Consider the following 55,483-nt stretch of genomic DNA (forward strand, 5'->3'; position numbering starts at 1 on the left):
GCGGTGAGCGTGGACGACGAGGGCCGGGGCTGGGTGGAGACGATCCCGCACACCGAGCAGGCGAAGATGCTGGTGCCGCGCGGCAGCGCGGAGGTGGTCCGGCTGGCGGACGACCGGCTGATCGGCGTCGAGGAGCAGCACGGCCGCTACCCGGTGTACACCCTGGTCGGCGCGGACGACCAGGGCCGGGCCGAGTACCTGTTCAACAGCCGGGCGGCGCGCCGCACCGAGGCGGAGTAGGTCGGAACCCCCAAGGACCGCACCAGTGGAGTGTGGTGCGCGGCCTCTCCCATAGGCCGCGCACCACACTCGCCTACTCGCGCAGGCCGATCGCGTCGATCGGCCGCGCCCGCAACGCCAGCCGGGTCGGCAGGCCCAGGGACAGCAACCCGAGCAGCGCGGCGAACCCGATGATCCCCAGGTACACGGCGATCGGCCCGCTGGGCAGCGGTGAGCCGGTCAACCCGATGCCGAGCAACATCAACGGCACCGCCGGGATGAGCGTGCCGACCACGATCGCCATGCCCACCAGCGTGACCGCCTCGGTCCGCATCATCCGCACGACCTGCCGCCGGGTGCCGCCGACCAGTCGCAGCAGCGCGAACTCCCGCCGCCGCTGCGCCGTGGTGAGCACCAGCGTGTTGGCCACCGCGATCGCGATGTAGCCCAGGATCACCCCGATCGCCACCAGGTTCACCCAGAACTGGACGTGCCGGTCGGCGCGTTCGGCCGGGGCCACGTCCGCGCGATCCGTGACGGCGAGGCCCGGGTAGCTCCCGGCCAGCCCGGTGAGCGCCGCGGTCACCGCCGCGCGGTCCGCCGTGGGCTCCAGGCGGACCAGCGCGGAGCTGTCCAGCTTGGTCGCGGAGTGCTCGCGCGCCAGCTCGGCGGGCAGCACGTGGCTCCCGAACGCGTACCCGCGCTCGTAGGTGGCGACCAGCTTCAGCTTCACGAGCTGCCCGTCGTCCAGGTACAGCTCGACCTCGTCGCCGATGCCCGCGTCCAGCCAGGACGCCTCGGTCTCGCTCAACGCGACGGTGTCGCCCCGCAGGTCCGCGAAGTCCCCCGACCGCACCCCGAGGTCCAGCGTGCCCCGGACGTCGTCCACCCCGAGCGCGGGCAGGCGCTCGACCCGCTTCGAGTCGCCCTCGTCGACCACGACGATCACCTGCGTGCGGACCATCGAGCCGGCCGCCGCCACGCCGTCGATCCGCTCCGCCGCCTCCGCGACCTCGGGTGAGACACCGCCGGCGGCGGACAGCACGTAGTCCGCCGTGGTGGCCAGCTCCGTCTCCCGCTCGGCGGCGGCCGTGGCGGAGGTCTGGCTGAAGAAGTTCACCACCGCGAAGCTGATCGACAGCATCAGCGGGGTCAGTGCGGCGGCGAGTCGCCTCAGGTTGGCCTGGTTGTTCGCGGCGGCGAGGAACCCGGTGACGCCGAGCCTCCCCAGCGGGACCGCGACCAGCCGCACGATCGGCGCGACCGCGCGCGGCCCGAGCAGCGCGATGCCGATCACGGCCATCAGCACGGACATCGTCGTCATGGCGATCCCGATCTCGCCGCCCAGGTACAGCGGCACGGTCGCCAGCCCCACCCCGAGCACCAGGAACACGAACCCGGTCACGGTCCGCCCGCGCCCGATCTCCCGCCGTTCCACCGCCGCCTCGCCCAACGCCTCGGTCGGCGGGATGCGCGCGGGCCTGCGGGCGGCGACCGACGCCGCCAAGCGGGCCGCGCCGAGACCGAGCAGGAACGCGGCGAGCAGCGGCAGCGGACCGACCGAGAGCGAGAAGTCGTGCGGGATCACGCCGATCGCCGCGAACGCGTCCCGCAGCCAGCCGCCGACGAAGATCCCCGCGCCGGCGCCCAGGGCCGCCGCGACACCGGCCACCATCGTGGTCTCCACGCCGATCAGCTTCTTGATCTGGCGCGGGGTCGCCGCGATCGCCCGCAGCAGCGCCAGTTCCCGCCGCCGCTGCTCGATGGACAGCGTCAGCGTGCCCGCCACCACGAACACCGCGACCAGCAGCGCGATACCGCCGAACGACGCGGAGATCGCCGACAGCATCACCCGGGACTGACCGACGGCGGCGAACTCCACCGTGCCCCGGTCGCCCCCCGACACCACCGTGACGTTGTCGCCCGCCAACGCTTTTTCGATCCGCTCGGCGAGGTCGGCCGCCCCGTCGTCGGCCAGCACGCCGATCGCGTGGTACCGACCCGGCGTCCCGGACAGCCGATCCGCCCGCTCCTCCGTGAAGTAGAGCCCGGACTGCTTGGCCAGACCGTCCTTTCCGGCCGGTGCGGCCACGCCGACCACCTGGTACTCGACCGGAGTGGACGTCGTCATGACCTCGACCCGGCCGCCCACCGCGACCCCGGCCCGCCGCGCCAGGTCGGCGTCCAGCACGACCTCGTCACCCCGCGCCGGCGCACGCCCGTCCCGCAGCGTGAACGGCGTGAGCGCCGCGGCGTCCCAGTTGTGGCCGAGCGCGTCCAGCACGCCACCCGCGACGACCCGCGCCGGGAAAGTCGACTCCCCGACGGCTTTCCGCACGCCCGGCACCGCCGCGACCTTCCCGATCAGCGAGTTCGGGACCGTGGGCAGCGTGCCGACCTGTTGGAACGCCATGAAGTCGCCGCCCTCGGGCCGCACCACCTGGTTGCCGCCGACCACGACGGACGCGGCGGCATAGCGCTCCGTGGGCACCCCGGACCGGATGCCGGACTCCATCAGGATCCCGCACGCGGCGACCACCGCCGTGCCGCACAGGATCGCCAGGAACGCGCCCACGAACCCGAGCTTGCGCGCCTTCACCAACTGCCACGCGATGTCCAGCACGGCTCACCACTCCCCGAGGTGGGTCAGCCGGCGCACGACCGAATCCGGCGTGGGCTCACGGAGTTCGCCCGCGAGCCGGCCGTCGGCGAGGAACAGCACGCTGTGCGCGAAGGACGCCGCCACCGGGTCGTGCGTGACCATCAGCACGGTCTGCCCGACCGCGTCCACCAAGCCGCGCAACAACTCCAGCACCTGCCGCCCGGTCCGGGTGTCCAGCGCCCCGGTCGGCTCGTCGGCCAGCAGCACCTCCGGCCGGGTCACCAGCGCACGCGCGATCGCGACGCGCTGCTGCTGCCCGCCGGACAGCTCGGCGGGCCGGTGGTCCAGCCGGTCCGCGATCCCGACCCGTTCGACGATCTCCCGGAACCACCCCTCGTCCGGGGTCGTGCCCGCGAACCGCAGCGGCAGCGTGATGTTCTGCCGCACGGTCAGCGACGGGATCAGGTTGTAGGCCTGGAAGACGAACCCGATCCGCTCCCGCCGCAACTCGGTCAGCTCGTTCTCCCGCAACGCCGCCAAGTCCGTGTCGCCCAGCAGCACCCGGCCCGACGTGGGCCGGTCCAGTCCCGCCGCGCAGTGCAGGAACGTGCTCTTGCCCGACCCGGACGGCCCCATCACCGCGGTGAACGCGCCGCGGCGCAGGCCCACCGTGACCCCGTCGAGCGCGGTGACCGCGTTCACACCCGAGCCGTAGACCTTGCGCACCGACTCCAGCCGCAACGCGTACCCCGCGTCCACCACAACCGCCCCAGCCACCATGTCCGGTTCCCTCCTCGTCGTGTCACCGAAAGCCTGCTGCGGGAGCGCCCGGGTCTCGATCCCACTGGCGGGCGGACAGGGGTGGTGCCTGCACTACCGTGCGACGGGGCGGCGTTAGGCAGAATCGACGTCATGACCCGCCTGCTTCCTCTGTGGACCGCCGTCCGGTACCTGTTCGTCGGCGCGGGCACGGCGTTCCTGTCGTTGCTGGCGCTGGCCGGGCTGGCCCTGGTGGCCCCGCTGTGCCTGATCGGCGTGGGGCTGCCGGCGTTGCCGGAGGCGCTGCACCTGATCCGCAAACTGGTGGACGTCGAGCGGCGGCGCGCCGGGGCGTTCCTGGGCGAGCCGATCCCGGAGGCCTACCAGGTGCTGGACGGGCCGGTGCTCAAGCAGGTCGGCACGGCGTTGGGCGACCCGGCGACCAGGCGTGACGCTGCGTGGCTGGTCGTGCACGGCTTCACCGGCATGTTCCTGGGCGCGATGGCCGTCGGCTTGCCGTTCAGCGCGGTGAACCACCTGCTCATGCCGCTGTACTGGTGGCTCGTGCCGGGCGGCGTGTCGACCGGGCTCGACTTCGTCGTGGACTCGTGGTCGATGACACCGGTGGCCATCGGGATCGGCGTGGCCTACGGGCTGCTGTTCCTGCTGTCGCCGCGAGCCGCGCGCTGGCAGGCGAACCTCGCGCGGCGCCTGCTCTCCCCCGCCAAGGGCGTGCGGCTGACCGACCGGGTGGCGGAACTCACCGCGTCGCGCGCGGGCGCGCTGGAGGCGCACGGCGCCGAGCTGCGGCGCATCGAACGTGACCTGCACGACGGCGCGCAGGCGAGGATCGCGGCCGTCGTCATGCAGCTCGGCATCGCCGACCAGGTCCGAGGACGTGATCCGGAAGCCGCGTTCGACCTGGTCCGCAAGGCGCAGGACACGGCGATCGACGCCTTGGCCGAACTGCGCGACGTGGTGCGCAGCATCTACCCGCCGGTGCTGTCCGACCGCGGCCTGGACGGCGCGGTGTCGGCGCTGGCGGCCCGCTGCCCCGTGCCGTGCACGCTGGACCTGTCCCCGATCGGCAGGCGGCCCGCCGCCATCGAGGCGGCGGCGTACTTCATCATCGCGGAGGCGCTGACCAACATCACCAAGCACTCGGCCGCGGAGACCGCCTCGGTGAGCCTCGCGGCGTCCCACGACAGCCTGCTGATCACGGTCCGCGACGACGGCAGGGGCGGGGCGGACGGCGCACGGGGAACGGGTATCGTCGGCATCCAGCGCCGAGCCGACGCCTTCGACGGCCACGCGGACCTGACCAGCCCGCCCGGCGGGCCGACCATCTTGCGTGTGGAGCTGCCTTGCGGGTCGTGATCGCCGAGGACGACGTGCTGCTGCGCGAGGGCTTGTCGTTGCTGCTGGGCAACGCCGGTATCGAGGTCGTGGCGGCCGTGGACAACGCGACCGAGTTCCTCGCGACCGTGACGACGAACCGCCCCGACGCGGTGGTGATGGACGTCCGGCTGCCCCCGTCGTTCCGGGACGAGGGCCTGCGCGCCGCCGTGGAGGCCCGCCGCATCCACCCCGGCCTGCCCGTCCTGGTGCTGTCGGCCTACGTGGAGAACAGCTACGCGGCCGAACTGCTCGCGGACGGCGCGGGCGGGGTCGGCTACCTGCTCAAGGAGCGCGTGGGCAAGGTCGAGCGGTTCCTGGACGCGCTGCGCCGGGTGGCCGAGGGCGGCACGGCGATGGACCCGGAGGTGATCTCCCAGCTCCTGGTCCGCCGCAGGTCCGACGACCCGCTGGCCACCCTCACCGCCCGGGAGCGCGAGGTGCTGGCGCTGATGGCGGAAGGCCACAACAACGGCACCATCGCGGAGACCCTGGTGGTCAGCGAAGGCGCGGTGCACAAGCACATCCGCAACATCTTCGCCAAGCTGTCGCTGCCGAACGACGAGGCCGGCCACCGCCGTGTCCTCGCCGTGCTGGCCTACCTGAACGCCTGACCCCCCAGGCCTGACCGCCTGGCCCTCGGGCCGTCCGGCGGTCGTGGCGGGGCGGCGGCCGACTTCCGAACGCTCGGTCTTCAGGCCGTTCGGCGGTCGTGGCGGGGATCGTCCGCCGACTCCCGAACGCTCGGTCTTCAGGCCGTCCGGCGGTCAGCCTGCGGCGGATCGTCCGCCGGCTCGCGGAACAGGTCGGTGTAGGCCCGCTGCCGGTCGTCGCGGGGACCGGACTCGGTCTGCAGGTCGGTGTCCGGGTGGCTGAACAGGTCGCTCGGCGGCTGCGCGGTCATCGCACCTGCTCCGGCAGGCCGTCCAGCGCGCGCAGGACCTGCACGGCGAGGGCAGCCGCCGCCTTCTCGTCGAGCTTCGAGTGGTCTCGCAGGGTCTTCTGCACGAGGTCGATCCGTGCTTCGTAGCGAGAGACGAACAAGGCAGTCATGGTTTCCGACTTTCTCCGCGCCCGGTGCGTGCTCACGGCTGAACCGGAGGCCGCACGGCGCGAGGGGTGTTCGGGTGCGCGATGGCGCGAAGCCCGATGCCGCCAGCGTACACCATCATCCGCCACGACCCGGGGAACCCGGCCGCGACACCGTGCGCCGGATCATCCACAATGGACATGCTCTCGCGAAAGGCCCTGAGCCCGAAGGGATTCATCCTCCGACCGCACCGAGGCTCACCGGGACGCCATTCCCCTCCAGGATCTCCGCGACGCTCGCGGTGGTGCCCTGGTCCGCCGCGGCCCGCAGCACGGCGCGGGCGGCGCCGCCGGCGGTGCCCGGCGGCACGACGAGCAGCACGGTCCGGGTCAGGTGCGGCCCGATCAGCGTCACGATGTCCGGCTGCGGGGTGTGGAAGCCCTCCATCCGCACGTCCACGCCGGCCACGGTCAGCCGGCGGCCCGCCGGGCCCCAGACGCCGAGGTGGTAGGACACCCGACGGATGGGCCCGCGCGAAGCCAGCGCCGTGATCAGGGCGGGGAACTCGGCGACCGGGTCGGTCGACCTCGGCCACCAGCCGCCGTCGACGTGCCCGTGCGGCGCGCCGTCCGGTCTGAGGGCGAACCGCAGGCGTTCGGCGGTGGGATCGGGTGTGCCAGTGAGCAGGTCCGAGGTCATCCCGGCGCTCCCGCCTCCGACCGGACCAGCCGGCCGGTTCATCGTGCGCCCAAGGCGGCATCGGCTTGACCATCGACGCTCGACATACCCTCGGTGGCGCCAGGTTACCGCACCGGGGAACTTTTCCCGGCCGGCCGCCGTTGGCGGGGTATCCGCGAGAAACCGGCAGGCCGTTCGCCTCGCCGATGGTTCTCCGACCACCGCACCGGGTACGCGACAGTCCTGAGGACGTGCTCCCGGCCGTTCCACATCCTCTCTCGATCGCCCCAGACCTCGGCGGCGGGAATCCGGCACCGCACGCACGGAGGTAAAGGCTCGTGAACCAAGCGACACTCCCCGACGACCGCGTCGGCGGCTCGCCGCAACCGGTCCTCGCGGGTGAGAAGTCCCGCTCCGAGATGTTCCTGGTCAAGCTGTTCGCGGTGGTCCCCGCCCTGGCGCTGGCGGCGGCCGTGCCACTGGCCTGGGGCTGGGGCCTGGGCTGGGTCGACCTCGGCCTCGCCGCGTTCTTCTACACGGCGACCTGCCTGGGCGTCACGGTCGGCTTCCACCGGTACTTCACGCACGGGGCGTTCACCGCCCACCGCGGCCTGCGGATCGCGCTCGCGGTCGTCGGCAGCATGGCGATGCAGGGCCCGGTCATCGGCTGGGTCGCCGACCACCGCCGCCACCACGCGTTCTCCGACCGGGACGGCGACCCGCACTCGCCGTGGCGGTTCGGCACCTCGCCGCGCGCGCTGGCCAAGGGGTTCTGGCACGCGCACATGGGCTGGCTGTTCGAGCGCGAGCAGACCAACGCCGCCCGGTTCGCGCCCGACCTGCTCGCGGACGAGGACATCCGGCGCGTCGACCGCTGGTTCCCCGCGCTGACCGCGGCGACGCTGCTCGCGCCCGCCCTCGCCGGCGGCCTCATCACGTGGAGCTGGTGGGGCGCGCTGACCGCGTTCTTCTGGGCGAGCCTGGTGCGCGTCGCCGTGCTGCACCACGTGACCTGGTCGGTGAACTCGATCTGCCACCTGATCGGCGACCGGCCGTTCGTCTCGCGGGACAAGTCGGCGAACTTCTGGCCGCTGGCGATCCTGTCGATGGGCGAGTCCTGGCACAACTCCCACCACGCCGACCCGACCTGCGCCCGGCACGGCGTCCGGCGCGGCCAGCTCGACATCTCCGCCCGGCTGATCCGGGGGTTCGAGCTGGCGGGCTGGGCCACCAAGGTCCGCTGGCCGAAGCCGGAACGGCTGGCGCGCAACCTCCGGAGCGGCGTGGCCTGAACCGGCGCACCGGGCGGCCGGCCACCGCCGGGCCGACCTGCGGTTTTTCCGCCGGATCACGCCGCCGCACCCCGGATTCGGGTGTAGGGTCGGGGTGGTCGGGTACATCGACGCGGCGGCACGCCGGCGTCGGGCCCGGCACCCGGGCCGGCCGGTTCCCAGCCGTCGACGGGAGCGCCACCACGGCACCGGATCACCTGCTCACGTCATCACCCTCAGGGCCGGTACGGCCGTCGAGCAGCCAGGGCTCAAGTGAGCCGATGGCGCCCGCAGCGAGGTGTGCGGAGCGATCCGGTGTCGGACGGCGTTTCCCGTCGGCGGGACCTCCCCCTGTCGCGGGCCGTCGCCCGTCGGGTGGTCCGCACGGACTTCACCAGACCGCTGGTTCACCGGCCGGTGCGTGCCGCCCCGGACCTCGAACCGCCGGTGCGGCGGCTGCCGGAGGTGGCGTGATGTCCAGGTCCGAACCTGTTGGGACCGCAGCTTTTCCCGAACCCCGGAGTGGGTCGCGGCGGGCGGCGGCATCCGATGTCGCGGAGTCGGAGTCGGCCCGGTCGGGGCGCGGAAACGCGCGCGTTCAGCCTCATCTCGCCGGCCACCCGGGTTGCGCACCGCGGGACGGACCCCGCCATGAGTGAGCCCACGACCACCGAGGTGTGGGCGCGGTTGCGCGCGCTGGCCCGGCAGGAGGGCGAGCCGGTCTCGGTGCGGCACGCTTGCGTGGTGTGCGCGCTGGTGCTGGACGCGAGAGGCGCGGGTCTGTCGATGACGCGTGACGGCGGGGTGTGCGAACCGGTGTTCGCCACCGACGAGCACAGCCGTGCGATGGACGAACTCCAGTTCACGGTCGGAGAGGGTCCGAATCTGGACGCGGTGGCGTGGGGCTCGCCCGTGCTCGTCGCCGACCTGCTCGACCCGGCGGTCGCCGTCCGGTGGCCGGTGTTCACGCCCGCGGCGGCCCGGCTGGGCGCGCGGTCGGTGATCGCGATGCCGGTCCGCTCGGCCGCGGCCGAGTTCGGCGTGCTGACCTGCTACCGCGACCGGCCGGGCCTGCCCGGCGCCGCTGCGGTGTCCGCGGCCTTCGTGTGCGCCGACGCCGTGCTGGTGCTGGCCCTGGACGGGCGCGGCGGCGTCAGCCCGTCGCTGACCGACCTGCTGGACACCGGGTTCGCCGCCCACGGCGCTCGCGTGCACCAGGCGGCCGGCATGGTCTCGGTGCAACTCGGTGTGGACATCACCGACGCGCTGGTCCGGTTGCGGGCGCACGCGTTCGCCCGCGACCGGCCGCTGAGCGAGGTGGCCGCCGAGGTGCTGAGCCGCCGGCTGCGGTTCGCCGGCGACGGGACCGGCGGTCCACCGGATGCGTGGTGTTTCCCCGTCCCCCGAGCCGGCAACGTTCCCCGCGAGCCGAACGAGGAGGGCGGGGACCGATGAAGACCGAGGACCAGCACGTGCGGGAGACGTTCATCATGCTCGCCGACACCCTGGTGGCCGACTTCGACCTGATCGACTTCCTGGACGTGCTGGCCGGCCGGTGCGCGGACCTGGTGGGGGCCGCGGCCTGCGGTCTGCTCCTGGTCGACCACCGCGGCACGCTCACCACGGTCGCGGCGTCCGGCGAGGAGGCCCGGCTGCTGGAGCTGTTCCAGTCGCAGCACTCCGAAGGCCCCTGCTTCGACTGCTACCGCGGCGGCGCGCCCGTGTCCTGCCCCGACCTGACCGACGCGGGAGGCCGCTGGCCCGGGTTCGCAGCCGCCGCGCTGAGCGCCGGGCTCGCGGCGGTGCACGCCCTGCCGATGCGGCTGCGCGACGAGGTCATCGGGGCCATGAGCCTGTTCACCGCCACTCCCGGCCCGCTGAGCGCGGCGGCGCTGGAGCTGGGCCGGGGGCTGGCCGACATGGCGACCATCGGCATCCTGCACGAACGCGTCGTCCGCCGGCACGAGGTGGTCACCGAACAGCTCCAGACCGCGCTGCACAGCCGCATCCTCATCGAGCAGGCCAAGGGCGTGCTCGCCGAACGCCTCGGCATCCCGCCGGCCGCCGCGTTCACCGCGCTCCGCTCCCACGCCCGGACCGGCAACCGGAAGCTGCTGGACGTGGCCCGCGCGGTGGTCGACGGCTCGCTGACCATCCGACCCGCCGACAGCGACCGGACGAGCACCTGACCTCGGGCTCAGCGGTCGCGGCTGCTGCCGGTACCGGTGACCCCGGTGCCCCGCTGGAACAGCGAGTACAGGTAGAGCAGGGACGGGACCAGCACCACCGCACCCGCGCCGAGCACCCACAGCACCGGCCGCAGCACGCCGTCGTCGGTGGCGGCGGCGTCGACGGTGAGGCCGGGCAGCAGCACCGGGTACTGCGCGACACCCCAGGCCCACAGGACGCCGGCGACCGCGAGCGCCGCCGTGAGCCGGACCAGCAGGTAGTGGCGGGTCGCCAGCAGCACGAGGGACACGACGCCGGCCGCGGCGCACGCGACGACCAGCGGCAGGGCGCGGCCGGTGAGCCCGGCGAACAGGTCGGGGGCGTCCGCGCGCACGATCGGGAGGCCGGCGAACGTGAGCGCGCCCAGCACCACGCCGGTGACCAGCGCGCGCAACCGGAACGCCTCGGCCAGCGCGGGTTCGCCCGCCCGGCGGGCGTCGGCGGTCAGGTACACGGCGGCGAGGTAGGCGGTGGCGGCCACGGCGAGCACGCCCGTGGTGATCGACGTGGGGTTCCACCAGGTGGTCAGGGGATCGCCGGCGGCGATGCCGGGCGGCACGCGCCGAGAGGCCACCGCGCCCAGCGTCGTGCCGAGGAAGAACGGCGTGACCACCGAGGAGAACGCGAAGGCCGCGCCGAACAGGTGCTGCTGCCACGGCTCGTCCGCCACCTTGCGGAACGCGAACGCCGACCCGCGCGCGATGATGCCGAGCGCGGCCAGCGTGAGCGGGATGTACAGCGTGGCGGCGAACGCGGCGAAGGCCGGCGGGAAGGCCGTCCAGAACAGCGTGATCACGAAGATCAGCCAGACGTGGTTCGCCTCCCACACGGGTCCGATCGAGTGCTCGATCAACTCCCGCTGCGCCCGACCGCGCTCGGCGCCGCCGGCGAGCAGGTCCCACAGCCCGCCGCCGAAGTCGGCCCCGCCGAACAGCGCGTACAGGGTCAGCCCGGCCCACAGCACGGCGAGCACGGCGTCGGCGGCCGTCATGACGAGTCCTTCGGATCGGTGTTTTCCGGGGCCGGCGCCTCGGATGACCAAGTCGACGAGGTGTGGCTGCCGCCGCGGCTCGACACGGATTCCTCCTGTGGCGCCACCGGGCCACGTCGGGCGAGTCTGCGCAGGACGTACACCGTCGCCGCGGTCAGCACGGCGTAGACGCCGAGGACCACGAGCAGACCGACCACCAGGCCGGGTTGGGGGTTGACCGCGTCCCTGGTGAGCAGGACGTCGTACACGATCCAGGGCTGGCGGCCGACTTCCGTCACCACCCACCCGGCCTCCATCGCGAGCACCGCCGCCGGACCCGCGACCGCCGCCGCGCGCAGGAACCAGCGCGACCGGGGCAGGTCGCGGCGGCGCCACCAGGTCAGCGCGAGCCAGGCGCCGAGCGCGACCAGGCCGAAGCCGATGCCGACCATCACCTGGAAGCTCAGGTGCACCGCGTTCACCGGCGGTCGCAGCTCGGGCGGCGCCCGGTCCAGGCCGGGCACCACCGCGTCCGGGTTCCAGTGCGCGAGCAGCGACAGGGCGTTCGGGATCTCCACGGCGTAGCGCAGCTCGCCGTCCACGTAGATGCCGCCGACGGACAGCGGCGCGCCGGCCGTGGTCGTCGTCAGCCCTTCGATCGCCGCGAGCTTGAGCGGCTGGTAGTCGGCGAGGAAGTGCGCCGCCCAGTCACCCACCACGACCTGCACCGGCGCCAGCACCGCCGCGAACGTGAACGGGACGAGGAAACCCAGCCGGTGGTGCCGGTCCCGCTTGCCGCGCAGCAGCGCGACCGCGTACACGGCGGCGATGCCGAACCCGGCCACCATGAACGCGGCGACGATCATGTGCACGGTCTGCGGCGGCGTCGCCGGGTTGAACATCGCCTCCCACGGCCGCACCCCGGTCACGTCACCGTCCACCAGGTCGAACCCGCGCGGCTGGTTCATCCAGGCGTTCGCGGTGACCACGAAGAACGCCGACGCCACGCCCGCGAGGATCACCGGGACGCCGGTCAGCAGGTGGGCGCGGGGCGGCAGGCGGTCCCAGGCGTACAGGTAGACCCCGAGGAAGATCGCCTCCACGAAGAACGCGAACCCCTCCAGCGTGAACGGCAGCCCGATCACGTCCCCGAACCGCCCCATCAGCCCCGGCCACAGCAGACCCATCTCGAAGCTGAGGATCGTGCCGGACACCGCGCCGACCGCGAACAGCACGCCCATCGCCCGCGCCCACGTGCGGGCCAGCGTCTCGTAGGCCCGGTCACCGGTGCGCAGCGCCCGCCACTCCGCGAACACCGTCAGTCCGGGCATCCCCACGCCGAAACAGGCGATGACGATGTGCCAGCCCAGCGAGAAGGCCATCTGCGTCCGGGCCGCGGCGAGATCCGCCGGCGTCGAGGCCTCGGCCAACGCCATCAGCACAGCCACTCCTCACCGTCCGGGGATGCCGGACGAATCCACAGTGGACGTTCTACGCCGGGTTCAGGCGGCCCGCCGCATGGGCTCCGGGGTACCCGGGCGAGCCGAGGGCAACCGGGGCCGTCCGGTCGTGAATTCAGTTGATCGAGTGATACCGACCCCCGGAATCCCCCGCTAGCTTGATCGACGGCACGCGCTGATCACGCGCGGCCCGATCGCAATCGGAAGGCTCCGTGGCACCACAACCCGACAACGCCGTCGCGCTGACCCACCAAGCTGTCCGGCTGCGCGCATCCGACCCGCCACGAGCCCGCGAACTGCTCGGCGCGGCACTGGCCGACGACCCCGCGTACGAACCGGCCTGGCGATGGCTCGCCGAGGTCGTCACCGACGACGCCGAACGGCGGTTCTGCCTGGAACGGGCGTCCGGGATCAGCCCCGACCCGGCGACCGACCAGGCGCTCAAGGCGGTGCGGAAGGTCGCGGGCCGTCCTCCCGCCGAGGTCGAGCACCTGGTCGAGCCGCCTCGCCCGGAGCCGCCCGCTCCGGCTCGGCGCGGGCGGTTCGGTCCGCGGCGGTGGGTCGCCGCCGGGTCGGCCGCGCTGGTGCTGCTCACGGTGGTCGGCGTGTGGTCGGCCGCGGGCGGCGAGGGTGGCGAGCCCGTGCACGTCGCGCTGGTGGCCGGCATGACCGGCGACAACGCGGTGGACTCGGCCCACATGGAACGCGGCCTGCGGATGCGGCTGGACGAGGTCAACGACGCCGGTGGCGTGCAAGGGCGCCCGGTGGAGCTGCTGGTGTACGACGACGCCGACCGGCCCGACCGGGCGCGCGCCATCGCCGAGGAGATCGTCCGCGAGGACCGGGTGATGTTCGTGGTCGGCCACGGGACCAGCGACGCGGCCCTCGCGGCAGCGCCGGTCTACCGGGCCGCCGGCATTCCCGCGATCACCCCGTCGGCCGGTTCGTCCCGCGTCACCGACGACAGCGACTGGTACTTCAGCAGCGTGTTCGGCAACCGCACGCAGAGCGACTTCCTCGCCGTGTACGCCGCGCAGGTGCTGGACGCGAGGGCCGCCGCGATCGTCTACGACGAGGACGAGTCCGGACGCTCCGCGCGGGAGGGCTTCGTGGACGCGTTCGGCCGGTTCGGCACGGTCACGGCCGAACTGCCGGTCTCGACCGCCTCGATGGCCGACACCGTCGACGCGCTCGCGCGCCAGGACCCGGCGGACCCGATCGTGGTGGCGAGCACCGAGGAGCGCGGCGCCCTGGTGGTCCAGCGCCTCCGCGAGGCCGGTGTCACCGCGCCCGTCCTGGGCACCGCGGCGCTGGGCACGCAGGCGTTCCACGACAGGCTGGTGCGGGCCGAGCAGGAGCGCGGGCGGCCGGGCCTGTTCACCGGCAACCTGTACCTCGGGACACCGCTGGCCTCGGACTCGCTGTCCGGCCCGGCGCTGGCGTGGGCGAGGGACTACGAGCTGCGCTACGGCGAACGCCCCCGGTGGCCGGCCGCGACCGCCCGGCAGGCGCTCAACGTCGGCCTGCACGCCATGGGCATCGGCGGCCTGGACTTCCAGCCCGCGCGCTCCGACGACCGCCGCCGCGTCCGCGACGCGCTCGCGTCGTTGAAGGACAGGAAGAACTCCTTCCCCGCGCTGCTGGGCCCGCTGTACTTCAGCCCGAGCGGCTCGGCGCAGATGCCGGTCTCGTTCGTGACCAGCGACGGCTCCCGGCTCGTCTCCGCGCCCGTGCAGCTCACCATCTACGAGCCGCCGTCGGAGGAGGCGCTGCGCAAAGGCCTGGCGAACGGCACGGTGGTGGCGGTCGCGGACCGGTACCTGACCCGCCGGCAGGTGGTGGCGACCGGCATCAACCTCAACGAGATCCGCGACCTGGACTCCCGCGACGGCACGTACTTCGTCGACTTCTTCCTGTGGCTGAAGTACACCGGCGACCACGTGGCGTCCGACGTGGTGTTCGTGAACGCGGTCGAACCCGACTTGAAACTGGGCCCGCCGCTGCGGGACGTGACGGAGGACGGCCACACCTACCGGCTCTACCGGGTGGCGGACCGCTTCAAGACGGGCTTCGACTTCCGCGGCTTCCCGTTCGACCGGCAGCACCTGGACGTGCTCCTGCAGAACCGCACCCGGACCGCCGACGAGGTGGTCTACGTGACCGACAAGGAGATCCTCGACCAGTCGCCCGAGGACTACCTCCGCAGCGGCACGAACGCGGCGGCGGACATCAACGCGATCCCGAACTGGCAGGCCCGGTCGGCGAGCTTCTTCCAGCGCACGGTGGGCAGCAGCGACGCCCTCGGCGACGCCAAGACGAAGGGCGCGGCGACCGGCGTCCACTACAGCCAGTACACCGCCGAGGTGGAGGTGGCCCGTGACATCGCGCCGTTCCTGGTGAAGAACCTCCTCCCGCTGGTGCTGCTGATCGGCGTCACCTACCTGTCCCTGTTCTTCAAGGCGACCGACGGCGCGGCCCCGGTGTCGATGGGCGTGACGGCGATCCTGAGCACCGCCGTCCTGCTCAACAACGTGACGTCCCAACTGCCGTCGGTCAGCTACACGGTGGCCCTGGAGTGGGGCTATTACGCTTTCATCCTGCTCGCGGCGACCTGCGTGCTGGTGGCGATGCTCCGCAAGCGCCTGGCGGCCAAGGGGAACACCAGGGGGGAGGCGTCCCTCGCCCGAGCGGCCCGGATCGGTTATCCGACCTACCTCCTGGCCGTCGTCCTGACTTACGTGGTCGCCTTCGGCTGACCGGGCTCGACGCCACGCCGATCAGGTCGGTGCCGCTGCCCGCCTGGGCGGCATGTCTCCTGCGGGTGACACCGGCACCGTCGGGTGAGGGCCGCGCTCGGGACAACGCGGTTGCCCTGGACGGAGCGTCACCGCGATGATCCGCCGATGCCTGATCTCCTCGCGCGTGACGGAACGAGACTCGCCTACCGGGTGACCGGGCAAGGCCGGCCGGTGGTCTGCCTGCCGGGCGGTCCGATGCTGGAACCGGGGTACCTCGGGGACCTCGGCGGCCTGTCCGGCACTCGGCGGCTGGTGCTGCCCGACTACCGGGGCACCGGCCGGTCGCAGACGCCGGACGACATCGCGTCCTGCCGCTGCGACCGCCTGGTGGACGACGTCGAGGCGCTGCGGCAGCACCTCGGCCTGGACCGGATGGTCCTGCTCGCGCACTCCGGCGGCGCGGACCTCGCCACCCTGTACGCGGCCCGCTACCCCGAGCGCATCGACAGCCTGGTCATGGTCACGCCCAGCACCATGGCCGTCGGCATCGCCGCCGCCGCCGAGGTCCGGCGCGAGGTGGTGCGGCGGCGCCGGGACGAGCCGTGGTTCGAGCAGGTGTCGGCGGCCTTCGAGGCGATCGCGGCCGGGCGCGCGGTCGCCACCGACTGGGAGGCCGTCGTGCCCTTCACCTACGGGCGCTGGGACGCGGCGGCGCGTGCCCACCGCGAGGACATGGACCGGCGGCGGAACCCGCGGGCCGCCGCCGCCTTCGCCGCCGAGGGAGCCTTCGACCAGGAGGCCACCCGCGCGGCGCTCGCCACGGTCGACCGGCCGGTCCTGGTCCTCGCCGGTGAACTCGACCTCGCGGCCCCGCCGCCCCTCCTGGCCGACTACGCCGCGCTGTTCCCGAACGCCACGTTCTTCACCCAGCCGGGAGCCGGCCATTACCCATGGGTGGACGACCCGGACCGGTTCGCCGATGCTGTCACGGCGTTCCTGGGCCATTCGGCTGACCTGGGCCGACCCGACCTATAATCCGAATGGGCGCGGTTCGCGGCCGGCTCCACCGAGCACACCACGAGAGGACGCGACCGCATGGCGGACGAGAGGCAAGATCGCAACCAGCGGATCGCCGCGGAGTTCCGCGCCAACGGGGGCAAGGTCGGCGGCGTGTTCGAGGGCCGCGACCTGCTGCTGCTCACCACGGTCGGCGCGAAGAGCGGCCGGGAACGCCTCACCCCCGTGGTCTACACCCGCGACGGCGACCGCCTGGTCGTCGCCGCCTCGTACGGCGGAGCGCCGACGAACCCCGCGTGGTTCCACAACCTGGTGGCGAACCCGAAGGTCACGGTCGAGGTCGGCACGGAGAAGTTCGAGGCCACCGCGACCGTGGTCCAGGACCGCGCCGAACGCGACCGCCTCTACGCGGGCATGGTCGCCCACGCGCCGGGGTTCGCCGACTACGAGAAGAAGACCGACCGGCTGATCCCGGTCGTCGTGCTCGAACGCTGACCGCGTTCCGGCCCGGACCGCCGGAACCATCCCGGCCGGCGAGGTTCACGGCCGCAGCACCAGGCGGATCGGGTCGCCCTCCTTGCGGATCAGCCGGTCGACGGCCTCCTGGGCCCGCGCCAGGGGCAGCACGTCGGTGATGGAGCGGCTGAAGTCGATCCGCCCGTGGGCGACCAGGTTGACCAGTTCGACCAGGTGCGGTGGCTCGGAGCCGTAGTGGCCGCGCACCTGCTGCTGGAAGTAGCTGAACGCGGTGCCATTGGTGATGGTCAGCGGCTTGTCCGTCAGCCCGACCAGCACCAGCCGCCCGCGGGCGTCCAGACAGGCGACGGCCTGCTCGCGCACGGCGGCCACCCCGGCGAAGTCGAAGGCCGCCGCCAGGCCGCGCCCGCCGTTCGCCTGGCGCACGCGCTGCGGCAGGTCCGCGTCGGCCGCGTCGAAAGCGAGGTCGGCGCCGAACGCCAGCGCGCGCTCCCGGGCCGCCGGCAGCGGGTCGACGGCGAAGATCGGCGCAGCCCCGGCCAGGCGCAGCAACTGCACGGCGTGCGCGCCCAGGCCGCCCGCGCCCCAGACGCCGACCGCCTCGGCCGGACGCACCTGCGCGGTGGCGGTGATGGCCGCCCACGGCGTGCTGACCGCGTCCGGGATGATCGCCGCCTGCTCGAACGGCAGGCCGTCCGGGATGGGCACCACCGTGTCGGCCGCGGCGAGCGCGTACTGCGCCCACCCGCCGTCGTAGTCGACCCCACGCGTGTAGACGACGCCGGCGCGTTCCTCGCCGGCCTGCAACAGGACCCGCTGCCCGGTGGACACGCCGGTCACCCCGGGACCGAGGGCGTCGACGGTGCCGGCGACCTCGTGGCCGAGGGTGACCGTGTCACCGGCCAGGAACAGCGGCACGAGGCTGCCGTCGATGAGGTGCACGTCGGACAGGCACACGCCCGCGGCGGCCACCTCGATCCGCACCTGTCCCGGCCCCGGCTCCGGCGCGGGCACCTCCACGACCGCCAGCGAGTGGGTCTTCACGTTCAACCGAGCGGCCAGCATGACACTCCTCGATCCCGACGGACCAGCACCGGACAGTTCCCGCTCCACTCTCCACAGTGGACGCGGCCGATCGCTGGACCAGCGCACCGGAATGCACCTGATCAGGCGAACCGCTCCGCCTTTCTGCGGTCTCGACCCGATCCCGCTTCCCCTGTGCGGGCTGGAGATCGGCGGCTGCCCGGCCCCTCGTCCCGAGTGGCCCCGCCGTGCCCGCACACCGGCGCTCAACAGCGCAAAAGCCTGGGACAGACCGGATCCGCCGACCCCCGCGGGCCCAGGCCGATGTCACACGATGGGGTATTGGAGCGGCGTGTCGGCCAGACATTAGCGACGATAAGTCGGCACGTTCCACTATGTATGGAGGTTTTCTCGTGCGTACCTTGTACCGCTTCATCGTCGCAGGCGCCCTCTCGGCTCCTCTGCTCGTCGGCGCCGCCGGCCTCGCGTCCGCGGACACCAACTACAACCACGACAGCACGGTCGCCGGGCCGGATGGCGCGTGGCACTACTCCGTCTGCGCGGGCACCGACGGCCACGGCAACTCGTACTACAGGGAACACCTGTCGTGGTCGGGTCCCCACGGTGCGGGCACGAGCAACACCGGTTCCTCAGCCGGTCACCACCACCACCACGATGACGACCACCACGACGACGACTGAGGCCGTTGGGGGCACGAGTAGTCCGCAGGCACGGACGCCGAGGGCTCCAGCCCCATCCACCGGCACGGCCGACGGTCGAACCGTCGCTGTTCGATGGTAGGCCGATGCCGGGATGCCGCAATCCGCTGTGGGAATCCGACCCGGATTCCCACAGCGGATTCGTCTGCGCCCCGGTCGGACCCGGGAGCTTCATCGTCCACAACGGACAGCGGTTGGCAACCATCCCGCAGTCCCTACCCGCAGGCGGGCACGCTCACCCGGCTTTCCCGGATGTTCACCCGGCCGTCAGGCACAACGCACCGCTACGCGCCGGCACGCTCGCGCCGACGAAGGTGAACAGCAGCGGCAGCGTCGACCTCAGGAAGTGCGCCTCGTTGCGCAGCGCGGCCCTAGAGGCGGAGCAGGGTGATGCTGCAGGCGACGATCCAGGCGGCCCACCCGAGCCAGCCGACCAGGCCGAGCACGGCGCCCCGGTGGGCCCCGTCGGCGTTGTGGGGACTGGCTGACGAGGAGAGGAAGAGCAACGCCGCGCTGACATAGCCGAGCACCGCGTGCCAGCCGGGGATGAGCCCGACACCGGCCCCGGCCACGGTGAAGCCCAGCAGCGCGATGGCCAGGAAGACCTGGTTGAACCCGAACAGCACGTTGCTCAGCCCCCACAGGCCCGCCACCGAGCCGCGATCGCGCCGGGCGGCCGAGGCCAAGCCGAACCGCAGCGCCTCCACGCACGTGAACGTGACGTTCTGCATGAGCACTCCCCCGAACCCCACCAGCGCCCACGCGCCCGGCCCCGACCCGCCGCGCCACAGTTCGGCCAGCAGTCCGGCCGCGAACACCGTGGTGAACAGCCAGGTGGCCGGGGCGAGCACCGATGGCCTCTTCAGCGCGTCGCCGACGGCGGCGAAGGCGTCCGTGACCGCATCGAGGTCCAGGCCCGACGTCGGGAGCGGAAGCCGTGCGCGGACGTAGGCGACATTGATGGCGATCGCCGCCAGCACGAACGCGATGCCACCGAGACCCGCGAAGCCGCTGAGACCCACCGCACCTCCCCGAGATTCATTTTACGCGTGTTATATTCAATGTAGGACGAGGGAGGTCAAAGGGCAATCATGGAGGCACCGGCAGGGCAGGGTCGCCGTTACGACTCGCTGCGCCGCCAAGCGCAAGCGCACCAGACCAGGGCCGAGATCGCCGAAGCGGCCCGCCGGCTGTTCGTCGCGCAGGGCTGGGCGGCGACCACTGTGCGCGACGTGGCACGCGAGGCGGGTGTCTCCGTGCCCACCGTCTACGCGGCGTACCGGAACAAGACGGGCCTGGTCTGGGCCTTGGCGGACGCGGCGGACCTGTCCGCCGACCTCCCGCGCCAGCTCGACGAGCTGGCAGCCGCGCCGGACCCCGAGCGGCAACTCGCGGCGATGGCCGCCTACGACCGGCGGCTGTTCGAACGCTCGGGCGATCTCATCACACTGGTGCGCGAGGCCGGCCGTGCCGAAGCCGAGTTGGCGGACCTGTACCAGCAGGCCCGTCGACAGGCCGACGAGACCCGCGTCCAGGTGTTCTCCTCCTGGCCGCACGGCACGCTGCGCCCGGGTTTGGACGTGCCCACCGCCGTAGACATCTACGCCGCCCTGTGCAACATCGACGTCTACACCACGCTCACCACCGAGCGCACGTGGTCGCCCGACCAGGTCGAACACTGGTGGGGCGCGGCGCTCGCCCGCGAGCTGCTGAGCCGGGACAGGTAGGCCGACGGATCGTCAGCGGGGCGTCTGCTGGTGGAAGAAGAGCCGCCAGCCGCCGTCACGTCGCACGTAGTGGCTGCTGATCAGCGCCGAGTACGCCGGCTCGCCCTCGCGGTGGGCCGTGACCCCGTAGGCGACCACCCCGAGGTCGTCGGCCGGCCGCAGGACTCGGACGTCGTCCAGTTCGAACGCCGACCACGGCCGGCCGGCCATCGACCGGATGATGGTGTCGCGCTCGGTCAGCGCCATCCCGCCGGGCAGCAGCATGACCGCGGTGTCGTCCAGGACCTCACCGTAGAACGCGGTCGCGGCGTCCCCGCCGGTGCTGAGTGCCCGCCAGCCCTGCTCCTCCAGGGTGGACAGCTCCTCGGTTGTTCCCATGCACGGCTGGGTAGCCGGCACGCCGTCGAGCGAAACGCCGGGGCATCACCGACGCGTCAGCACGCCGTAGGTGTCCGGTCGACGGGTGTCCAGGAACGGGAACAGGGTCAGCCAGTCGCGCCGCTGGTCCAGGTCCAGCGGCGCGACGAGCACCGCGTCCTCGTGGCGTGGCGCGGTGGCCGGCACCCGGCCGTAGGGGTCGGAGACGAAGGACGAGCCGTAGAACGTGATCGACCCCTCGTCGCCCCACCGGTTGGCCACCACCATGAACGTGCCGTTGGCGATGCCGTTGGCGACGATCACCTGGCGCCACAGCGGTTCCGTGTCGAAGTCCGGGTGGTCCGGCTCGGACCCGATGGCGGTCGGGTAGGCGATCACCTCGGCGCCGTTCACCGAGTACGCCCGCGCCACCTCCGGGAACCACTGGTCCCAGCACGTCGGCAGGCCGATGCGGGCCGGGGCCGCCGCGTACGGCAGGTCCACCACCGGGTACGGCTCGCCGTCGGCCGGGCCGCCGTGGAAGTACCTGTCCTCGTGGTACCCGGCCGTGCGCGGGATGTGCGGCTTCCGGGTCCGGCCGAGCAGGAAGCTGGCCAAGCAGTACTTCAAGCTCACCGGTCGGCCGACCAAGCACAAGGTGATCAGGCGCGCGCCGGCCCACCACGGCACCTCGGCGGGCGCCCTGTCGATCACCGGCATCCCCGGCGCGAAACGCGACTTCGAGCCGCTGGTGCCGACCACCGTGCGGGTGCCGAACACGAACTTCTACCGCGCGCCGGAGCACGCCGACGACTACCCCGCGTACGGCTACCGGCCGGACATGATCACCACGGCGAAGGGCATGACTTCTTCTACGGCATCGAACTGGTCAAGGACAAGACGACCAAGGAGACGTTCACGGCCCAGGAGTGCGAACGCGTGTTCCGCGGCTACCTGTCACCCGAACCGTCCGCGACCGGCCTGTACTGCCGCGCCGACGACCGGGGCGAGCCGGTCGTGCAACTGTCCCCGCCGCTGATCTGCGAACAACGGCACTTCGACGAGATGGAACAGATCCTCCGCGCCGCGCTGACCACCGCGTGGGCCATGCTCTGACCGCCGAGCGTCGGCAGGCTCAGGCCGCCGTCGCTCCTCGGCACTCTTTGTCGCCGGCCGGCACGACCCCGTTGACGAGGAAGTCCTCGACCGGCCCGGCGACGCAGTCCCGGCCGGGCTGGTGCTCGATCGTGGCGTCGTAGGCGCCGTGCCCGAACCCGTTGTACGTGATCAACCGGGCGGACGCGTCGTTCGCCAGTTCCCGCGCCCAGTTCCACGGTGTCGCGCCGTCGTAGCGCATCGAGGTCACCAGCAGCGGCACCGCCGTGGGGAACGGTTTCGGGCGCCACTGGCCCGGAGCCTTGCCCAGGCCCGTGCCCAGGCACGCCCGCATCCAGGTCCAGTGGTTGTCGGCGGTCCGGACGATCGGCGCGACCTCCCGGCTGCTCTGCCACAGACTCGACCACTGCTCGTAGGTCTTGATCGTGCCGTCGAAGAAGTCGTTGCAGCGCAGCAAGGTCTGCGAGGGCTCCCGATCGTCGTCGACGGTGGGGCCCCGATGCCCGGCCGCCTCCCAACCCGCCAGGGTGTCGGCCAGAGCTGCCAGTTTGCCGGGGATGTCCTTCAGCGGGTTCAGGTAGTTGAACGTCTGGGTCACCTCGTCGGGCGTCACGCCCTTCAGCTTCCCCTGCTCGGCCAGGGCGCTCAGTTTCCGCAGGTGGTCGATCACCTGTTCGGTGGTGATCGCACCGCCGGCCCCGACCACCCGCGCGAGACTCCGGCACTGCCCCTCCTGGTGTGCCTCGCACCAGCGGGCGAACCCGTGGGCGATGTCCTCGATGCCCGCCGCGGCGCTGACGAGGTAGTCCCGGGTGCTCAGCCTCGGGTACTGCGGGCTGTCGAGCACCATCGACCGGATGTTCCCCGGATAACGGTCGGCCAGCACCTGCCCGACCACAGTCCCATAGGACACGCCGTAGAAGCTCACCCTGACGACTCCCAGAGCGCGGCGCAGCGCGTCCAAGTCCCGCGCCCGGTCCAACGAGTTGATCCTTCTCAAGGCCTCCGGTCGGCAACCGGCGGCGTAGCGTTCGTTGTCCGCGGTCACGCGGTCGAAGGTGTCCCGCTCCGGGGCCAACGGCGGCTTGGGGCCCAACTGATGGCCCTCGCACTTGATCTGCCCCTCGCGTTCGTTGATCGCGACGATGTCGAAAGCCTCGCGCACCGGCTCGGTGAAGTTCTTGTACCACGAGTGGTACTCGTTGCCGGAAAGGCTCTGGGCGGAATTTCCGTGGGGGCCGCCGGCATCAGCCAGCAGCACTCCCTTGTACGCGGAGCCGCTCGCGGTCGCACTCCGCTTCGCCACCAGGAGGTCGATCATCCCGCCACGCGGATCACCCCACCGTTCAGGCACGGACAAGACCGCGCACAAAGCCTCCGGATTGTCGTCACACGGCTTGAACTCCGACAACGAGAACGAGGGCGCCGCCGCATGCGACGTGCCCACCAGGCCGGCCAGCGCGACCACCGCGGCCGTCACCACCGAAGTTCCCCGTACGGCGAACATCGCTACCCCTCTCGGACCGCGCTGCACTTCCCCTTCGGGACGTTAAGCGCATTCCGGAGCACCGCGACTCGAACCCGCCCGCTTCATCCGCTCGGGCGACCGCCGACTGGCGCGTGCACCTGGTACCCGATCGCGGCGGCGATCGGCAGGCCCAGCAACGTCACCACCACCGCGACGACCGCACATCCGTCCGGGTGTCCATGACCAACTCTCCTCCTGTGATCCGATCCCAGGCTGACCCAGGCCGGGCGCGGCGCACAGAGTCCTTGGTCGCCTCGAAGCTCCTCGATGAGCCGGGACCTTCGACCTGGGGCGGGCTAGCTCAGCCGCTTGAGTTCGTCGGTCGTCAAGGGAGGTTCAGCGACCGCCGGGCGCCGGGGCCCGCGAAGTGCGGCGAGCACGACTCCGGGGCGCGCCAGGTCGGTCATGGGTTTCGACAGCGTGAACGCGTCGAGCAAGGCAAGGGCCACAACGGGTTCGCTGGTGGCGGCAAGGGCGAGCCGGTCGACGTAGCGCTGGAGCAGTCGACCGGTGAGCGGCAGTGGTTTGCCGATCGCGCCCGGGTAGAGGATGTCCTGGTTGGTGGCCATGGCCCAGGCCCCGTTCACGGTCCGGGCGATCGACCGCTGGATGCGGCGGGCTTTCCCGGGGGCCAGGCCATGGCTGCCCAGCTCGGTGTCGAGTGCCACCCCGCTGTGCGCCGCGACGGACATGCCGTGCCCGTAGACCGGGTTGAAGTGAAGGTCGCGACCGCGTCACCGATCACCAGCAGGCCATCAGGCCAGGACCGGAGTCGTTCGTAGTACAGACGACGGTTCACGGTGCTGTGCGAGCCGTAGACGGGGCCCAGCGGCTCGGCGTCGGCGATGAGGTCACCGACGACGGGATGACGAACCGACCGCGCGAAGTCCACGAAGCGGTCCTCGTCGGTGGTCGGCTCGCCGCCACGGGTGCCGGACAACGTGACCAGCCACCGGCCGCCCTCGATCGGCAGCAGCGTCGCGGTCCGCCCCGGCCGCGGCGCACGCGGGTCGGCTTGGACGTTGACGATCGGGAAACCGGCCGCGGCCCGGCCGGGGGCGCGGAAGATCCTGGTGGCATAGGCAAGACCGGAGTCGACGCGCTCCTCGCACACGTCCGGGAGGCCGAGTTCGCCCAGCCACTGCTTCATCTTCGAACCGCGGCCGGTCGCGTCCACGACGACGTCCGCGTCCAGGCGGGTCCGCCGGTGGTTCCCGCGGTCCTCCAGCAGGACCCCGGTCACCCTGGTCCGGTCGCCGACGAGCCCGCCGGTCCCGGTGTTCTCGCGGACCGTGATCCTCTTGTCGCGCAACACTTGTGCGCGCACCACCCAGTCCAGCAGCGGGCGACTGCAGGTGATCATGAACTGCATCTCGGGGAACCGGCGGAGCCATCCCTGCGAGGACAAGGACACCAGGTCGTCGGGGATGCCGACGCGATGGGCCCCGGCCGCGGTCAGCCGGTCGAGCGTGCCGGGAAGAAGCCTCTCGACGCAGCGCGCCCCGCCGGACATCAACAGGTGCGCATGACGTCCCTGGGGCAGCCCGGCCCGGAAAGCCGGTCCCTCGGGGAGGACATCCCGCTCCACGACCGTCACGGCATCGAGGTGGCGCGCCAGCACCGACGCCGCCAGCATGCCCGCCAGGCCACCACCCAGAACCACGGCGTGAGTCGGACTCATCTCGCGTCCCGCCCTTCATCCCGGCTCGCTCTCGGCACTAGCAGAGCGAGTCGGCGCGCCCGCACGGCACGAGTCCCGCATCCCGCACCTTCGTCTGCGCACCGTCGCCGCCCAGGAAATCCAGCAGAGCCGAGGCCACCCCGGTCGGGACGCCGGTCGTGTAGGCGTTGGTCACCGCCCAGAACGGGTAGCGTCCGGTGCGCAGCGTGGCCGGTCCCGGCTCCTCGCCTTCGATCGTCACGGTCCTGACGCCCGAGAGGCCGGCGTTGCGCGCGTACCCGATCGCTCCCGGCACCTGCTCCACGGTCCGCAGCACCTCGGCCGCCGTCGCCCGCTCACAGCGGATGACCGGCCCCGTCGGCTCCAAATGATTAGTGAGGCAGTCGCCGGAGGTCGCCGGCTCCTCCCGGCCGTTCAACACCTTCTGCTCGAACAGCCGTCGACTGCCCGCCTCGGCGGCGCGGCCCACCAGCCGGATCGGGAGGTCGTTGCCGCCGACCTGGTTCCAGTTGGTCACCCGCCCGCTCTGGATCCACCGGAGCTGCTCGACCGTCAGGTCGTCCACCCCGGTCGACGGGTTGACCACCACCACGTAGACGACGGCGTACACCGGCCGGACGAGCAACGCCCCGGAATCGGTCTCCGGCGCGAACGCCACCGCCCTGCCGGCGAGGTCGGGGTCCTTCTCGGCCAGCGCGCGCAGGGTGCGCACCGCCGGACTGCTCTGCGTCACAGTCACTTGCGCGTCAGGGCAGGCGTCCGAGTAGTCCTCCGCCACGGACCTCAGCAGGTCGCGGTCATCGGACGCGGCGAGCACCTGCAACTGCCCGGCCTCGCACCGCACGCCCGACGACGGGCGCCGGAGCGCGTCGTAGCCGGTGGTGACGAGGGCCCCGACGAACACGAAGGCCAGCACCACGGCCACCAGGCGGGTCGTCCGGCCCCGACTGTTCTCGGGGGCGACCCGACCGTTCCTGACCGAGCCGCGGACGTGCACCTCGTCGCCGTCGCCGGACAACAGCACCAGCAGCTTGAACCGGTCCCGGCGGTTGAGCGGGACGCGCGGCAGGGCGATCTCGGACTCGCCGGAGAACTCGTCGTGCTCCAGCCTGTCCAGCAGCACCTTGCGCAGCACTTCGGGGTACGCGTGGGGGATCTCGACCGCCACGACCCGCCGGCCGGGGAAGCTGATCGTGAGCCCTTCCACCAGGTCCGCGGGCTCGATCGGCAGGGCACCGCTGTTGCCGACCGACAGCAGCACCTGGCTCGGGTGCTCGACCTCGCTCCGGCCGTGCCGCAGCACCATGGACCCGATGGCCGGATCGGTCGTCATCGGCGCGTCGAGCTGGATGCGGTAGGTGAGCTGCCTGCGGCGCAGGAAGTAGCGGTCGTACGCGTAGAGGACGATCGACAGGAACAGCGCGAGGACGGCGACCCCCAGGCTGAACACGTTCACGCCGGTCATTCGCGCGCCCTCCCAGACCTCCGACAGCGCGGATGCTATCGGCTGCCCGGTCGCTACAGTTGCACAGCGGCGGAAGGGCGGTGCGGACCGGGATGGCGTCAGGCAGACCGTTCGGCGAGGGCGTCGGGCTGCTCGCGTTCGGCACCGCGGTGCTGGTGCTGCTCGGTCTGGGCGTGTCCGGGGTGCTCCGGTGGCACGGTCCGCTGACGTGGCTGCGCGACCACGCGCCGCTGGTCGCGTTGCTCCTGCTGGGCATCGGGTGCCTCGCGGCAGGCGCGGCGGTGGTGCGCCGGCCGGTGCGCCCGGGGTCCGGGACGCCGTTGCGCCCCCTGCGCTGGTGGATGATCGCCGCCGGGCTCGCCCTGGTGACCGCGACGACGTGGATCGGGCTGACCGCGGTGCTCGGCCTCGCCCCGGCCACCGACCCGACGACCCGCCTCGACGCCGTGAAGACCGGGCTGGGCATCGGGGCCGCCGGTGCGGGCGCCTTGGCGCTGCTGGTCACCATGCGGCGCCAGTGGCTCGGCGAGCGCACCCAGGCGCACGCCGAGATCGACGCCACCGAACGCCGGGTCACCGAGCTGTACCACAAGGCCGCGGACCAGTTCGGCACCGACAAGGACCCGGTCGTCCGACTCGCGGGGTTATACGCGCTGGAACGCTTGGCGCAGCAGCACCCCGAGCACCGCAAGACCATCGTCGACGTCATCTGCACGTACCTGCGCATCCCGGTGCCGGTGCCGAGCGGGATGCGCAAGCCCGGCACGCCGCGCCGCGACGACCAGGTGCGGCTTGCCGCCCAACGCATCCTCGCCGACCACCTGCGCCCCGTCCTCGACCGCAGGCAGCGTCCGACGAACGCCAAGTTCTGGCCGGACACGGACCTGGACCTGTCCGGCGCGACGCTCGCCGACCTCGACCTGAGCGACTGCCACCTGCGGGCCGCCCGGTTCGTCGGGGCGCGGTTCGCCGGCACGACCACGTTCCAGGGCACGCGTTTCGTCCGGGACACGGCCTTCGCCGGCGCGCGCTTCGCCGGGCCGGTCGAGTTCCGCAACGCGGCCTTCTCCGGCGACGCCGACTTCACCGCCGCCCACTTCGACGGCGACGTCGTGTTCCGCACGGCGCACTTCGCGGGAGCCGCCCGCTTCACCCGTTCCCGCACCTCGGGTGAGGCCCGTTTCCTGGGCACGGAGTTCCGCGGCGACACCGAGTTCACCGACGCCCGGTTCCTCGGCCCGGCCGAGTTCGTGGGCGCGCGCTTCGCCGAACACCGTGCCCTGCTGCGCGCCCACTTCGCCGATGTCGCGGACCTCCGCGGCGTCGAGGTCGGCGCGCCGGCCAGGCCCCGACCCGCGGTGTGGCGGTGGTTCGTCACGCGGCTGGGGCGGTAGCGGAGCGACCCGCCGGCACTTGACACACCCGGTGGCGCTGACCAGACTTGATCGATCAATTTCGGAGGGCGCACCACATCATGGCAGGCAACTTGCGCCGCACGTCGGAACGGATCGGCTTGTTCGCGGCGGCGGGCCTGTCGATCCTGGTCGCCTTGGCCGACCTGGTCGGCTGGCTGGACAAGGTGGCGCCGGGCGGGACGATCCAGAAGATAACCCTGCTGCTGCTGGGTTCCATGGCGTTGGTGGTGACGCTCGAAGTCGACGGTTTCGCCAAGCTGGACGAGATCGACGCCAAGGTGGACTGGGTGCGGCGGGCCGTCGCGCAGGGCTCCGAGCAGGGGCTGGTGGCGGTGCACCCGAGCCTGCCCAACGAGGACTACCTCCGGTGCATCGGGCAGGCGCGGCAGGTGACGATCCTGAACACCTGGATCCCGAACCTGCAACGGCTCAAGGAGGCGTTGGCCGACGCGCTGGACCGGCGCGCGGAGGTCCGCATCCTGCTGCTGTACCCGAACTCGCTGGTCGCCTCGGTGCGTGACGACGCGTTGCGGGCGCGCGGCCGGAACAACCCCGAGTGGAGCGTGAAGAAGGGTGTGGGGCACAACTTCGCCATCCTGGAGGAGTTGCTCACCGAGAAACGGCGCAGGGCGGCGCAGTTGACGGTGAAGGTGTTCAACTCGCTGCCGTCCGTCGCGGTGTACAAGGCGGACGAGCACTATTACGTCAGCGTGTTCATGCACGGCCAGCTCGCGATCGAGTCGCCGCAACTGGAGATCCAAGGCGGTTCCACCTTGCTCGGGCGGCAGTTCCAGCAGGAACTGGACACGTTGTGGGATATCGGCGTGGAGATCGACCCCCTCCACTGGGAACGCGACCTGGACCGCAAACGGCTGTGACAGGAGTGATGGCGGTGCACGAGTTGGACGAGTTCGAAGACGCGTTGATCGCGCGGGTCCGGGCCCACCCGGTGCTGGCGAACGTGGCGCGGCTGCCCGAGGGCGAGTTCCAGGCGCTGCTGCTCCAGCGGCGGTTCCTGTCGCTCGCGTTCACGCCGGCCTACGACCTCGCGATCGACCTGCTGACCGACGAGCAGAGCGTGCGGATCGCCCGCACGATCCTGCGCGAGGAGTACCCGGGCGAGGACGGGCGCAGTCCGTCGCACCGGGAGGAGATGAAGGAGGACATCCTGCGGCTGGGGGTGCCGCGGCGGGACCTCGTCACCAGCCGGCCGACGCGGGCGACCGTCGAGTCGATCACGGCGACGTTCGACTTGATCAGCGAGGCCGGTGCGGGCGAGCACCCGGACGTCGCGCTGCTGACGGTGCTGCGGTTCTGGGGCGAGGTCCTGGTCGCGGTCGAGTACGAGGAGCTGTGGGCCCGCATCGGACCGGTCCTCGGCGAGCGGTCGACGTTCTACCTGCCGCACAAGGTGCACGACGCCAAGGTCCGCCCGCTCGCGGAGGCCTCACCGCTGGCGTCGACCCACTCCGACCAGCTCGGTGTCCGGCTGTGGCAGGCACTCCGGTCGGCGGGCGAACGGGAGTGCTTCAAGCACACCGAGGAAGCGATCGCGAACATCAAGACCGCCTTCTACGACCAGTTCGCGCTGCAGCCGGCCTAGCCCGCCGGGCTTCGGCGTTCAGGCCTGCCCCGCCACCAAGACCGCGAACCCGTCGAGGTGGCGGGCGAGGCTGTACTCGAACAACCCGTCCAGGTCCGCCACCGTTTCGCCGGGAACCGTGGCCAGCAACGGGAACCGTCCGCTGTCGAGGAGTTCGTCGGTCCGCTTCCGCTGGGCCAGCCACCACCCGTCGAGCGTCACACCGGTGTCCTGCTCGGCATCGACCTCGTCCGCGAGGGACAGCGCGCTGGTGAGGACCAGCGCGTGCAGGGTGAGCGCTTCCCGGACCCGGGTCGCCATCGGCAGTCCGAGCCCGTCGAGCGCGCGCAGCGTCCACTCGGTGTGTGCCATCACGTTGGGCACGAGCAGCGGGCGGGTGAACGAGACGGCCCTGGGCAGCCAGAGGTGCCGCCGGCACAGCTCCCACTGCCGGCGGGAGATCAGTTCGAGCTTGGCCCGCCACCCGGCCGGCCCCGGGACGGGCAGTTCCGGCTCGCCGAAGGCTGCGTCGGCCATCTCCGTCACCAGTTCGTCCTTGTTCGCCACGTGCCGGTACAGCGACATCGGACCGACCCCGAGTTCGGCCGCCAGCCGCCGCATGGACACGGCGTCGAGCCCTTCGGCGTCGGCGATCGCGATGGCGGTGCGGAGAACGTGCCCGCGGCTCAGTGCCTGCTTGACGACGCCGGCCGGCCGCGATCCCGGCGCCGCGGTCGGGTTGGCCGGCTGTCGGTGGCCGGCGCGCGCGCTGACCACCGTGCCGGAGCCGACCTTCGCTTCGACCAGCCCGTCGTCGCGGAGGGTGGCCATCACCCTGGTCGCGGTCGCGAGGGCGACGCCCCACCGCTGGGCGATCTGCCGGGTGGACGGCATCCGATCACCGGGCCGCAGGTCACCGGTCAGGATGCGGGCGCGCATCTCCGCGACGATCCGCCGGTAAGGCGGTTCCGGTCGCTGCCCTGGTGACATGAGTGACCTCCGATCCCTCGGCAAGTGTACTAGTTCAATCCAGTCCGGCTAGTACACTTTATCTGTTTGATCTGCTTGCTATGGCGGATTTTCCGGTCTCCGTCGATACGGTGTACTCATGACCGTAGATACGCCGTACGCATCCGTGCGACCGGCAGCGGACGCGGACTACCGAGCGGTGGTGGACGTCCTCACCGAGGCATTCATGGACGATCCCGTCGTCTGCTGGCTCTTTCCCGACACCGGCGAACGAGGCCGTCTCCAGCCGCACTTCTACCGCCCGTTGCTCACCCATCCCGCCGGAAAGGCCTACCTCGTGGGCCATCGCGAGGGCGCGTCGATCTGGCTGACGTTGGCCGCCGGCCGGACACCCCATGAGGATCACGCCGCGGAGACGACCGCGGCGGACCCGACCACGATCTTCGGCGAGAGCGGCACGCGACTGTCGGCCCTGGGCCAGGCGTTGGCGGGCCGGCACCCCGTGCACGAACCGCACCTCTACCTCTCGTGCATGGGGGTGGTCGGCGGGCGGCAGGGCGCCGGACTCGGCTCGGCGATGCTGCGCCACCGGCTGGCGCAAGCGGACGCCGACGGACTGGCCGTGCACCTGGAAGCGAGTTCGTCCCGCAGCCGTGCCCTCTACCTCCGACACGGGTTCGAGGACCTCGGCGAGCCGGTTCACGTGGCCGACAGCCCGCCCCTTCAGCCGATGTGGCGCCAACCGCGCCGTTGACCGTCCGGAACCATCAAGCAGAGAAGGAAACGTCAATGACCCACGAACCTGCTCCCGTCGACCACGGCGGTCATCGGCGACCGCCGACCCTGGTGTTGGTGCACGGCACCAACACCTCGTCCTTCTGGTGCACGGGCCTGGTCTCCGAACTCACCCTCCGCGGCCACCGGACCGTGGCGGTAGACCTCCCGGGCCACGGCGCGGAGGGCTTCTTCCCCCGCGCGTACCAGGCCCCGCAGGACCTGGCAGCGCTGGCGACCGAACCGTCCCCGCTGGCCGAGATCACCATCGACGACTACGTGGAACGCGTCGTGGACGTAGTGCGCCGCGCCCGCCGCCACGGACCCGTGATCCTGGCCGGGGCCAGCCAGGGCGGCGTCACCGTCAGCAGGGTCGGCAACGCCATTCCCGAACTGCTCGACCGGGTCGTGTACATGGCCGCGTACTGCTGCGTGGACCTGCCGAACCTGGCCGCCTACCTGGAAACCCCGGAGAACAGCGACAGCCTGCTCCCCCTGATCCAGGCGGCGATCGTCGCCGACCCGACGGTGCTGGGCGTGAACCGGCTCAACTGGCGCTCGGCCGACCCGGCGGTGTTCCAGGCCGTCAAACAGTGCCTGGCCGCCGACTTCACCGACGAAGGGGTGAGCCGACTGCTCAACATGCTGGAGCCGGACGAGACAGCCGCCATCCCGCTGGCCGAAGCCAGGGGCGAAGCGCACACCTGGGGCCGCATCCCCAGAACGTACGTGCGCTTCACCCGCGACCGCCTGATCCCACCGGCCCTGCAAGACCGTTTCATCACCGAAGCCGACCGCCTCACCCCGGACAACCCGACCGACGTGCGCAGCATCGAAGCCCCCCACGTCGGCCCGTTCGACCGACCCGACCTGGTGGAGATCCTGGCCGGACTCGCCAGTCGCTGACCCGACGCGCATCCCCCAAACCGTTACCCGGCTGGGGGTTTCCGCTGCGGCCAGGACTGCGCGGACCGTGTGGTGGCGCAGCACGGCCGGCAGCAGGCCACCGTGGCCACCGCCGAGGTCCACCACCACGGCAGCGTAGATCCCTTCACGGGCCGGCGGCCGGAGCCCCAGCCGGTGCCGGGGGTTCCACGAGTGGGTGAATTCGGTGTCGGGAGCCCACAACGCGGTGACGTTGATCCATGGTGGAGACGTGACGTCGTTGCGGACGGGTGGGCTTGCGGGGCATCCCACGATGATGGGGCGCGACGAGGAACTGCGTGTCATCGATGACGTCGCGGACGATGTCTGGGGCCCGCCGGAGACGTCCGTGCTGAGGGCGGTGGAGCTTTCCGGCGAGCCCGGTATCGGCAAATCCTGTCTGCTGGCCGGCTGGCGCGACCGGCTGGCGGCGCGCGGTGTGCGCGTGTTGGAGGCGCGGGCCAGCGAGTCGCAGCGTGTGGTGGCCTTCGGGGTGCTGGTCGACGCCGTCGAGGACGAACTCGGCCGGTTGTCGCGACTGGGCTGGCGACCGCCGCTGGACGCGTCCTCGCTGGACATGTGCGGCTCGCTGTTCCCCGCGCTCGCGACCGGACCGGTGTCGTCGCCGACGGGGCACCGGCTGCTCCGGGCGTTGCGGATGTTGCTCGACGGTATGGCCCTGCGGTCCCGGACAGCGTTGGTCGTCGACGATGCGCACTGGGCCGACGAGGCTTCGGCCGAGCTTCTGGGGTACCTGGTCCGGCGTCCGGTCGCGGCGCCGACGCTGCTGGTCATCGCGCACCGGCCGAGGCAGGCGTCGACCCGGCTGGTGGCCGAACTCGGCCGTGGTGTCGATGCCGGAACGGTGCGACGAGTGCGGCTGGACCCGCTGTCCCGCCGGGATGTGGGGCGGCTGCTCGCCGCGCGGGGTGTCGCCGCGGAGCGCCACGACGGGCTGTACGAGGCCAGTGGCGGCAACCCGTTCTACCTGGACGCGCTGGAACGGGCCGGACCGAGGCCCGCCGACGCCATGGCCGCGCTCCGGGCGGAACTCACCGGGCTCGACGGTGTCGCCCTGAGGGTGGCGGGTGCGGCGGCGGTGCTCGGCGACCAGTTCGACCCGCGGGTCGCCGAGCGGATGAGCGGGCTGCCCACCGCCGGCTTCCGCCGGGGGCTGGAGACGTTGCTCGCCGCTGACGTGCTCCGTTGTCCGGCGGAAGCCGCTCGGGTGTCGTTCCGGCACCCGCTGGTGCTCGCCGCGGTGTACGAGTCGCTGACGCCGGCCGAACGCGTGGCAGGTCACGCCGCCGCCGCGGCGGCCTACACCGAGGACGCGGCACCCGTCGAGTTGCGCGCCGAGCACCTCCAGCACTGCGCGCGGCGTGGTGACGAGGCCGCCATCACCGTGCTGGTCGACGCCGCGGGCCGGGCCATGGGCCGGGTGCCCGCCGCGGCGGCCGACTGGTTGCGGGCCGCCGTCGACCTGCTTCCCGATACCCCCGACCACGCGCAGCGGCGACAAGGTCTGCTCTTCGCCCGCAGTCGCGCGGTGGCACTGGCCGGGGACCTGCTCGGGGCTCGGGAGATCCTTGACGAAGTTCTCGCCGTGTCCTCGGACGACCTGGCGTTGCGCACAGCGGTCGTCGGATTGGGCACGCGGATGGACCGCCTGTTGGGGCGGGTGGAGCAGGCGTCCGCCTTCGCCCGGCGGGAACTGGAGGCCCTGCCGGACGACACCACCCCGCACGGCGCCGAACTGCGCCTGTCCGTCGTGACCGCGAAGCTGCTCGCCGTTCCGGTCGACGAATCCGACACCCGGCTGATCCACGAAGCGCTGCGGATCGCCGAGCGGCACGGCCTGCGGGGCCTGCGGGCGGAAGTCTGCGCCGCCCTGGGATTGCACCACGTCCTGCGCCTCGACCTCGCCGAAGGACGCCGCTGGACCGACACCGCGATCGACCTGGTCGACGGGCTGTCGGACGCCGAGGCCGCCGAGCGCAACCTCCAGCCGTTGGTGTGGGTCGCTTTCTGTGCGATGGTGCTGGACCGCCCCGACGAGGCGCTGCGCCACGTGGAGCGCGTCCTCGCCATCGCCCGCGACACCGGACAGCAGCATGCGGCCAGCCGCATGCTCGCCTTCCGCGTGCGGTACCTGCGGTGCCTCGGGAGGCTCCGGGATCTCGACGAGCCGGCCATCGAGGCCGTCGACGCGGCCATGATCCTCCCCAGCCCCGAGATCCAAGCGCGCGCCTTGGCCGAGTACAGCATGGTCGCCTTGCTGCGGGGACAGCCGCAGGCAGCGCTGCGCGCCGCCGCCCGCGCCGCGTCGACCCGCTTGGGCATGCGGTTCACCGGGCAGCAAGTGGCACTCGCGCACGCCTCCGCCATCGCGGCCACCGACGGGACAGGCGCCTTCGAGTTGCTGCTCGACGCCGTGGGCGGACCCCCGGCTCCCCTGGTCGACCCGGTGCTGCGCCCCTGCTTCCACGAGGCCCTCTGCCGACTGGCCGTCGAGGACGGTCATCCCGACCGGGCCGCCGAATTCGCCGCACACGCCCGCGAGGCAGCCGCGCCGGATCTGCCCACCCACACCGCCCTGGCCACGCGAGCCGAGGCCAGGGCACTGCTCGCGCGGCGCGATCCGGACGCGGCCGAACACGCCGAGCGGTCGGCGGAGCTGTTCCTCCGCGCGAAGGCGCCGCACGAAGCCGCCGACGCCTGGCTGCTCGCCGCCCGTGCCCACACCCCGACCTCGGTCGACGCCGCCCGCGCCGCGCTCACCAAAGCGATCCGGCTGGCCGAGGACTGCGGCGCGCTGGCCACCCTCGCACAAGCCCACCAGTGGGGACGCCGACTGTCCACACCGGGCGGAGCGGCCACCGACGGCCTCACCGCACGGGAACGCGAGATCGCCGCGCTCGCCGCCGACGGCCGGTCCAACCGGGACATCGCCCGTGCCCTGCACATCAGCACCCGCACCGTCGAAACCCACCTCGCGCACGTCTTCGACAAGCTGGGGCTACACACCCGCGCCGCCCTCGCCGCCCGGTGGGGACGCGGCACGGACGCGCCATCTCCGTAGTCGACTACGTAGTCCACCTGATGTCCCCGACCCCGGCAATCGGGATTCTCATCGCACAGGGATTCACAGGAACGGGTAAGGCTTCCGACTATCCACGGAACCGCCTCGATCCCACAGCACAGAATGCGAGAGAACCATGAGCTACTGGAAGAACCGGCTGCTGCGGCACGGACTCGCCTGGGTCGGCGTCGCGACCGGCCTGACGCTGACGGCCCTGCAGGCTCAGGCGAACACGACCGGGAACACCCACGCAGCCGCATACCCACGGGTGTCGCAGATCGCGTCCGACGAGCGCGTCGCCGAGGCGGACAAGGTCACCAGGGCGGAGCTGCTGGCCCGCGCGAAGGGATGGCTGACCGCCAACGGCGGCAAGCCCGTGCCGTACAGCATGACCAAGATCTGGAAGGACGGCTACCGGCAGGACTGCTCGGGATACGTGTCGATGGCCGCAAAACTCCCCAAAGCCGGCGGCGGACCCAACACCGTCGGCCTGTTCGACACCTACACCGTGCCGATCGCCGTGCGGGACATGCAGCCCGGCGACCTGTTCATCGACAAGGACGACCGACCAGGCGCCGACTTCCGACACGTGGTGATCTTCGAGAAGTGGGCCGACGCCGCCCGCACCCAGTACTGGGCCTACGAGCAACGCGGCGGCCACGGCACCACCTACCGCAAGCTGGCGTACGGCCTCAAGCCCGACGACTACAAACCCCGCAGGCTCAAGAACATCACCGCTTGACGCGCCCCGCACTCGCACCGCCTGTGGCCGGCCGACTTCCCGCGCCGGCCACAGGCCACTGCACGACCGGACCGCCGCCATGCCGCTCCGATGACGCACTGGCCGGCACGTCGTTCTCGGCTTCGCGGGCTTGTGCGTGGGTGGCGGGTCGGGTCGGCCCTCACGCCGGTAGCGACGCCGACGTCACACACCCGCTGCCCACCCGAAGGCCCGCCATCAGCGGCGTCGGGTTGGTGACCGAGTCCCGCGGTTGCATCGTAGAGGTGGCCCAGGCGCGGTGGCACAGCGGTTCATGGACACTTCCATGGACAGTTGGGTCCACAAAGGATGATCAACTAGCGCGGTCGTCAACCAGCTCGACGGCCCAACTCGCGAAGAACGACCGAAGTTCCGACACCCGGTCGCCGGGGATGGGGAGTTCGCTGTCCTCGAAGCGGGACAGCGTTCCGAGCATCTGCGCGAAGACCGCCATGTCGAACCCCATGTCGACTTCAGCGGCGCGGGCGAGCAGCAATTGTTTGCCATAACGCTGGACCAGCGCGTAGACGTCCGTGAAGTCGCGAGCTTCCGCACGGTCGAACAGGGCGAGCGTCTTACGGCCGGCCAGCTCCTCCAAGTCGAACGTCGGCCCGATGAAGCTGGCTGTGGGCGGCCTGCTGGGAGGCGTGTCGAGAGCGAGGTCGACCACCAGCGAATCCGGCCCGGAGACCACTAGCCGACAGAACGTCACCCCGTCCCGCACCCGCCGCACAGACCAGCCGCGCTCTTGCGCAGCCGTTTCGAAGGCGTCACGAGCGGCAACGATATCTCCGCTGTCGGGGCCCGCGAAGAAGTCCAAGTCCTGTGTGGGCCGGTCGGTCAAGGCCTGAGCCACCAGTGCCGCGCCTCCGGCGAGCAGGAACCCCTCGCTCTCCGCAAGACCGAAGAACACCCTGGCCACCTCGACCTGGAAGTCCGTCAAGCCTTCCGGAGACGACTCGTCAGGCATCACGCGGCCTCTCCCGCAGCACGACCGACAACCGACGACCAAGCGGCTCGAACGTCACGAGGAAGGACGAGTTCGTCCCACAAGTCGATGAGCAGAGCACCGTCCACGTACGTGATCACGTCCTCCGGCGCGCCCTCGCGAAGCACGATCTCGTAGACGCGCGCACGTTCGGACCGGTTGGCCAGGTTGAACCGCCGCCCCGGCGCAGACCAGTTCAAGTGGATCGGCAGGGTCACAACGGAAAAAGCCCGGACCGCCGGAAGCCGAGGAAGCTCGCTCAACGTGAAGACCACGCGACCACGCGAGCTCACGTGCTCGACAACCCGCGGCACGGGCACGACCACCAACTCGTGACCGGCCTCAGCGAGCAACCGCCCCAACGTGTCCGCTGTGGGCGACTTTCGTCCGTGTTCGTAGGCGGACAGCGTCGGCCGCGAAGTACCTGCTCGACGTGCCAGTTCCTCTTGGCTGAGCCCCGCAGCGCGCCTCGCCTGCGCGAGCATCGCCGCCATATCCGCCATGCCGGCCTCCAGTAACGTATCCGATGGGATACGTTACGCCGCGAGTTCGCCTGCGACAACCCGCACCCAGCGCGCACCCGACGAGCGTCGGCCAGGCAGAACGAGTTCGGCCCCCGACCAGCGGAACAACCGGTCAGGGGCCGAATCGAAGTTGTATTGCGATGTGCCCCCGGTGCGACTCGAACGCACACTGGACGGATTTTGAGTCCGCTGCCTCTGCCGATTGGGCTACGGGGGCCGGTGGCTGAGCACTCTACTCGATCAGGTGGACGGGCTGCCGCGTACCCCTCGGCCGCGGCTGCCCGGTCCAGTCCGACAGTAACCGACCGACGGGGTCCGTCGCGGAGCCCGGGACGGACCCTCAGGAGCGGACCAGGCGGCCGATTGCCGCGGTTGCCTCGGCGAGCTTCTCCTCCGCCACTTCGCCGCCCTCGGCGACGGCCTGGGCCACGCAGTGCTTCAGGTGCTCGTCCAGGAGGCCCAGGGACACCGCCTGCAGGGCCTTGGTCGCCGCCGAGATCTGGGTGAGGACGTCGATGCAGTACTCGTCGTTCTCGACCATGCGCTGCAGGCCGCGGACCTGTCCCTCGATGCGGCGCAGGCGCTTGAGGTAAGCGTCCTTGTCCGCTGTGTAACCGTGCATCGCTCCCGGCCTTCCCTACCCTGGGCGGGTATCCGCACCCCAGGATAGGCCACCCGTCCGAGTGTGACCGGCACCACGTGTGACCGCGAAGGCCGGCCTCACATTTCGGGGTGACCGGTTTAGCTGCGAAATGACCCGTCCGGGGGCATCAGTCACATTTTCGCGTCGAAAGGTTAGGCGATATTCCTTCCGTGCACTATGGTGTCGTCCGAAGCGTGTGGCGCAGATACAAGTCGACGGCAACACGCGCTATGCGAGCACACACGGAGGAACAGTGGCACAGCAGACCGTCGTCCAACTCATCGACGACCTCGACGGCAGCGAAGCCGCCGAGACCGTGACCTTCGCGCTGGACGGTGTGGAGTACTCCATCGACCTCTCCAAGGACAATGCGGACAAGCTCCGCGAGTCCCTGGCCGACTTCGTCGCCAAGGCGCGCCGCGCCGGTGGGCGCAAGCAGCGCAAGGGCAGCGGCAAGAGCACGGTAAAGGCTGGTGACAAGGCTCAGGCCCAGGCGATTCGGGACTGGGCGCGGGCCCAGGGGCACCAGATCTCGGACCGCGGTCGCATTCCCCAGGGCCTGGTCGTGCAGTTCCAGGAAGCCCACGCTTCCTGAGCCGCTTCGCGTGTTATCCCCTGTGGCCGGCAACAAACCGACCACAGGGGGTAACCGCAGGTCAGACCTACTGTGAACATTCACAGTCGGCCTGGAAACGCGGTGCCGAGCAGGCTCAGCAGGGCGGTCGCCTTGACGGCCGTCTCCTCGAATTCCTCGGCCGGGTCGGACAGCGCGATGACCGCCCCGCCCACGCCGAAACTCACCTTGTCCCGGTCCGCGACCAGCGTCCTGATGACGATGCTGAAGTCGGCCGTTCCGGACAGCGAGAAGTAACCGAGGGCACCCGAGTAGACGCCCCTGGGCCCGGCTTCCAGCCCGTCGATGATCTGCATTGTCCGGATCTTGGGCGCACCGGTCATCGAGCCGCCGGGGAACGCCGCCCTAACCGCCGCGACCGCCGAACTGCCGGGCCGAAGTCTCGCCCGAACGGTGCTGACGAGCTGGTGCACGGTCGCGTAGCTCTCCACCGCGAAGATCCTGGGCACCTCGACGCTGCCGACTTCCGCGCAATGCCCCAGATCATTGCGGACCAGGTCCACGATCATGAGGTTCTCGGCCCGGTCCTTCGCGCTGGTCGCCAAGGCTGTGCGCAAAGCCCGGTCGGCCGCCGGCGTCGCCCCCCGCGGCCTCGTGCCCTTGATTGGCTCCGATTCCACGACACCCTGCCGGTCCACTCGGATGAACCGCTCGGGTGAAGTGCTGAGCACGGACAGCGGGCCGAAACGGAGCAACGCCCCGAACGGGGCCGGGCTTTCCGCCCGCAGGAACCGGTACGCCTCCCACGGGTCCACGGCGCCGTGCCACGTCACCATGTTCGTCAGGCATACCTCATAGCTCTCGCCCGCGGTGATGGCTTCTTGGCACGCATCCACGAGTTTGAGGTATTGAGCCCGGTTGTGCCGCAGCCGAACGGAGCCCACGACGGCGCCCGCCGCCCCTACAACGGGCCGCTCGTCGAACGCCTCCAGCACCGCCGCGGTGCGCCGCACCCAGTCGTCCGAATCGGTCAACGTCAACAAGTAGACGCACCGCTCCACGTGGTCGAAGACGAGCGCCCGGTCGGCGAAGACGAATGCCGAGTCCGGCTGCTCCGAACGGTGTGCCGCCGCGCCGCCGCATTCCGCCTTCAGCTCGTAGCCGAGATACCCCACCCAGCCCAACGCGAACTCGAACGGCACGTCCGGCGGGGCCACCCGGTGCGCCGCCAGGTCGGCCTCCAGCCAGTCGAAGAACGGCCCGTCGAACTCGTCGTCCCCGACGCTGACCCGTCCGGTCCACACGTCGTAGGTCGCCACCCGCGCCAGCGGCCCACCGGCGTCCCCCATGACGGAGAACCGGCCCCGCTCCCCCACCAGGCTGCTGTCCAGCCAGAACGCGTCCGACGAACCCCCGTACAGCGCCGAGAACACCTGTTCCGGTGACGGGTGGACGTCCACCCTCCGCACGGTCACCTCACGCGCAGGGGCCGCCACAGCGGCCGGCGGCACAGGATCGGCGGCGCCCGCGGTCCCGCCGCTGAGGTCGCGGAAGTTCGCCAGCAGCGCGTGCCCGGACCCGGTGCAGATCGACTCGGGGTGGAACTGCACACCCCACGCGGGCCGGGAGCGGTGCCGCACGCCCATCAGCACGTCGTCCGAGGCGGCCCAGGCCACGGCCTGGAGTTCGGCGGGCAGGTCGGAAACGGCCAGCGAGTGGTACCGCACCACGGGTAACGGGGACGGCAGGCCGGCGAACAGGTCCGTCCCGGTGTGCCGGACGAGGTCGACCACCCCGTGCCGCGGCGTCACCAGCCCGACGGAAGCGCCGTAAGACAGGCAGAGCCCCTGGTGGCCGAGGCACACACCGAGGAGCGGGAGATCCGCGTGGTCGATCACCGCGCGGCACAGGCCGAAGTCGGCCGGGTTCTGCGGACGGCCGGGACCGGGTGAGATCACCACGTTGTCGAACCGGCGCAGATCGGACATCCGGAAGCCCGGGTCGTCGTTCGCGATGACGACCGGTTCCCGCCCGTTCACCTGCGCGAGGTACTGGAACAGGTTGAACGTGAACGAGTCGTAGTTGTCGATCAGCAGGGTCCGCATGGCAACACAGCACGCTACCTGCCGCGACACCCGGATGGAGTACCCCGGAGAGGCCGGACACACCCTGTCCCGGCCCCTCCGGTCCTACCCCGACTCAGTCCAGGTGGTACTTCGCGTCGACGGCCTGCGCCGTCAACTGCTCCGGCGTCAGGATCGGCCCGGCCAGCGGCGGGTGGCCCGACCGGTAGAACTCCCGGGCCTGCCCGACGAACACCACCGTGCCGTCGTCGTGCTTGTACACGGCGAGCTGGTCCAGGTTGGCGTCCTCGCCCGTCGCCGTGCCGGTGGCGAAGCCGACCTTCTTGCCGCCGACCTCACGCACCTCGCACGGGCCCTGGATCGGCCAGTTCCCGTTCACCGCGTCGCACGGCGAGGAGATCGACGAGTGCCGGTTGCCCTTGGTCATGACCTGGATCCACAGCTTGCCCACCCCCGAGGAGCCCTGCTGCGTGACCGGGGTCGTGCCCATGTACTCCCAGACCTGCTTGTCGCCGTCGTAGTAGTCGGCGAACTGGGACTGGGCGGACCGCATCGGCCCGAACCACCGCTCGCCGACCGGCTGCTTGTCCACCGCCTGGTAGCCCGGCGGGAGAGCCGAGCCCAGGTCGTTCAGGATCCGCACGGACTTGTCCGCGCGCGGCCCGCTGCTGGCCGTCCGGTCCGTCTGCCCGTCCGGCCACGGCGTGCTCGTGTCGCCCGCCGGAGCGGTCGGCGTGACGCTCGGGTTCGGCGGCTTGACGCTCGGGTTCGTCGGCGTGACGGTGACCACGTCGCCCGGCGACGGGGACACCGACAACGGCGTGGTCGACGGCCCGCCTGCGTTGATCACGCCGCCGTCGCCGGCACCCCCGGTGAGCTGCGGCACCAGCACCGCGCCCACGGCGATCGCCACCACCGCGAGACCGGCCACCGCGCCGCCCCACGTTGCCTTGCGGCGCCGCTTGGCCGCCCGGCCCGCCTCCACGGCAGCCTCGGGATTCATCGGAGGCGGCGGGCTGCTCGCCACCATCGCGTCCTGCAACGCGCTCTTCAGCTCGTGCTCGTTCATCGCACCTTTTCTCCCTGCTGCGGGGTGATCAGGCCGCGCAGCGTCTGCAGCCCCCGCGCGGCCTGGCTCTTCACCGTTCCCTCGGAACAGCGCAACGCCCTGGCGGTCTCCTCGACCGACAGGTCTTCCCAGTACCGCAGGACGAGGACCGCGCGTTGCCTCGGCGGCACCTTGGCCAGCGCCGCGAGCAGCACCAGCCGGTCCTCCGCCGACCCCCGACCGACGCCGGCGGTCTCCGGCGTCGAGTCGCTCACGCGCTCCTTGCGGAACCAGCCCCGGCGCAGGTCGGACACGAACGTCCGGACCAGCGTCTGCCGGGTGTAGGCGTCGAGTGCCTCGTGCCGGTCGATCCGGTCCCACGCCACGTAGAGCTTGGTGAACGTGGTTTGGACCAGGTCCTGGGCACGGTGCCAGTCGCCGCACAGCAGGTACGCCGTGCCACGCATGGCCTCGGACCGCGTCCCGAAGTACTCGGCGAACGCGGCGTCCCGATCACTCATTCGTCCTCCCCATCCCGCGATACGGGTTAGTCACGCGCGCGGAGCCTCGGACGGTTGCACCGACCCCGCCGGTTTCGTGGAGACTTGGCATCACCACCACTGGGAGGCCGGGCTTTGTTCGTTGTGCTGTTCGCCGTCGTCATGGGCGCGGCCCACTACTACCTCTGGAAGCGGGCCGTCCGCGACACCACCGTTCCGGGTCGCTCGCGACGCGTCGGCACCGGGGTGGTCGTAGCGCTGTTCGTGCTGCTGATGGCCGGTCTGCTGGTCGACGCGTTCGCGTGGCCGGGATACGTCTGGCTGGCGTGCGCGTTCTACCTGGCGATCCTGTTCGGGGTGCTGGAGGTCCCCCGCCTCCTGCTGAACCGGGCGACCAGGCGCAAGCCGGTCGCGGTGGGCGGGCCGCCGGAGGAACAGCCCGCCGAGGTGGCCGAGCCGACCGATCCCGACCGGCGGCTTTTTATCGCACGGTCACTCGCCGTGGTCGGCGGGGTCGCCACGGCCGGCTTGGTCGGGTACGGCGCGACGCAGGCGTTGGGTGATCCGGTCGTCAAACGGGTGCCGGTGACGCTGGGCAAGTTGGACCCCAGGCTTGCGGGTTACCGCATCGCCGTGGTGAGCGACATCCACCTCGGCCCCCTGCTCGGCCGGTCGCACACCGAGCGGATCGTGCGGATGATCAACGAGCAGCAGGTGGACCTGGTGGCGATCGTCGGCGACCTGGTCGACGGCACGGTGGAGGAGCTGGGCGAGGCGGCGGCTCCGCTGCGCGACCTGGTGAGCACGCACGGCGCGTTCTTCGTCACCGGCAACCACGAGTACTACTCGGGCGCGGAGCCGTGGCTCGCGGAGCTGGACCGGCTCGACGTGCACCCGCTGCGCAACGAGCGGCTGCGGATCGAGCGGGCCGGGGCGGCGTTCGACCTCGCCGGCGTGAACGACGTCACGGGCGCGAACTTCGCCGACGGGCCGGACTTCGCGCGGGCCCTGGACGGGCGGGACCGGAGCGATCCGGTGGTCCTGCTGGCGCACCAGCCGGTGCAGGTGCGGGAGGCCGCCAAGCACGGCGTCGACCTCCAGCTCTCCGGTCACACGCACGGCGGGCAGATGTTCCCGTTCCATCTCGCGGTCGGCTTGCAGCAACCGGTGCGCAGCGGCCTGGCCACGATCGACGGCACGCAGGTCTACACCAGCAACGGCGCGGGCTTCTGGGGTCCGCCGGTGCGCGTGGGCGCTCCGCCGGACATCACGTTGGTGGAGCTGCATCACAACTTCGCCCGCTGATAGCGCGTTCTTCACCGAAACCACCTAGAGTGGACGGCCGTGCCAGCACGCGGTTGCGGAGGGGGATCCCTAACGAGATGAAGACGAGCTTTGCCGGCCGACGGCTCCATCACGAGGCAACAGCTCGTATTCGTCGTTTCCTGGACCGAGAGCGACCCGCCACCCCCTGCCTGGTCATCGACCTGGCCACGGTGCGCGACCGGTTCACCGCGATCCGCGACGCCCTGCCCGGCGTGGGGATCTTCTACGCGGTGAAGGCGAACCCGACGCCCGAGGTGGTCGCGCTGCTGGCGGCCGAGGGCGCGAGCTTCGACGTCGCCAGCCCCAACGAGATCGACCTGTGCCTCGCGCAGGGAGCCGCACCGGCGGCGATCTCCTACAGCAACCCTATCAAGAAGGCGCGTGACATCGCGTACGCGTACGAGCGCGGCGTCCGGCTGTTCGTGTCCGACAGCGAACACGACGTGCGCACGCTCGCCGAGCACGCGCCGGGTTCGCAGGTGATGCTGCGGATCTTGGTGAACAGCAAGGGATCGACCTACCCGTTCGGCAAGAAGTTCGGGTGCGCGCCGGAGATGGCGACGGACCTGTTGCGCCTCTCGGGCGAACTCGGGCTGGTGCCACTGGGTGTGGCGTTCCACGCCGGGTCGCAGCAGCTCGACCCGAACGGCTGGGACTCCGCGATCGCGGACGCCGCCGAGATCACCGCGAAGCTGCGCGCCGAGGGTGTCGAGCCGACCACCGTGAACCTGGGTGGCGGGTTGCCCGCGGGGTACCTGGACCCCTTGCCGCCGCTGGCCGACTACGCCGCCGCCATCACCGCGTCGGTCGCCCGGCATTTCGGTGGCTTCGCGCCGCGGGTGATGGTGGAGCCGGGCCGCGCGATCGTCGCCGAGTCCGGTGTGCTGCGCTCCGAAGTGGTGCTGGTGTCGAAGAAGTCCTATTCGGACGGACGCCGCTGGGTGTTCCTCGACATCGGCCGGTACGGCGGCCTCGCGGAGACCGAGGGCGAGGCGATCGCGTACCCGTTGGCCACCAGTCGCGGCGGTGTGCCGACGGACGGCGGCCCGGTCGGCCCGGTGGTCATCGCCGGCCCGACGTGTGACGCGGACGACGTGCTGTACCAGGACACGTGCTACCACCTGCCGCTGGACCTCCGGCCGGGCGACCACGTGGACCTGCTGTGCGCCGGCGCGTACACGGCGAGCTACTCCTCCGTGGCCTTCAACGGCTTCGAGCCGTTGGCCACCTACTGCGTGCGGTGAGCACGCTCCCCTGTTGTCCCAGGCTCTACCCCCCTTCAGAAGGTTTGGAGTGATTGATGTCCGAAGTCCCGTGCGAGACCGAGCCGGTCGGCTTGTTCGCAGGACAGCACGTGCTCGCCGAACTCCGCGGCGTGAGCCCGGAACTGCTGGACGACGAGCAGTTCCTGCGCCACGCCCTCGGCGAGGCGCTCACCCAGGCCGACGCCACCGTGTTGGAGGTGGTCTCCAAGCAGTTCGAGCCGCAGGGGGTCACCGTGCTGGCCTTGCTGTCGGAGTCGCACGCGTCCATCCACACGTATCCGGAAGTCGGAGCGGTCTTCGTGGACGTGTTCACCTGCGGCACGCGCGCGAAACCAGCGCTCGCGGTGCAGTTGCTGGCGGACGCGCTGGGAGCCGAGTCCGCACGGACGGACATGATCAGTCGGGGCGCTCGCGTCCCCGCGCTCATCGGTGAGGAGAAAGCGTGATCCGCGAACCACTCGCGGCCGGTTTGACCAGGCTCTGGGACGTCGAGGACGTCGTCGTGGACACTCGGACGGAGTTCCAGCACCTGGTGATCGCCCGCACGACCCAAGGCCTGTCGCTGTTCTGCGACGACGACCGGCAGAGCACCGAGTTCAGCCAGCTCGCCTACCACGAGGCGCTGATGGTCCCGGCGCTGCTGCTCGCCGACCGCGTCGACCGCGTGCTGGTCATCGGGTCGAGCGAGGGCGTGGTGTGCAAGATGGCGGTGGCGGCCGGCGCGTCCGTAGTCGACCACATCGACATCGACGAGCAGGCCGTGAAGCTGTGCGCGGAACACCTGCCGTACGGCTACACCCCGGATGAGCTGGCGGCGGCCGAGAAGGGCGACGGCGCGATCCGGGTGCGGTACACCGACGGCTGGGAGCACATCCGCACCACGTCCGAGCGCTACGACATCGTCCTGGTGGACCTGCCGGACGAGCGCGAGGAGGAGGCGCAGCACAACCGCCTGTACGGCGAGGAGTTCCTGCGCATGTGCAAGGCGCTGCTCACGCCGGGCGGTGTGGTGGTGACGCAGGCCGGGTGCCAGACCATGTGGCGCAACAACACGCTGATCCGCTCGTGGCGGCGGTTCAACGACGTGTTCGGCACGGTCGCGTACTACGGCTCGGACGAGCACGAGTGGGCGTACCTGTTCGGCCGTGCGGACGACGTGGCCGACCCGACCGCGCTGATGGTGGAGCGGCTGCCGGCGTGCGGCTACCGGCCGGAGACGATCGACGACCTGGCGCTGCTGGGCAACTCGATCCCGCCGTACCTGGTGCGGCACTCCCTGGCGTAGTCCCGCGACGAGGGCCGCTCCCGTTGCCGGGCAACGTGAGCGGCCCTCGTCCGGTCAGCCGAGCGAACGCTTCAAGAACTCCACCTGGAGCAGCAGCAGGTTCTCCGCCACCTGTTCCTGCGGGGTCATGTGCGTGACCCCGGACAGCGGCAGCACGGTGTGCGGACGGCCCGCCGCGAGCAGGGCCGACGACAGCCGGAGCGTGTGTGCCGCGACGACGTTGTCGTCCGCGAGGCCGTGCACGATCATCAGCGGGCGCTCCAGCTTCGGCGCGTCGGCGATGAGCGAGTTCGCCTCGTACACCTCGGGTTTCTCGTCCGGGTGGCCGAGGTACCGCTCGGTGTAGTGGGTGTCGTAGAGCCGCCAGTCGGTGACCGGCGCGCCCGCGATGGCCGCGTGGAACACGTCCGGCCGGCGCAGCACCGCCAGGGCCGCCAGGTAGCCGCCGTACGACCAGCCCCGGATCGCGACCCTGGTCAGGTCCAGGTCTTCCTCCTGCGCCGCGACGGCGTGCAGCGCGTCGACCTGGTCCTCCAGCGTGGCGCCCGCGAAGTCGAACGCGACCGCCCGCTCCCACTCCGGACCGCGGCCCGGCGTGCCGCGCCCGTCGACCACGAGCACCGCGAAACCCTGGTCCGCCAGCCATTGCGAGGTCAGGTAGGCGTTACGGGCGCTGAGCACGCGCTGGGCGTGCGGGCCGCCGTACGGGTCGAGCAGCACGGGCAGCTTCGTGCCCCCGGTGTGCCCGGTGGGGAACAGCAGGGCGGCGCGGAGGCCGCGTTCGCCGACCGTCAGCAGCCGCGCATCCGGGGTGAGCACGGGGGTTTCGGCGAACGAGCCGATCTCACCGCCGCCGGACACGGTCGTCCTGGACCCGAAGTGCCCGAGACCGCCGGACGACAGCACCGTGACGTCACCACCGCGCGCCACGCCGTGCACACCGTCCTCAGTGGACAGCCGCTCGACGCCGCCCGCCGTCACGCGGTACACGTGCACCTGGGTGGGGTCGTCGGTGGACGCGGTGACCAGGATGTCCTCGGCGATGTCGGCCACCGACCGCACCTGGAAGCCGTCCGGCGTCCACGTCTCGTCCCCCACGACCAGCCGGTTCGCGCCGTCCTTCGGCAGGACGCGGACCAGCTTGCCGTCCGGCGTCCACCGCGGCGAGCCGGGCACGACCTCCAACCAGTGCGGGTCGGCGTCGTCGGCCACCACCTCGACCCCGTCCGGGCCCACCGCGAGCACCTGGACCCGGCGCTGGTCGCGGGACTGCACCTGGAGCAGCGGGCGGCCGTGCGACGACCAGTTCGCCGTCGTCAGGTACGGGAACGCCGCGCGGTCCCAGGTGATCGGCGTGCGGCTGCCGTCCAGGCCGAGGATGAAGACCTCGACGACCGCGTTGTCCGTGCCCGCCGCCGGGTAGGCGATCTCGGCGGCCGGCCGCTCGGGGTTCGCCGGGTCGGCGATGTGCCAGCGCGCCACCGGCGCGTTGTCCACCCGCGCGACCAGCACGTGCTCGCCGTCCGGGGAGAACCAGTAGCCCCGGAAGCGGTGCATCTCCTCGGCCGCGATGAACTCCGCGAGCCCCCACGTGACGTCCGGACCGTCCGGCTCGGCGACCGCCTGGTCCGCGCCCGACTCCAGGTCCACGACGTGCAGCGCGCCGTCCGCGACGTACCCGACCTTGCGCCCGGTCGGGTCCAGCCGGGGGTCGATGACGGAGCCCGCCGCCGGCAGCTCGCGCACCGCGCCGGACGCGAGTTCGACCACGAACAGCCGTCCGGACAGCGTGAACGCCGCCTGCGCCACGTCCGCGTCGGTCGCGTACCCGACGATGCCCGCGGCCTGCTCGCGGGTGCGCTCCCGGCGGGCCCGCTCCTCGGGGGACAGGTCCTCCGGGTCGGTCAGCAGGGTGTTCGGGTCCACCAGCAGCCGCTCGGCGCGGGTGGCGGTGTCGAACACCCACAGCCCGTTCGCCCGGCTCGTGGCCGTGGCGGTGCGCAGGAAGTAGACGTGGCCGCCGTCGGGTGTGACGGTGAAGGTCCGCGGAGCACCAAGGGTGAACCGCTGGGTGCGCGCTTGCTGGCGCGGGAAGGAGGTCTCGTTGCCCACCAGGACACCCTAGGGCCTCACCCCCGGGTAACAGGCGCGCTACCGACAGCGACACCCGATGTGGTGTCTTCGTGGCGGGTCCGGTCGACTCACCTCCCGCTCTTGGGCGGCAACGGGAAGAAGCCGCTCGTCCGTGCCACGTACTCCTGGTAGCCCGGTCGGCGCTGGGCGATGTCCTTCTCCAGCAACGGTTTGCCGCTGCCCTTCGCCAGCAGCAAGGTCATGAGGACCGGGCTGACCACGAACACCAGGCCCAGCGGCTCGTTGCAGGCGAACAGGAACAGGCCCCACCACACGCACGCGTCGCCGAAGTAGTTGGGGTGCCTCGTGTAGCGCCACAGACCCCGGTCCATCACCTTGCCCTGGTTGCCGGGATCGGACTTGAAGCGTTCGAGCTGCCGGTCGCCCACCGCCTCGAACGTGAACCCGAGGGCCCACAACAGGATGCCGAGCACGTCCAGCACACCGAACGCGGCGGTGGTGTGCGCGGCGAACTGCACCGGCAGTGAGACGACCAGCATGATCGCCGCCTGGAGCAGGTAGACGCGGTACATCTTGGCCAGCGGGTTTCCCTTGGCCCGGTCGACCATGTCGACGTACCGCCGGTCCTCGGGTTTCCGGCGGTTGCGGGAGTGGATGTGCCAACCGAGCCGCACGCCCCACACCACCGTCAGCAGGGCGACGACCAGCGACCGCGCCGAGAACCCGGCGAGCACGGAGGTCAGCGCGGCGACCACCGCGAAACCCGGCCCCCAGAACGAGTCGATCAGGTCGAAGCGCCGCCGGGACGCCGCATAGCCGAACAGAGCGGTGACCAGGACGAGCACCGCGACCGCCGACGCCAGGACATTCCATCCGAAGTTCAAGCCCACTCCCGAGTTCTCGGCACACCACGTCCGCCCGGCCGCACCGCCAGGATCTGGTCGACGCCCATCCGCCCCTCCTCGAACGTCAGCGCGCCGCCCGCCAGGTACAGCCGCCACACCCGCGCCTGGCCCTCGCCGACCAGCCGCACCGCCTCGTCCCAGCGTTGTTCGAGCGTGGCGGCCCAGGCCCGGACCGTCCACACGTAGTGCTCGCGCAACGCGTGCACGTCACGGATCTCGAAGCCCGCCCCTTCGAGGTGCGCGATGGTCCGGCTCACCGGTCGCATGTGCATGTCCGGCGCCACATAGGACTCGATGAACGCGCCACCGCCGGGAGCGTCGGCCCCACGGGACATCTGCTGGAGCAGCAGGCGTCCACCGGGTTTGAGCGCCCGGTGCAGGACGCCCGCGTACCGCGGGTAGTTCTCCTCGCCCACGTGTTCGCCCATCTCGATCGTGGAGACGGCGTCGAACGGCTCGTCGGCGACCTCGCGGTAGTCCTGCAACCGCACCGATACCAGGTCCGCCAAGCCCTCGTCGGCGATCCGGTGCTCGATGTGCGCCTTCTGCCGCGCCGAGATCGTCACGCCGGTCGACCGCACGCCGAAGTGCCTGGCCGCGTGGACGATCATCGAACCCCAACCGCAGCCGACGTCCAGCAGCCGCATGCCGGGCTCCAGGCCGAGTTTGCGGCACACCAGGTCCAGTTTGGCGTGCTGCGCCTCGGCGATCGTCATGTCCTCGGACGTGAAGTAGGCGCACGAGTACGCCATGCTCGGGTCCAGCACGAGCCGGTAGAACGCGTTGCTCAAGTCGTAGTGGTGGGCGATGGCGTCCCGGTCGCGGGCCCGGGTGTGCCGTCGGCCGGACAGCCGGGCCTCCTCGCCGGGCGGCGCGGGACGAGGTCCGATCGCGCCCAGTTTGACCGCCGTGCCCAACGCGCCCAACACGTCTCGCGGTTTCGGCTTGCTCAACGCGCCCTGCCGGGCCAGTTCCCAGAACCTCGCCAGGCCGTTCGCCAGGTCGCCGTCCACCTCCAGCTCACCCGCCACGTACGCACGGGAAAGCCCCAGCTCGTCGGGGTTCCACAGCAGCCGCCGCAGGGCGCGGCGGGACCGGATGACGACCACCGGGCCGTCCTGCGGCCCGGCCGCGCTGCCATCCCACGCACGCAGGCCGACCGGCAGCCGTACCCCCAGCAGGCGCTCGACCAGCGCGGCCAGCTCACCGGCCACACCGATGGTTGCGACGACCACGGACTCCTCCTCAGACCTCGGGTGGTGGTCGTACGTTCGTCGGCTACCCCTGTTTGGTTCGACCCCTGTCTTGGCCCGGCGCTGAACCGGCCTCGTGAGGTGTCCGTAGTCGTCGGTGGAGCGATTGACGGACCGAGGAGGAGTTGAGTGTGATCCGACGAAACCGCATCGCCATCGCCGTAGCGGGCGGCATGGCGGCCGTGCTCGCGCTGGTCATGTGGAGTTCGAACGCCGTGGGCCTGCAGGGCACGAACGTCGCGCAGACCGAGCAGGTCGGCGCGGCGGCACAGGCCGACTACGGAGACGTCTCCTTGGCGCCGCCCGCCACCGAGGAACCCGTGGCACAGCCGCCCGCCGAGGAACCGGCCGAGGAACCGGCCGAAGCGCCCGCCGGACAGGCCGCGCCCGCGCCCGAGGAGTCCTCGGTCACGCTGGTGGCCAAGAGCGTGCCGAAGATGGGCGACGTCGTGCAGGACGGCGACGGCCGCACCCTGTACCGGTTCGACAAGGACACGCCGAACCCGCCGAAGTCCAACTGCGAGGGCAACTGCGCCGAAATCTGGCCGCCGCTGCTGGCCAACGGCACGCCGAAGCTGGAGGGCGTCGACCCGGCGCTGATCGGCACGGTGAAGCGCGCCGACGGCACCGAGCAGGTCACGCTGGCCGGGTGGGCGCTCTACACGTACGCGAAGGACGAGGCGCCGGGCCAGTGGAAGGGCCAGGGCGTCGGCGGGACGTGGTTCGTCATCCAGCCCGACGGCAAACGCAACGTCGAGTGCCTGCCGCCGGGAGTACAAGCCCCTGTGTCTAATTGACCTGCCTCCGGCAGGTCGGCGAGGCCGCCTGGAAGTCGGCAGTTCGAGCCTGATTTTCTGCCGATCGAAAAGCATGATCGACAGAAAATGAGTCTCGACCTGTCGACGCGACCTCGCACCCTCCGCCTAAGTGATCTCCTGACGCGCCAAGGAAAACCATCCCCCGAAAACGTGATCCCCTCGGCCTGGGGTTGGGCCGAGGGGATCACGTCGTGCGAAAAGCCTTACAGCGACGGGTAGAGCGGGTGCTTCGCCGCCAGGACCTCAACCCGCGCACGGAGATCCGACAGGTCAGGAGACGCCTGGAGAGCGGACGCGATGATGTCCGCCACCTCCGTGAAGTCCGCCGCGCCGAAGCCGCGGGTGGCCAGCGCGGGCGTGCCGATCCGCAGGCCCGAGGTCACCATCGGCGGGCGGGGGTCGTTCGGGACCGCGTTGCGGTTGACCGTGATGCCGACCTCGTGCAGGCGGTCCTCGGCCTGCTTGCCGTCCAGTTCGGACCCCACCAGGTCGACCAGCACGAGGTGCACGTCCGTGCCGCCGGTCAGCACCTTCACGCCGGCCGCCGCCGCGTCGGGCCGGGACAGCCGGTCGGCCAGGATCTTCGCGCCCTCGACCGTGCGGCGCTGGCGGTCGGCGAACTCGGGGGACGCGGCGTGCTTGAACGCCACCGCCTTGCCCGCGATCACGTGCTCCAGCGGACCGCCCTGCTGGCCGGGGAACACCGCCGAGTTGATCTTCTTCGCCAGGTCGGCCTCGTTGGTCAGGATCACGCCGCCGCGCGGGCCGCCGAGCGTCTTGTGCGTGGTCGTGGTGACGACGTGCGCGTGCGGCACCGGGCTCGGGTGCAGCCCGGCCGCCACCAGGCCGGCGAAGTGCGCCATGTCCACCATCAGGTAGGCGTCCACCGAGTCGGCGATCCGGCGGAACTCCGCGAAGTCGAGCTGCCGCGGGTACGCCGACCAGCCCGCCACGATCAGCTTCGGCCGGTGCTCGGCGGCCAGCCGCTCCACCTCCGCCATGTCCACCCGACCGTCCACATCGGACACGTGGTACGGCACGACGTGGTACAGCTTGCCGGAGAAGTTGATCCGCATGCCGTGCGTGAGGTGGCCGCCGTGCGCCAGGTCCAGCCCGAGGATGGTGTCGCCGGGCTGGAGAAGGGCGAACATGGCGCACGCGTTGGCCTGCGCGCCGGAGTGCGGCTGCACGTTGGCGAAGCCCGCGCCGAACAGCTCCTTCACCCGCGAGATCGCCAGCCGCTCGATGACGTCGACGTGCTCGCACCCGCCGTAGTAGCGCCGGCCGGGGTAGCCCTCGGCGTACTTGTTGGTGAGCACCGAGCCCTGCGCCTGGAGCACCGACACCGGCGTGAAGTTCTCCGAGGCGATCATCTCCAGCGTGCCCTGCTGCCGGCCCAACTCGGCGGCGACCGCCTCGGCGACCTCCGGGTCGAACTCCGCGAGGGAGGTGTTGAAGTGCTCGGACATGTGGTCTCCCTACGAGTTTCGCTTGTAGAACGGCAGCGCGACGACTTCCACGGGCTCCTGCTTGCCCCGGATGTCGACGGCCAGCTCGGTGCCGGGCCCGGTGTGGCCCGGAGTCACGTACGCCATGGCCACGGAGTACCCCAGCGTCGGCGAGAGCGCGCCGCTGGTGACCTCCCCGATCACCGTGCCGGACGCGTCCAGCACCGGGTAGCCGTGCCTCGGCGCACGGCGGGACGAGGTCTTCAGCCCCACCAGCTTCGCGTCCGCGCCCCGCTCGGCGACGGCGGCGAGCGCGTCCCGGCCGACGAAGTCACCGGGCTTGTCGAGCTTCACGACGCGGCCCAGGTTGGCGTGGTACGGCGTGCGGGCGGCGCTCAGCTCGTTGCCGTAGAGCGGCATGCCGGCCTCCAGGCGCAGCGTGTCCCGGCAGCCCAGGCCGGCGGGCTTGAGGTCGTGCGGCCGGCCCGCCTCCAGCAGCGCCTGCCACACGTGCGGGGCGTCGGCCGGGGCCAGGAACAGCTCGAAGCCGTCCTCGCCGGTGTAGCCGGTGCGGGCCAGCAGGGCGGGCCTGCCGGCCACCTCGGTCGGGTACGAGGCGTAGTACTTCACCGCCGCCAGGTCGGTCGCGGTCAGCCCGGACAGGATCTCGGTCGACGCCGGGCCCTGCACGGCCAGCAGGGCGTAGTCGACCGACTTGTCCTCCACCGTCGTGTCGAAGCCCGCGGCGCGCTCGACCAGCGCCGCGAAGACGACGGCCGCGTTGGACGCGTTCGCGACGACCAGGTACTCCTGCTCGCCGGTCCGGTAGACGATCAGGTCGTCGATCACGCCGCCGTCGGCCTGGCAGATCATGGTGTAGCGGGCGCGGCCCACGCCGATCGCGGACGCGTGGCCCACCAGCGCGTGGTCCAGCGCGCGGCCCGCCTCGGGTCCGGCCAGCACGATCTCGCCCATGTGGGTCAGGTCGAACAGGCCCGCCGAAGTGCGCACGGCGTGGTGCTCGGCCAGCTCGCTGTCGTAGCGCAGCGGCATCCGCCAGCCCGCGAAGTCGGTGAACTGGGCGCCCAGCGCCTCGTGCTCGGCGTGCAGCGGCGTCCGGCGGGTTTCCACGGGGTCCTCCCTGATGGCGGGCACGGCGACGAGACCGGCCGGGTCGGCCGGGTCGCCGTTACGAAGGATGACACGGTCCATCGGAGACTCCTCGTCGAGTGAGCCTCCCCCTCTGTCATGAGCCTGAGAGCTTCGCCGCGCGCAGAGCGCGGCTTGCACCGTGGGCGAGGCGTGACGCCTGCTTTTCAGAGTTGCCTTCGTCGGGCGGTAGCTGTGCCTGAGAGATTCCGGGGAGGAGTTGCTCCTTCGGCGCCCCTGGTGGGGACTCTCCCGCGCGACATCGACGGCCGTGTTCAGTTGGTACCGCCAGACGCTAGTTGTGCCTGGTAGGCGCGGTCAACCGGGAGGCGGTCACAGGGCGCGCTCCGCCCGGACGCTCTCGACCACCTTGCGCTCGGCGTAGAACGACACGAACGGGATGGTGCCCGCCAGCAGCACCAGCGCGGTGCCCTTGAGCGACCAGCGCGCCTTGAGCGCCAGGTCGACCGTGATGACCAGGTAGATGGCGTACAGGAAGCCGTGGACGGGTCCGACGACCGCCATCATCCCGGCGTTGTCGCCGAGGTACTTGACGAACATCGCGACCACGAGCCCGAGCAGGCCGACGCCGACCACGTAAGCCATGAACCGGAACCGGCCCAACGCACCGCTCATCGCCCTACCGACCGCCTTCGCTCACCGCTGGTCCCGCGCGTGGAGCTCCCGGAGGTAGCGGTTGTAGGCCGCCAGCTCGTCGTCCTCGTCGTCGTGCGCGGGTGTCCTGACAGGCTCCACGGTAACGACCTGCTCCGGGACGTCCACCACCGGCTCCGCGGAGGCGTCCTCGGCCTTGCGCTGGGCGGCGAGCTTGCGCATCCGCCACACCATGAACGCGGGGAACAGGCCGAACAGCGGCCACTGGAACACGTACCCGAGGTTCTGGAAGGTGCCCCCGGCCTCGGAGAACCGCTCCCACTGCCAGTAGGCGAGCCCGCAGCAGACCACCAGCGACGCCAAACAGACAACAGCGATGCCCAGCGGTGCCCAATGGCGCTCGCTCCGCTCGCGCGGCGAGGTCGCCTGGGAGTCGGGCGGAGGGGTGGACACGCCCTCAAGAGTACTTCGCGGGACCACCGCACCGGACGACACCGGGCCTTCCGTCGACACCGGGTCCTCGTCGGAAGGGGCTCCTCGCGTAGGAGCCCGCCCTCCCGGTTGGTGCTAGTCCCGACTCACGTCGCGCCCCTCACGGCGCGACGCCCGAACCTCACGCAACGCCGTCCCGGCGCTGCCGCTGCAACCTGGCCACACACCAGGCCGCCGCGCTTCCCCGACGCAGGTGCTGGAGCACCGTCATCGGTCCGAGTCGACGTCCCAGGTCGGCGGGCGTGAGCCCGGCCGCCCGGTAGTCGAGAGCCCGTTGGTCCAACGGGCTGATACCCGCGTCCCACCACAGCTCCGCCTCGGACAGGTCGCCCACCAACTGCCAGTAGCTGGCGGCGGCCGCGAGCAGGACCTCGGGCACCTCGGGAGCCCGCTTCCTCATCGCCGCCACGTACGCCGGGTCCGCGGACTCGACCCGAACCAGTCCGCGTGACCCGCCATTCGCCCGCTGCACGGGGATTCCCGGCGCGGACGGTGGGGCCTCGGC

56 protein-coding genes, 1 tRNA gene and 2 riboswitches (2 of these 59 running past the window's edge) are annotated in these 55,483 nt (G+C 71.5%); of the genes, 26 read left to right on the top strand and 31 right to left on the bottom strand.

The window, feature by feature from the left end; translation table 11 throughout:
- Window positions 1–240, top strand: partial view of a serine hydrolase domain-containing protein gene (locus tag ACQPZF_RS32050; protein WP_433263386.1) — the 3' portion only. The gene continues 1,128 nt to the left of window position 1, outside the view; only the last 240 of its 1,368 coding nucleotides appear in the window; its start codon lies beyond the left edge, outside the window; the stop codon is at window positions 238–240.
- 73 nt (window positions 241–313) lie between these two features.
- On the opposite strand, the gene ACQPZF_RS32055 is transcribed toward ACQPZF_RS32050, so the two are convergent.
- A complete protein-coding gene (locus ACQPZF_RS32055; RefSeq protein ID WP_433263387.1) occupies window positions 314–2,842 on the bottom strand; it encodes an ABC transporter permease in 2,529 nt (842 codons plus the stop codon).
- 3 nt (window positions 2,843–2,845) lie between these two features.
- Window positions 2,846–3,601 carry an ABC transporter ATP-binding protein gene (locus ACQPZF_RS32060; protein ID WP_433263389.1) on the bottom strand — a complete coding sequence of 252 codons (756 nt, stop codon included), beginning with the start codon at window positions 3,599–3,601 and terminating at the stop codon, window positions 2,846–2,848.
- 132 nt (window positions 3,602–3,733) lie between these two features.
- Here ACQPZF_RS32060 and ACQPZF_RS32065 point away from each other — a divergent pair, with 132 nt between their 5' ends.
- Both ACQPZF_RS32065 and ACQPZF_RS32070 read left to right on the top strand, forming a co-directional pair.
- A complete protein-coding gene (locus ACQPZF_RS32065; RefSeq protein ID WP_433263391.1) occupies window positions 3,734–4,957 on the top strand; it encodes a sensor histidine kinase in 1,224 nt (407 codons plus the stop codon).
- Entirely contained in the window at window positions 4,945–5,589 is a 645-nt protein-coding gene (locus ACQPZF_RS32070; RefSeq protein WP_433263393.1) for a response regulator, read from the top strand. The genes ACQPZF_RS32065 and ACQPZF_RS32070 overlap by 13 nt, the downstream gene beginning before the upstream one ends.
- A gap of 137 nt (window positions 5,590–5,726) precedes the next feature.
- On the opposite strand, the gene ACQPZF_RS32075 is transcribed toward ACQPZF_RS32070, so the two are convergent.
- The 3 genes from ACQPZF_RS32075 to ACQPZF_RS32085 all read right to left on the bottom strand — a co-directional run bounded on the left by ACQPZF_RS32075 (window position 5,727) and on the right by ACQPZF_RS32085 (window position 6,704).
- Complete coding sequence (locus ACQPZF_RS32075; protein WP_433263395.1) at window positions 5,727–5,879, bottom strand: hypothetical protein; 153 nt, start codon at window positions 5,877–5,879, stop codon at window positions 5,727–5,729.
- Window positions 5,876–6,028 (bottom strand): DUF6307 family protein, encoded by a 153-nt coding sequence (locus tag ACQPZF_RS32080; protein ID WP_433263397.1) that lies wholly within the window; start codon window positions 6,026–6,028, stop codon window positions 5,876–5,878. Before ACQPZF_RS32080 ends, ACQPZF_RS32075 begins: the two co-directional genes overlap by 4 nt.
- 211 nt (window positions 6,029–6,239) lie before the next feature.
- The gene (locus ACQPZF_RS32085) at window positions 6,240–6,704 is read right to left on the bottom strand and encodes a DUF5994 family protein (RefSeq protein WP_433263399.1); all 465 of its coding nucleotides are present in this window, start codon (window positions 6,702–6,704) and stop codon (window positions 6,240–6,242) included.
- Window positions 6,705–7,102: 398 nt separating this feature from the next.
- Between ACQPZF_RS32085 and ACQPZF_RS32090 the strand changes: the two genes are divergently transcribed.
- The 4 genes from ACQPZF_RS32090 to ACQPZF_RS32105 all read left to right on the top strand — a co-directional run bounded on the left by ACQPZF_RS32090 (window position 7,103) and on the right by ACQPZF_RS32105 (window position 10,143).
- Window positions 7,103–7,975: an acyl-CoA desaturase gene (locus tag ACQPZF_RS32090; RefSeq protein ID WP_433274792.1), complete on the top strand. Its 873-nt coding sequence runs from the start codon at window positions 7,103–7,105 to the stop codon at window positions 7,973–7,975.
- 294 nt (window positions 7,976–8,269) lie between these two features.
- Entirely contained in the window at window positions 8,270–8,428 is a 159-nt protein-coding gene (locus ACQPZF_RS32095) for a hypothetical protein (RefSeq protein WP_433263401.1), read from the top strand.
- Window positions 8,429–8,605: 177 nt separating this feature from the next.
- Complete coding sequence (locus ACQPZF_RS32100) at window positions 8,606–9,409, top strand: ANTAR domain-containing protein (RefSeq protein ID WP_433263403.1); 804 nt, start codon at window positions 8,606–8,608, stop codon at window positions 9,407–9,409.
- Window positions 9,406–10,143: a GAF and ANTAR domain-containing protein gene (locus tag ACQPZF_RS32105; RefSeq protein WP_433263405.1), complete on the top strand. Its 738-nt coding sequence runs from the start codon at window positions 9,406–9,408 to the stop codon at window positions 10,141–10,143. Before ACQPZF_RS32100 ends, ACQPZF_RS32105 begins: the two co-directional genes overlap by 4 nt.
- Window positions 10,144–10,151: 8 nt before the next feature.
- Here the strand turns inward: ACQPZF_RS32105 and ACQPZF_RS32110 are convergent, their stop codons facing one another.
- Window positions 10,152–11,174: a cytochrome d ubiquinol oxidase subunit II gene (locus tag ACQPZF_RS32110; RefSeq protein ID WP_433263407.1), complete on the bottom strand. Its 1,023-nt coding sequence runs from the start codon at window positions 11,172–11,174 to the stop codon at window positions 10,152–10,154.
- Complete coding sequence (locus tag ACQPZF_RS32115) at window positions 11,171–12,589, bottom strand: cytochrome ubiquinol oxidase subunit I (protein ID WP_433274794.1); 1,419 nt, start codon at window positions 12,587–12,589, stop codon at window positions 11,171–11,173. The genes ACQPZF_RS32110 and ACQPZF_RS32115 overlap by 4 nt, the downstream gene beginning before the upstream one ends.
- A 236-nt stretch (window positions 12,590–12,825) precedes the next feature.
- On the opposite strand from ACQPZF_RS32115, the gene ACQPZF_RS32120 reads away from it, so the two are divergent.
- From ACQPZF_RS32120 to ACQPZF_RS32130, 3 genes are all read left to right on the top strand, one after another.
- Entirely contained in the window at window positions 12,826–15,369 is a 2,544-nt protein-coding gene (locus ACQPZF_RS32120) for an ABC transporter substrate-binding protein (protein ID WP_433263409.1), read from the top strand.
- 147 nt (window positions 15,370–15,516) lie between these two features.
- Window positions 15,517–16,386 (top strand): alpha/beta fold hydrolase, encoded by an 870-nt coding sequence (locus ACQPZF_RS32125; RefSeq protein ID WP_433263411.1) that lies wholly within the window; start codon window positions 15,517–15,519, stop codon window positions 16,384–16,386.
- A 60-nt stretch (window positions 16,387–16,446) separates the two neighbouring features.
- Window positions 16,447–16,863 carry a nitroreductase family deazaflavin-dependent oxidoreductase gene (locus tag ACQPZF_RS32130; RefSeq protein WP_433263412.1) on the top strand — a complete coding sequence of 139 codons (417 nt, stop codon included), beginning with the start codon at window positions 16,447–16,449 and terminating at the stop codon, window positions 16,861–16,863.
- A 45-nt stretch (window positions 16,864–16,908) separates the two neighbouring features.
- On the opposite strand, the gene ACQPZF_RS32135 is transcribed toward ACQPZF_RS32130, so the two are convergent.
- Window positions 16,909–17,910 carry a zinc-binding dehydrogenase gene (locus tag ACQPZF_RS32135; RefSeq protein ID WP_433263413.1) on the bottom strand — a complete coding sequence of 334 codons (1,002 nt, stop codon included), beginning with the start codon at window positions 17,908–17,910 and terminating at the stop codon, window positions 16,909–16,911.
- A 371-nt stretch (window positions 17,911–18,281) separates the two neighbouring features.
- Here ACQPZF_RS32135 and ACQPZF_RS32140 point away from each other — a divergent pair, with 371 nt between their 5' ends.
- Window positions 18,282–18,569, top strand: coding sequence for a hypothetical protein (locus ACQPZF_RS32140; RefSeq protein WP_433263415.1), 288 nt, complete (start codon window positions 18,282–18,284; stop codon window positions 18,567–18,569).
- A 389-nt stretch (window positions 18,570–18,958) separates the two neighbouring features.
- Here ACQPZF_RS32140 and ACQPZF_RS32145 read toward each other — a convergent pair whose 3' ends face one another.
- The gene (locus tag ACQPZF_RS32145) at window positions 18,959–19,609 is read right to left on the bottom strand and encodes a hypothetical protein (RefSeq protein ID WP_433263417.1); all 651 of its coding nucleotides are present in this window, start codon (window positions 19,607–19,609) and stop codon (window positions 18,959–18,961) included.
- Between the two features lie 69 nt (window positions 19,610–19,678).
- Here ACQPZF_RS32145 and ACQPZF_RS32150 point away from each other — a divergent pair, with 69 nt between their 5' ends.
- Window positions 19,679–20,314 (top strand): TetR/AcrR family transcriptional regulator, encoded by a 636-nt coding sequence (locus ACQPZF_RS32150; protein WP_433263418.1) that lies wholly within the window; start codon window positions 19,679–19,681, stop codon window positions 20,312–20,314.
- 12 nt (window positions 20,315–20,326) lie between these two features.
- Here the strand turns inward: ACQPZF_RS32150 and ACQPZF_RS32155 are convergent, their stop codons facing one another.
- Window positions 20,327–20,692, bottom strand: a complete 366-nt coding sequence (locus ACQPZF_RS32155) for a nuclear transport factor 2 family protein (RefSeq protein WP_433263420.1) — start codon at window positions 20,690–20,692, stop codon at window positions 20,327–20,329.
- 45 nt (window positions 20,693–20,737) lie between these two features.
- Window positions 20,738–21,451, bottom strand: a complete 714-nt coding sequence (locus tag ACQPZF_RS32160; protein ID WP_433263423.1) for a nitrilase-related carbon-nitrogen hydrolase — start codon at window positions 21,449–21,451, stop codon at window positions 20,738–20,740.
- Between the two features lie 159 nt (window positions 21,452–21,610).
- Between ACQPZF_RS32160 and ACQPZF_RS32165 the strand changes: the two genes are divergently transcribed.
- Entirely contained in the window at window positions 21,611–21,787 is a 177-nt protein-coding gene (locus ACQPZF_RS32165) for a hypothetical protein (protein ID WP_433263425.1), read from the top strand.
- Window positions 21,788–21,806: 19 nt separating this feature from the next.
- On the opposite strand, the gene ACQPZF_RS32170 is transcribed toward ACQPZF_RS32165, so the two are convergent.
- The 4 genes from ACQPZF_RS32170 to ACQPZF_RS32185 all read right to left on the bottom strand — a co-directional run bounded on the left by ACQPZF_RS32170 (window position 21,807) and on the right by ACQPZF_RS32185 (window position 26,461).
- Window positions 21,807–23,294, bottom strand: coding sequence for an alpha/beta fold hydrolase (locus ACQPZF_RS32170; protein ID WP_433263427.1), 1,488 nt, complete (start codon window positions 23,292–23,294; stop codon window positions 21,807–21,809).
- A gap of 317 nt (window positions 23,295–23,611) precedes the next feature.
- Window positions 23,612–23,884, bottom strand: a complete 273-nt coding sequence (locus ACQPZF_RS32175; RefSeq protein ID WP_433263429.1) for a hypothetical protein — start codon at window positions 23,882–23,884, stop codon at window positions 23,612–23,614.
- 14 nt (window positions 23,885–23,898) lie between these two features.
- Window positions 23,899–24,996, bottom strand: coding sequence for an FAD-dependent oxidoreductase (locus tag ACQPZF_RS32180; protein WP_433263431.1), 1,098 nt, complete (start codon window positions 24,994–24,996; stop codon window positions 23,899–23,901).
- A 37-nt stretch (window positions 24,997–25,033) separates the two neighbouring features.
- On the bottom strand, window positions 25,034–26,461 hold the full coding sequence (locus ACQPZF_RS32185) for a substrate-binding domain-containing protein (RefSeq protein WP_433263432.1): 1,428 nt from the start codon (window positions 26,459–26,461) through the stop codon (window positions 25,034–25,036).
- A gap of 92 nt (window positions 26,462–26,553) precedes the next feature.
- On the opposite strand from ACQPZF_RS32185, the gene ACQPZF_RS32190 reads away from it, so the two are divergent.
- From ACQPZF_RS32190 to ACQPZF_RS32200, 3 genes are all read left to right on the top strand, one after another.
- Window positions 26,554–27,855 (top strand): pentapeptide repeat-containing protein, encoded by a 1,302-nt coding sequence (locus ACQPZF_RS32190; RefSeq protein WP_433263434.1) that lies wholly within the window; start codon window positions 26,554–26,556, stop codon window positions 27,853–27,855.
- An 80-nt stretch (window positions 27,856–27,935) separates the two neighbouring features.
- Window positions 27,936–28,754, top strand: coding sequence for a hypothetical protein (locus tag ACQPZF_RS32195; RefSeq protein WP_433263436.1), 819 nt, complete (start codon window positions 27,936–27,938; stop codon window positions 28,752–28,754).
- An 8-nt stretch (window positions 28,755–28,762) separates the two neighbouring features.
- Window positions 28,763–29,479 carry a hypothetical protein gene (locus ACQPZF_RS32200; protein ID WP_433263438.1) on the top strand — a complete coding sequence of 239 codons (717 nt, stop codon included), beginning with the start codon at window positions 28,763–28,765 and terminating at the stop codon, window positions 29,477–29,479.
- Window positions 29,480–29,497: 18 nt separating this feature from the next.
- On the opposite strand, the gene ACQPZF_RS32205 is transcribed toward ACQPZF_RS32200, so the two are convergent.
- The gene (locus tag ACQPZF_RS32205) at window positions 29,498–30,448 is read right to left on the bottom strand and encodes a TetR/AcrR family transcriptional regulator C-terminal domain-containing protein (RefSeq protein WP_433263440.1); all 951 of its coding nucleotides are present in this window, start codon (window positions 30,446–30,448) and stop codon (window positions 29,498–29,500) included.
- A gap of 118 nt (window positions 30,449–30,566) precedes the next feature.
- Here ACQPZF_RS32205 and ACQPZF_RS32210 point away from each other — a divergent pair, with 118 nt between their 5' ends.
- From ACQPZF_RS32210 to ACQPZF_RS32225, 4 genes are all read left to right on the top strand, one after another.
- Window positions 30,567–31,181, top strand: a complete 615-nt coding sequence (locus ACQPZF_RS32210) for a GNAT family N-acetyltransferase (RefSeq protein WP_433263442.1) — start codon at window positions 30,567–30,569, stop codon at window positions 31,179–31,181.
- 35 nt (window positions 31,182–31,216) lie between these two features.
- On the top strand, window positions 31,217–32,107 hold the full coding sequence (locus ACQPZF_RS32215; protein ID WP_433263444.1) for an alpha/beta hydrolase: 891 nt from the start codon (window positions 31,217–31,219) through the stop codon (window positions 32,105–32,107).
- Between the two features lie 250 nt (window positions 32,108–32,357).
- Window positions 32,358–35,207 carry an ATP-binding protein gene (locus tag ACQPZF_RS32220; protein ID WP_433263446.1) on the top strand — a complete coding sequence of 950 codons (2,850 nt, stop codon included), beginning with the start codon at window positions 32,358–32,360 and terminating at the stop codon, window positions 35,205–35,207.
- 136 nt (window positions 35,208–35,343) lie between these two features.
- Complete coding sequence (locus tag ACQPZF_RS32225) at window positions 35,344–35,949, top strand: hypothetical protein (RefSeq protein WP_433263448.1); 606 nt, start codon at window positions 35,344–35,346, stop codon at window positions 35,947–35,949.
- Window positions 35,950–36,280: 331 nt separating this feature from the next.
- On the opposite strand, the gene ACQPZF_RS32230 is transcribed toward ACQPZF_RS32225, so the two are convergent.
- The 4 genes from ACQPZF_RS32230 to ACQPZF_RS32245 form a co-directional block, all read right to left on the bottom strand.
- A complete protein-coding gene (locus ACQPZF_RS32230; RefSeq protein ID WP_433263450.1) occupies window positions 36,281–36,937 on the bottom strand; it encodes a nucleotidyl transferase AbiEii/AbiGii toxin family protein in 657 nt (218 codons plus the stop codon).
- The gene (locus ACQPZF_RS32235) at window positions 36,937–37,458 is read right to left on the bottom strand and encodes a helix-turn-helix domain-containing protein (RefSeq protein WP_433263453.1); all 522 of its coding nucleotides are present in this window, start codon (window positions 37,456–37,458) and stop codon (window positions 36,937–36,939) included. The genes ACQPZF_RS32230 and ACQPZF_RS32235 overlap by 1 nt, the downstream gene beginning before the upstream one ends.
- 164 nt (window positions 37,459–37,622) lie before the next feature.
- Window positions 37,623–37,696, bottom strand: a tRNA-Leu gene (locus tag ACQPZF_RS32240).
- Between the two features lie 123 nt (window positions 37,697–37,819).
- Window positions 37,820–38,101 (bottom strand): metal-sensitive transcriptional regulator, encoded by a 282-nt coding sequence (locus ACQPZF_RS32245; protein WP_433263455.1) that lies wholly within the window; start codon window positions 38,099–38,101, stop codon window positions 37,820–37,822.
- A gap of 274 nt (window positions 38,102–38,375) precedes the next feature.
- Here ACQPZF_RS32245 and ACQPZF_RS32250 point away from each other — a divergent pair, with 274 nt between their 5' ends.
- Entirely contained in the window at window positions 38,376–38,717 is a 342-nt protein-coding gene (locus ACQPZF_RS32250; RefSeq protein ID WP_121008267.1) for a histone-like nucleoid-structuring protein Lsr2, read from the top strand.
- A gap of 80 nt (window positions 38,718–38,797) precedes the next feature.
- On the opposite strand, the gene pabB is transcribed toward ACQPZF_RS32250, so the two are convergent.
- The 3 genes from pabB to ACQPZF_RS32265 form a co-directional block, all read right to left on the bottom strand.
- A complete protein-coding gene (gene pabB / locus ACQPZF_RS32255) occupies window positions 38,798–40,801 on the bottom strand; it encodes an aminodeoxychorismate synthase component I (RefSeq protein ID WP_433263458.1) in 2,004 nt (667 codons plus the stop codon).
- A gap of 94 nt (window positions 40,802–40,895) precedes the next feature.
- Entirely contained in the window at window positions 40,896–41,849 is a 954-nt protein-coding gene (locus ACQPZF_RS32260; RefSeq protein ID WP_433263461.1) for a hypothetical protein, read from the bottom strand.
- On the bottom strand, window positions 41,846–42,349 hold the full coding sequence (locus tag ACQPZF_RS32265; protein WP_433263463.1) for a SigE family RNA polymerase sigma factor: 504 nt from the start codon (window positions 42,347–42,349) through the stop codon (window positions 41,846–41,848). The genes ACQPZF_RS32260 and ACQPZF_RS32265 overlap by 4 nt, the downstream gene beginning before the upstream one ends.
- A gap of 114 nt (window positions 42,350–42,463) precedes the next feature.
- Here ACQPZF_RS32265 and ACQPZF_RS32270 point away from each other — a divergent pair, with 114 nt between their 5' ends.
- From ACQPZF_RS32270 to ACQPZF_RS32285, 4 genes are all read left to right on the top strand, one after another.
- Window positions 42,464–43,633, top strand: a complete 1,170-nt coding sequence (locus ACQPZF_RS32270; RefSeq protein WP_433263465.1) for a metallophosphoesterase — start codon at window positions 42,464–42,466, stop codon at window positions 43,631–43,633.
- 77 nt (window positions 43,634–43,710) lie between these two features.
- The gene (locus ACQPZF_RS32275; RefSeq protein ID WP_433263467.1) at window positions 43,711–44,898 is read left to right on the top strand and encodes a type III PLP-dependent enzyme; all 1,188 of its coding nucleotides are present in this window, start codon (window positions 43,711–43,713) and stop codon (window positions 44,896–44,898) included.
- A 56-nt stretch (window positions 44,899–44,954) separates the two neighbouring features.
- Window positions 44,955–45,365, top strand: coding sequence for an adenosylmethionine decarboxylase (gene speD, locus ACQPZF_RS32280; RefSeq protein WP_433263469.1), 411 nt, complete (start codon window positions 44,955–44,957; stop codon window positions 45,363–45,365).
- Complete coding sequence (locus ACQPZF_RS32285; RefSeq protein ID WP_433263471.1) at window positions 45,362–46,204, top strand: spermidine synthase; 843 nt, start codon at window positions 45,362–45,364, stop codon at window positions 46,202–46,204. The genes speD and ACQPZF_RS32285 overlap by 4 nt, the downstream gene beginning before the upstream one ends.
- A gap of 54 nt (window positions 46,205–46,258) precedes the next feature.
- Here the strand turns inward: ACQPZF_RS32285 and ACQPZF_RS32290 are convergent, their stop codons facing one another.
- The 3 genes from ACQPZF_RS32290 to ACQPZF_RS32300 form a co-directional block, all read right to left on the bottom strand.
- The gene (locus ACQPZF_RS32290) at window positions 46,259–48,316 is read right to left on the bottom strand and encodes a prolyl oligopeptidase family serine peptidase (RefSeq protein ID WP_433263473.1); all 2,058 of its coding nucleotides are present in this window, start codon (window positions 48,314–48,316) and stop codon (window positions 46,259–46,261) included.
- 89 nt (window positions 48,317–48,405) lie between these two features.
- Window positions 48,406–49,182 (bottom strand): DUF1295 domain-containing protein, encoded by a 777-nt coding sequence (locus ACQPZF_RS32295; protein ID WP_433263474.1) that lies wholly within the window; start codon window positions 49,180–49,182, stop codon window positions 48,406–48,408.
- The gene (locus ACQPZF_RS32300; protein ID WP_433263476.1) at window positions 49,179–50,438 is read right to left on the bottom strand and encodes a class I SAM-dependent methyltransferase; all 1,260 of its coding nucleotides are present in this window, start codon (window positions 50,436–50,438) and stop codon (window positions 49,179–49,181) included. Before ACQPZF_RS32300 ends, ACQPZF_RS32295 begins: the two co-directional genes overlap by 4 nt.
- Window positions 50,439–50,587: 149 nt before the next feature.
- On the opposite strand from ACQPZF_RS32300, the gene ACQPZF_RS32305 reads away from it, so the two are divergent.
- Complete coding sequence (locus tag ACQPZF_RS32305) at window positions 50,588–51,253, top strand: hypothetical protein (protein WP_433263478.1); 666 nt, start codon at window positions 50,588–50,590, stop codon at window positions 51,251–51,253.
- A 224-nt stretch (window positions 51,254–51,477) separates the two neighbouring features.
- Here the strand turns inward: ACQPZF_RS32305 and glyA are convergent, their stop codons facing one another.
- The 5 genes from glyA to ACQPZF_RS32330 form a co-directional block, all read right to left on the bottom strand.
- Window positions 51,478–52,743, bottom strand: coding sequence for a serine hydroxymethyltransferase (glyA, locus tag ACQPZF_RS32310; protein WP_433263480.1), 1,266 nt, complete (start codon window positions 52,741–52,743; stop codon window positions 51,478–51,480).
- Window positions 52,744–52,752: 9 nt separating this feature from the next.
- Complete coding sequence (gene gcvT, locus ACQPZF_RS32315; RefSeq protein ID WP_433274796.1) at window positions 52,753–53,853, bottom strand: glycine cleavage system aminomethyltransferase GcvT; 1,101 nt, start codon at window positions 53,851–53,853, stop codon at window positions 52,753–52,755.
- 105 nt (window positions 53,854–53,958) lie between these two features.
- Window positions 53,959–54,047: riboswitch (glycine riboswitch) on the bottom strand.
- A 1-nt stretch (window position 54,048) separates the two neighbouring features.
- A riboswitch (glycine riboswitch) is annotated at window positions 54,049–54,136 on the bottom strand.
- A 68-nt stretch (window positions 54,137–54,204) separates the two neighbouring features.
- A complete protein-coding gene (locus tag ACQPZF_RS32320; RefSeq protein WP_433263482.1) occupies window positions 54,205–54,507 on the bottom strand; it encodes a DUF3817 domain-containing protein in 303 nt (100 codons plus the stop codon).
- Window positions 54,508–54,528: 21 nt separating this feature from the next.
- Window positions 54,529–54,870, bottom strand: a complete 342-nt coding sequence (locus tag ACQPZF_RS32325; RefSeq protein ID WP_433274798.1) for a hypothetical protein — start codon at window positions 54,868–54,870, stop codon at window positions 54,529–54,531.
- A 229-nt stretch (window positions 54,871–55,099) separates the two neighbouring features.
- Window positions 55,100–55,483 carry the 3' portion of a helix-turn-helix transcriptional regulator gene (locus ACQPZF_RS32330; RefSeq protein WP_433263484.1) on the bottom strand. Its footprint extends 105 nt past the window's final position, so the window shows 384 of its 489 coding nt (coding positions 106–489); its start codon lies beyond the right edge, outside the window; it ends in the stop codon at window positions 55,100–55,102.

Origin of the sequence: Actinosynnema sp. CS-041913 (assembly GCF_050942485.1) — a bacterium.
Lineage (GTDB): Bacteria > Actinomycetota > Actinomycetes > Mycobacteriales > Pseudonocardiaceae > Actinosynnema.

Coding starts and splice junctions, on each gene's coding strand:
- ACQPZF_RS32175 (WP_433263429.1), bottom strand. CDS start 23,884: ATGGCCACCAACCAGGACATCCTCTACCCGGGCGCGATCGGCAAACCA.
- ACQPZF_RS32245 (WP_433263455.1), bottom strand. CDS start 38,101: ATGCACGGTTACACAGCGGACAAGGACGCTTACCTCAAGCGCCTGCGC.
- ACQPZF_RS32180 (WP_433263431.1), bottom strand. CDS start 24,996: ATGAGTCCGACTCACGCCGTGGTTCTGGGTGGTGGCCTGGCGGGCATG.
- ACQPZF_RS32100 (WP_433263403.1), top strand. CDS start 8,606: ATGAGTGAGCCCACGACCACCGAGGTGTGGGCGCGGTTGCGCGCGCTG.
- ACQPZF_RS32130 (WP_433263412.1), top strand. CDS start 16,447: ATGGCGGACGAGAGGCAAGATCGCAACCAGCGGATCGCCGCGGAGTTC.
- glyA (WP_433263480.1), bottom strand. CDS start 52,743: ATGTCCGAGCACTTCAACACCTCCCTCGCGGAGTTCGACCCGGAGGTC.
- ACQPZF_RS32125 (WP_433263411.1), top strand. CDS start 15,517: ATGCCTGATCTCCTCGCGCGTGACGGAACGAGACTCGCCTACCGGGTG.
- ACQPZF_RS32195 (WP_433263436.1), top strand. CDS start 27,936: ATGGCAGGCAACTTGCGCCGCACGTCGGAACGGATCGGCTTGTTCGCG.
- ACQPZF_RS32275 (WP_433263467.1), top strand. CDS start 43,711: ATGAAGACGAGCTTTGCCGGCCGACGGCTCCATCACGAGGCAACAGCT.
- ACQPZF_RS32085 (WP_433263399.1), bottom strand. CDS start 6,704: ATGACCTCGGACCTGCTCACTGGCACACCCGATCCCACCGCCGAACGC.
- ACQPZF_RS32215 (WP_433263444.1), top strand. CDS start 31,217: ATGACCCACGAACCTGCTCCCGTCGACCACGGCGGTCATCGGCGACCG.
- ACQPZF_RS32080 (WP_433263397.1), bottom strand. CDS start 6,028: ATGACTGCCTTGTTCGTCTCTCGCTACGAAGCACGGATCGACCTCGTG.
- ACQPZF_RS32230 (WP_433263450.1), bottom strand. CDS start 36,937: ATGCCTGACGAGTCGTCTCCGGAAGGCTTGACGGACTTCCAGGTCGAG.
- ACQPZF_RS32260 (WP_433263461.1), bottom strand. CDS start 41,849: ATGAACGAGCACGAGCTGAAGAGCGCGTTGCAGGACGCGATGGTGGCG.
- ACQPZF_RS32225 (WP_433263448.1), top strand. CDS start 35,344: ATGAGCTACTGGAAGAACCGGCTGCTGCGGCACGGACTCGCCTGGGTC.
- ACQPZF_RS32090 (WP_433274792.1), top strand. CDS start 7,103: ATGTTCCTGGTCAAGCTGTTCGCGGTGGTCCCCGCCCTGGCGCTGGCG.
- ACQPZF_RS32105 (WP_433263405.1), top strand. CDS start 9,406: ATGAAGACCGAGGACCAGCACGTGCGGGAGACGTTCATCATGCTCGCC.
- ACQPZF_RS32320 (WP_433263482.1), bottom strand. CDS start 54,507: ATGAGCGGTGCGTTGGGCCGGTTCCGGTTCATGGCTTACGTGGTCGGC.
- ACQPZF_RS32075 (WP_433263395.1), bottom strand. CDS start 5,879: ATGACCGCGCAGCCGCCGAGCGACCTGTTCAGCCACCCGGACACCGAC.
- ACQPZF_RS32235 (WP_433263453.1), bottom strand. CDS start 37,458: ATGGCGGATATGGCGGCGATGCTCGCGCAGGCGAGGCGCGCTGCGGGG.
- pabB (WP_433263458.1), bottom strand. CDS start 40,801: ATGCGGACCCTGCTGATCGACAACTACGACTCGTTCACGTTCAACCTG.
- ACQPZF_RS32065 (WP_433263391.1), top strand. CDS start 3,734: ATGACCCGCCTGCTTCCTCTGTGGACCGCCGTCCGGTACCTGTTCGTC.
- ACQPZF_RS32265 (WP_433263463.1), bottom strand. CDS start 42,349: ATGAGTGATCGGGACGCCGCGTTCGCCGAGTACTTCGGGACGCGGTCC.
- ACQPZF_RS32155 (WP_433263420.1), bottom strand. CDS start 20,692: ATGGGAACAACCGAGGAGCTGTCCACCCTGGAGGAGCAGGGCTGGCGG.
- ACQPZF_RS32185 (WP_433263432.1), bottom strand. CDS start 26,461: ATGACCGGCGTGAACGTGTTCAGCCTGGGGGTCGCCGTCCTCGCGCTG.
- ACQPZF_RS32190 (WP_433263434.1), top strand. CDS start 26,554: ATGGCGTCAGGCAGACCGTTCGGCGAGGGCGTCGGGCTGCTCGCGTTC.
- ACQPZF_RS32115 (WP_433274794.1), bottom strand. CDS start 12,589: ATGGCGTTGGCCGAGGCCTCGACGCCGGCGGATCTCGCCGCGGCCCGG.
- ACQPZF_RS32150 (WP_433263418.1), top strand. CDS start 19,679: ATGGAGGCACCGGCAGGGCAGGGTCGCCGTTACGACTCGCTGCGCCGC.
- ACQPZF_RS32135 (WP_433263413.1), bottom strand. CDS start 17,910: ATGCTGGCCGCTCGGTTGAACGTGAAGACCCACTCGCTGGCGGTCGTG.
- ACQPZF_RS32060 (WP_433263389.1), bottom strand. CDS start 3,601: ATGGTGGCTGGGGCGGTTGTGGTGGACGCGGGGTACGCGTTGCGGCTG.
- ACQPZF_RS32210 (WP_433263442.1), top strand. CDS start 30,567: ATGACCGTAGATACGCCGTACGCATCCGTGCGACCGGCAGCGGACGCG.
- ACQPZF_RS32170 (WP_433263427.1), bottom strand. CDS start 23,294: ATGTTCGCCGTACGGGGAACTTCGGTGGTGACGGCCGCGGTGGTCGCG.
- ACQPZF_RS32200 (WP_433263438.1), top strand. CDS start 28,763: ATGGCGGTGCACGAGTTGGACGAGTTCGAAGACGCGTTGATCGCGCGG.
- speD (WP_433263469.1), top strand. CDS start 44,955: ATGTCCGAAGTCCCGTGCGAGACCGAGCCGGTCGGCTTGTTCGCAGGA.
- ACQPZF_RS32205 (WP_433263440.1), bottom strand. CDS start 30,448: ATGTCACCAGGGCAGCGACCGGAACCGCCTTACCGGCGGATCGTCGCG.
- ACQPZF_RS32110 (WP_433263407.1), bottom strand. CDS start 11,174: ATGACGGCCGCCGACGCCGTGCTCGCCGTGCTGTGGGCCGGGCTGACC.